At 58.4% G+C, this 57,671-nt stretch carries 50 protein-coding genes (2 of these 50 running past the window's edge); 24 read left to right on the top strand and 26 right to left on the bottom strand.

What is annotated here, in order from left to right:
• From GVI59_RS07950 to GVI59_RS07930, 5 genes are all read right to left on the bottom strand, one after another.
• A protein-coding gene (locus GVI59_RS07950; protein WP_173573744.1) for a carbohydrate porin crosses the window boundary here: on the bottom strand, positions 1–352 show its 5' end (the start). Its footprint begins 1,217 nt before the window's first position; the window shows 352 of its 1,569 coding nt (coding positions 1–352); the start codon lies at positions 350–352; its stop codon lies off the left edge, out of view.
• 27 nt (positions 353–379) lie between these two features.
• Positions 380–1,240 (bottom strand): LysR family transcriptional regulator, encoded by an 861-nt coding sequence (locus tag GVI59_RS07945; protein WP_173573743.1) that lies wholly within the window; start codon positions 1,238–1,240, stop codon positions 380–382.
• A gap of 505 nt (positions 1,241–1,745) precedes the next feature.
• Entirely contained in the window at positions 1,746–2,783 is a 1,038-nt protein-coding gene (locus tag GVI59_RS07940; protein WP_173573742.1) for an alcohol dehydrogenase catalytic domain-containing protein, read from the bottom strand.
• A gap of 33 nt (positions 2,784–2,816) precedes the next feature.
• A complete protein-coding gene (locus GVI59_RS07935) occupies positions 2,817–3,734 on the bottom strand; it encodes a polyphosphate kinase 2 family protein (RefSeq protein ID WP_173573741.1) in 918 nt (305 codons plus the stop codon).
• Positions 3,735–3,752: 18 nt separating this feature from the next.
• Positions 3,753–4,508 (bottom strand): SDR family NAD(P)-dependent oxidoreductase, encoded by a 756-nt coding sequence (locus GVI59_RS07930; protein WP_173573740.1) that lies wholly within the window; start codon positions 4,506–4,508, stop codon positions 3,753–3,755.
• 107 nt (positions 4,509–4,615) lie between these two features.
• Here GVI59_RS07930 and GVI59_RS07925 point away from each other — a divergent pair, with 107 nt between their 5' ends.
• Positions 4,616–5,218 (top strand): YqgE/AlgH family protein, encoded by a 603-nt coding sequence (locus tag GVI59_RS07925; RefSeq protein ID WP_173573739.1) that lies wholly within the window; start codon positions 4,616–4,618, stop codon positions 5,216–5,218.
• Between the two features lie 234 nt (positions 5,219–5,452).
• Here GVI59_RS07925 and GVI59_RS07920 read toward each other — a convergent pair whose 3' ends face one another.
• From GVI59_RS07920 to GVI59_RS07910, 3 genes are read right to left on the bottom strand one after another with little or no spacing between them, the layout of a single operon-like run.
• Positions 5,453–5,686 carry a DUF6587 family protein gene (locus GVI59_RS07920; RefSeq protein WP_173573738.1) on the bottom strand — a complete coding sequence of 78 codons (234 nt, stop codon included), beginning with the start codon at positions 5,684–5,686 and terminating at the stop codon, positions 5,453–5,455.
• Entirely contained in the window at positions 5,683–7,545 is a 1,863-nt protein-coding gene (feoB, locus tag GVI59_RS07915) for a ferrous iron transport protein B (protein ID WP_173573737.1), read from the bottom strand. The genes GVI59_RS07920 and feoB overlap by 4 nt, the downstream gene beginning before the upstream one ends.
• Positions 7,546–7,548: 3 nt before the next feature.
• Complete coding sequence (locus tag GVI59_RS07910; RefSeq protein WP_173573736.1) at positions 7,549–7,788, bottom strand: FeoA family protein; 240 nt, start codon at positions 7,786–7,788, stop codon at positions 7,549–7,551.
• Positions 7,789–7,958: 170 nt separating this feature from the next.
• Between GVI59_RS07910 and GVI59_RS07905 the strand changes: the two genes are divergently transcribed.
• The 4 genes from GVI59_RS07905 (at position 7,959) to ybaK (ending at position 13,071) form a co-directional block, all read left to right on the top strand.
• Positions 7,959–8,882, top strand: a complete 924-nt coding sequence (locus GVI59_RS07905) for an SMP-30/gluconolactonase/LRE family protein (protein ID WP_232877771.1) — start codon at positions 7,959–7,961, stop codon at positions 8,880–8,882.
• A 281-nt stretch (positions 8,883–9,163) separates the two neighbouring features.
• Positions 9,164–10,987 carry a translational GTPase TypA gene (gene typA, locus GVI59_RS07900; protein WP_173573781.1) on the top strand — a complete coding sequence of 608 codons (1,824 nt, stop codon included), beginning with the start codon at positions 9,164–9,166 and terminating at the stop codon, positions 10,985–10,987.
• A 296-nt stretch (positions 10,988–11,283) separates the two neighbouring features.
• Entirely contained in the window at positions 11,284–12,459 is a 1,176-nt protein-coding gene (locus GVI59_RS07895; protein WP_173573734.1) for a mechanosensitive ion channel family protein, read from the top strand.
• Between the two features lie 135 nt (positions 12,460–12,594).
• Entirely contained in the window at positions 12,595–13,071 is a 477-nt protein-coding gene (gene ybaK, locus GVI59_RS07890; RefSeq protein WP_173573733.1) for a Cys-tRNA(Pro) deacylase, read from the top strand.
• Between the two features lie 4 nt (positions 13,072–13,075).
• On the opposite strand, the gene GVI59_RS07885 is transcribed toward ybaK, so the two are convergent.
• Positions 13,076–13,678 (bottom strand): DNA-3-methyladenine glycosylase I, encoded by a 603-nt coding sequence (locus GVI59_RS07885; protein ID WP_173573732.1) that lies wholly within the window; start codon positions 13,676–13,678, stop codon positions 13,076–13,078.
• Between the two features lie 101 nt (positions 13,679–13,779).
• Between GVI59_RS07885 and GVI59_RS07880 the strand changes: the two genes are divergently transcribed.
• The 3 genes from GVI59_RS07880 to GVI59_RS07870 all read left to right on the top strand — a co-directional run bounded on the left by GVI59_RS07880 (position 13,780) and on the right by GVI59_RS07870 (position 17,130).
• On the top strand, positions 13,780–15,060 hold the full coding sequence (locus GVI59_RS07880) for a hypothetical protein (RefSeq protein WP_173573731.1): 1,281 nt from the start codon (positions 13,780–13,782) through the stop codon (positions 15,058–15,060).
• 247 nt (positions 15,061–15,307) lie between these two features.
• On the top strand, positions 15,308–16,417 hold the full coding sequence (gene leuB / locus GVI59_RS07875) for a 3-isopropylmalate dehydrogenase (RefSeq protein WP_173573730.1): 1,110 nt from the start codon (positions 15,308–15,310) through the stop codon (positions 16,415–16,417).
• Between the two features lie 197 nt (positions 16,418–16,614).
• Positions 16,615–17,130, top strand: a complete 516-nt coding sequence (locus GVI59_RS07870; protein ID WP_173573729.1) for a hypothetical protein — start codon at positions 16,615–16,617, stop codon at positions 17,128–17,130.
• Positions 17,131–17,440: 310 nt separating this feature from the next.
• On the opposite strand, the gene ycaC is transcribed toward GVI59_RS07870, so the two are convergent.
• Complete coding sequence (gene ycaC / locus GVI59_RS07865) at positions 17,441–18,061, bottom strand: isochorismate family cysteine hydrolase YcaC (RefSeq protein WP_173573728.1); 621 nt, start codon at positions 18,059–18,061, stop codon at positions 17,441–17,443.
• A gap of 74 nt (positions 18,062–18,135) precedes the next feature.
• Positions 18,136–19,002: a pirin family protein gene (locus tag GVI59_RS07860; RefSeq protein ID WP_173573727.1), complete on the bottom strand. Its 867-nt coding sequence runs from the start codon at positions 19,000–19,002 to the stop codon at positions 18,136–18,138.
• Between the two features lie 59 nt (positions 19,003–19,061).
• On the opposite strand from GVI59_RS07860, the gene GVI59_RS07855 reads away from it, so the two are divergent.
• Positions 19,062–20,015: a LysR substrate-binding domain-containing protein gene (locus GVI59_RS07855; protein WP_194299064.1), complete on the top strand. Its 954-nt coding sequence runs from the start codon at positions 19,062–19,064 to the stop codon at positions 20,013–20,015.
• A 56-nt stretch (positions 20,016–20,071) separates the two neighbouring features.
• Here the strand turns inward: GVI59_RS07855 and GVI59_RS07850 are convergent, their stop codons facing one another.
• The 5 genes from GVI59_RS07850 to GVI59_RS07830 all read right to left on the bottom strand — a co-directional run bounded on the left by GVI59_RS07850 (position 20,072) and on the right by GVI59_RS07830 (position 28,162).
• Positions 20,072–22,270, bottom strand: a complete 2,199-nt coding sequence (locus GVI59_RS07850) for an FUSC family protein (protein ID WP_242013009.1) — start codon at positions 22,268–22,270, stop codon at positions 20,072–20,074.
• A gap of 331 nt (positions 22,271–22,601) precedes the next feature.
• Positions 22,602–23,126 carry an adenine phosphoribosyltransferase gene (locus GVI59_RS07845; protein WP_173573779.1) on the bottom strand — a complete coding sequence of 175 codons (525 nt, stop codon included), beginning with the start codon at positions 23,124–23,126 and terminating at the stop codon, positions 22,602–22,604.
• Positions 23,127–23,309: 183 nt separating this feature from the next.
• Positions 23,310–25,547 (bottom strand): ATP-binding protein, encoded by a 2,238-nt coding sequence (locus GVI59_RS07840; protein ID WP_173573725.1) that lies wholly within the window; start codon positions 25,545–25,547, stop codon positions 23,310–23,312.
• Between the two features lie 245 nt (positions 25,548–25,792).
• Entirely contained in the window at positions 25,793–27,076 is a 1,284-nt protein-coding gene (locus GVI59_RS07835) for a multidrug effflux MFS transporter (protein ID WP_173573724.1), read from the bottom strand.
• A gap of 306 nt (positions 27,077–27,382) precedes the next feature.
• Complete coding sequence (locus GVI59_RS07830) at positions 27,383–28,162, bottom strand: TVP38/TMEM64 family protein (RefSeq protein ID WP_194299063.1); 780 nt, start codon at positions 28,160–28,162, stop codon at positions 27,383–27,385.
• A gap of 121 nt (positions 28,163–28,283) precedes the next feature.
• Between GVI59_RS07830 and GVI59_RS07825 the strand changes: the two genes are divergently transcribed.
• The 4 genes from GVI59_RS07825 (at position 28,284) to GVI59_RS07810 (ending at position 34,212) form a co-directional block, all read left to right on the top strand.
• Complete coding sequence (locus tag GVI59_RS07825; protein WP_173573778.1) at positions 28,284–29,342, top strand: COX15/CtaA family protein; 1,059 nt, start codon at positions 28,284–28,286, stop codon at positions 29,340–29,342.
• A gap of 97 nt (positions 29,343–29,439) precedes the next feature.
• Positions 29,440–30,729 carry a tetratricopeptide repeat protein gene (locus tag GVI59_RS07820; protein WP_173573723.1) on the top strand — a complete coding sequence of 430 codons (1,290 nt, stop codon included), beginning with the start codon at positions 29,440–29,442 and terminating at the stop codon, positions 30,727–30,729.
• Positions 30,730–31,042: 313 nt separating this feature from the next.
• Complete coding sequence (locus GVI59_RS07815) at positions 31,043–32,509, top strand: glycosyltransferase family 2 protein (RefSeq protein ID WP_173573722.1); 1,467 nt, start codon at positions 31,043–31,045, stop codon at positions 32,507–32,509.
• A 716-nt stretch (positions 32,510–33,225) separates the two neighbouring features.
• On the top strand, positions 33,226–34,212 hold the full coding sequence (locus GVI59_RS07810) for an alpha/beta hydrolase (RefSeq protein ID WP_173573721.1): 987 nt from the start codon (positions 33,226–33,228) through the stop codon (positions 34,210–34,212).
• A gap of 51 nt (positions 34,213–34,263) precedes the next feature.
• Here GVI59_RS07810 and GVI59_RS07805 read toward each other — a convergent pair whose 3' ends face one another.
• Both GVI59_RS07805 and GVI59_RS07800 read right to left on the bottom strand, forming a co-directional pair.
• Entirely contained in the window at positions 34,264–34,731 is a 468-nt protein-coding gene (locus tag GVI59_RS07805) for a hypothetical protein (RefSeq protein ID WP_232878246.1), read from the bottom strand.
• Between the two features lie 229 nt (positions 34,732–34,960).
• The gene (locus GVI59_RS07800) at positions 34,961–36,823 is read right to left on the bottom strand and encodes an N-acyl-D-amino-acid deacylase family protein (protein ID WP_173573719.1); all 1,863 of its coding nucleotides are present in this window, start codon (positions 36,821–36,823) and stop codon (positions 34,961–34,963) included.
• A 238-nt stretch (positions 36,824–37,061) separates the two neighbouring features.
• Between GVI59_RS07800 and GVI59_RS07795 the strand changes: the two genes are divergently transcribed.
• Positions 37,062–37,952: a 4-(cytidine 5'-diphospho)-2-C-methyl-D-erythritol kinase gene (locus tag GVI59_RS07795; RefSeq protein WP_173573718.1), complete on the top strand. Its 891-nt coding sequence runs from the start codon at positions 37,062–37,064 to the stop codon at positions 37,950–37,952.
• Between the two features lie 103 nt (positions 37,953–38,055).
• Positions 38,056–38,493, top strand: coding sequence for a hypothetical protein (locus tag GVI59_RS07790; RefSeq protein WP_173573717.1), 438 nt, complete (start codon positions 38,056–38,058; stop codon positions 38,491–38,493).
• A gap of 121 nt (positions 38,494–38,614) precedes the next feature.
• Here GVI59_RS07790 and GVI59_RS07785 read toward each other — a convergent pair whose 3' ends face one another.
• From GVI59_RS07785 to GVI59_RS07775, 3 genes are all read right to left on the bottom strand, one after another.
• Entirely contained in the window at positions 38,615–40,585 is a 1,971-nt protein-coding gene (locus tag GVI59_RS07785) for a glycosyltransferase (RefSeq protein ID WP_173573716.1), read from the bottom strand.
• A gap of 10 nt (positions 40,586–40,595) precedes the next feature.
• Positions 40,596–42,449 (bottom strand): Hint domain-containing protein, encoded by a 1,854-nt coding sequence (locus GVI59_RS07780; protein ID WP_173573715.1) that lies wholly within the window; start codon positions 42,447–42,449, stop codon positions 40,596–40,598.
• A 141-nt stretch (positions 42,450–42,590) separates the two neighbouring features.
• Positions 42,591–43,721 (bottom strand): Mrp/NBP35 family ATP-binding protein, encoded by a 1,131-nt coding sequence (locus tag GVI59_RS07775; protein WP_173573714.1) that lies wholly within the window; start codon positions 43,719–43,721, stop codon positions 42,591–42,593.
• Positions 43,722–43,902: 181 nt separating this feature from the next.
• Here GVI59_RS07775 and GVI59_RS19295 point away from each other — a divergent pair, with 181 nt between their 5' ends.
• Genes GVI59_RS19295 through GVI59_RS07765 form a run of 3 tightly spaced genes read left to right on the top strand, consistent with a single transcriptional unit; the run spans position 43,903 to position 45,917 of the window.
• Positions 43,903–44,034, top strand: a complete 132-nt coding sequence (locus tag GVI59_RS19295) for a hypothetical protein (protein ID WP_269151026.1) — start codon at positions 43,903–43,905, stop codon at positions 44,032–44,034.
• Positions 44,031–45,242, top strand: a complete 1,212-nt coding sequence (locus tag GVI59_RS07770) for an OpgC family protein (RefSeq protein WP_173573713.1) — start codon at positions 44,031–44,033, stop codon at positions 45,240–45,242. The genes GVI59_RS19295 and GVI59_RS07770 overlap by 4 nt, the downstream gene beginning before the upstream one ends.
• A gap of 51 nt (positions 45,243–45,293) precedes the next feature.
• Complete coding sequence (locus tag GVI59_RS07765) at positions 45,294–45,917, top strand: SGNH/GDSL hydrolase family protein (RefSeq protein WP_173573712.1); 624 nt, start codon at positions 45,294–45,296, stop codon at positions 45,915–45,917.
• Between the two features lie 194 nt (positions 45,918–46,111).
• Here GVI59_RS07765 and GVI59_RS07760 read toward each other — a convergent pair whose 3' ends face one another.
• Together GVI59_RS07760 and GVI59_RS07755 are read right to left on the bottom strand one after the other, a co-directional pair.
• Positions 46,112–48,097, bottom strand: coding sequence for a transglycosylase SLT domain-containing protein (locus GVI59_RS07760; protein WP_173573711.1), 1,986 nt, complete (start codon positions 48,095–48,097; stop codon positions 46,112–46,114).
• A gap of 194 nt (positions 48,098–48,291) precedes the next feature.
• Entirely contained in the window at positions 48,292–49,134 is an 843-nt protein-coding gene (locus tag GVI59_RS07755; RefSeq protein WP_194299072.1) for a uracil-DNA glycosylase, read from the bottom strand.
• Between the two features lie 405 nt (positions 49,135–49,539).
• Here GVI59_RS07755 and GVI59_RS07750 point away from each other — a divergent pair, with 405 nt between their 5' ends.
• The 4 genes from GVI59_RS07750 (at position 49,540) to leuD (ending at position 54,553) form a co-directional block, all read left to right on the top strand.
• Positions 49,540–51,336 (top strand): tetratricopeptide repeat protein, encoded by a 1,797-nt coding sequence (locus GVI59_RS07750; protein WP_242013008.1) that lies wholly within the window; start codon positions 49,540–49,542, stop codon positions 51,334–51,336.
• Positions 51,337–51,486: 150 nt separating this feature from the next.
• Positions 51,487–52,101, top strand: coding sequence for a methyltransferase family protein (locus GVI59_RS07745; RefSeq protein WP_173573709.1), 615 nt, complete (start codon positions 51,487–51,489; stop codon positions 52,099–52,101).
• Positions 52,102–52,500: 399 nt separating this feature from the next.
• A complete protein-coding gene (gene leuC / locus GVI59_RS07740) occupies positions 52,501–53,907 on the top strand; it encodes a 3-isopropylmalate dehydratase large subunit (RefSeq protein ID WP_173573708.1) in 1,407 nt (468 codons plus the stop codon).
• 25 nt (positions 53,908–53,932) lie between these two features.
• Complete coding sequence (gene leuD / locus GVI59_RS07735; protein WP_173573707.1) at positions 53,933–54,553, top strand: 3-isopropylmalate dehydratase small subunit; 621 nt, start codon at positions 53,933–53,935, stop codon at positions 54,551–54,553.
• A gap of 50 nt (positions 54,554–54,603) precedes the next feature.
• Here leuD and GVI59_RS07730 read toward each other — a convergent pair whose 3' ends face one another.
• The 3 genes from GVI59_RS07730 to GVI59_RS07720 all read right to left on the bottom strand — a co-directional run bounded on the left by GVI59_RS07730 (position 54,604) and on the right by GVI59_RS07720 (position 56,155).
• Positions 54,604–54,909 carry a hypothetical protein gene (locus GVI59_RS07730; protein ID WP_173573706.1) on the bottom strand — a complete coding sequence of 102 codons (306 nt, stop codon included), beginning with the start codon at positions 54,907–54,909 and terminating at the stop codon, positions 54,604–54,606.
• Between the two features lie 152 nt (positions 54,910–55,061).
• Positions 55,062–55,883 carry a nitroreductase family protein gene (locus GVI59_RS07725; protein ID WP_173573705.1) on the bottom strand — a complete coding sequence of 274 codons (822 nt, stop codon included), beginning with the start codon at positions 55,881–55,883 and terminating at the stop codon, positions 55,062–55,064.
• A complete protein-coding gene (locus GVI59_RS07720; protein WP_173573704.1) occupies positions 55,880–56,155 on the bottom strand; it encodes a putative hemolysin in 276 nt (91 codons plus the stop codon). Before GVI59_RS07720 ends, GVI59_RS07725 begins: the two co-directional genes overlap by 4 nt.
• 349 nt (positions 56,156–56,504) lie before the next feature.
• Here GVI59_RS07720 and pstC point away from each other — a divergent pair, with 349 nt between their 5' ends.
• Both pstC and pstA read left to right on the top strand, forming a co-directional pair.
• Complete coding sequence (gene pstC, locus GVI59_RS07715; RefSeq protein WP_232878249.1) at positions 56,505–57,446, top strand: phosphate ABC transporter permease subunit PstC; 942 nt, start codon at positions 56,505–56,507, stop codon at positions 57,444–57,446.
• A gap of 79 nt (positions 57,447–57,525) precedes the next feature.
• Positions 57,526–57,671, top strand: partial view of a phosphate ABC transporter permease PstA gene (gene pstA, locus GVI59_RS07710; RefSeq protein WP_173573777.1) — the 5' end (the start) only. It continues 676 nt past the right edge of the window; only the first 146 of its 822 coding nucleotides appear in the window; it begins with the start codon at positions 57,526–57,528; its stop codon lies beyond the right edge, outside the window.

Here is a 57,671-nt window from a genome sequence, read left to right as displayed (position 1 = left end):
CAGTGAAATAGATTCCGCGATCTCCCAGATATTTTCCTGCATCAACGATCGGTTTGAAATGAAGAGAGAACAGATAAGGCTGCTTTCCTATGGAATGAGCGCTATTGGCGGAGGGTGCGGAAGGAATTCCTCCAGGCGTGCTGTTTGTCGGAACGTATGCAGGCACTGAAGGATCAGTCATGGAACGGGCACGTGGATCGAACGTGGATTTCCCATGCACAACAAAATCATCGCTTTGCACCACTGCTGGGGCAGCAAGAGCAGATCCCGGAAATCCACCCATACTGAATCCCGAAAATATTGTTGCCATAACGCAACAATATAGTTTCTTTTTTGAACGTGAGTTTTCCATTATTTCGTCCATTCAGAAGGTTTTGGTTCAGGATGGAAAAATAGTCTTTGCCCCGTCGATCAACATCTGTTCAGGAACGCTGAAATCGGAACGATTTGTGAGTACCACGAAGTTGACGGACGGCGCTTCAGGCAACGGCAACGGCATGACAGGTTCCATCAGCACACTGCGTTTGAGGAAAGCAGGCTGCAGGGTGTAGCCATATCCTGCTTTGACCGCCCCTAGGAGAGCGCCAAGGCTGTCACTGCAAAAAGCGATATGCCAACGTATCTTGTGACGATTCAGTGTTTCAATCGTCATACGACGTGTCACGCTTCCTTCTGGAAAAACCACAAGAGGTATAGAATCTTCCTTTGAAAATTCTGTTTCCGGGTAGGCATACCAACGCAACTGCTCCTGCCAGAGGGGCACTCCATGAGTTTCATTTGGCCCTCTCATTCCGAACATCAGGTCAATTTCTCCCTTGTTCAGTTCGGCACGCAATTGGTGACTGAGACCAATAGTCTGACTGACTTTTATTTCCGGATGTTTTTTTCGAAAATTACGTAGTACCAAAGGAAATTCCGATAGAACGAGGTCTTCGGTAAGGCCGATCCGAATATATCGTGGCCGCTCGAGTGTCGAAGAGAGTTCGAATATATGATCCTGTTGCCTCAAAAGATCCTCAGCAAGCGGAATAAACAACAGCCCTGCCTCGGTAAGCTCAACGACTTTTGTGGATCTTGAAAGCAGACTGACGTCAAGCATCTCCTCCAGCCGCGTAATATGCTGGCTGATGGTTGACTGGCTGATGTCCCGCTGATGAGCGGCCGACGTGAAGTGGAGCGTCTTGGCCACAGCAAGAAACGATCTGAGGTGCTGCAGATCCAGATCCGATTTATCGCGCAAACAAATAACTCCAAAGGAATAATCCCTTTAACAGATTAGTCCAGAGTCGTAACGATTCCGTCAAGCGCAATGATGATTTCGACAAAGAAAATCCGGATTACAGCGGGATGAAATTTACAGAAAAATTTACTAAAATTACAAAATATCATTATTATAATTAGAATTATTAAAAATATATTTTATACCATCTTTCTTCATTCAACTCTTCACTCCGCCCGGTTGAGAGTGAAACAAGACGTTCTGGTTTTTTCACACATGATATGCTTATCGTTTTCGTCAATAGATCACGAACCACCTTATCCACCCCCAAAACCCCCATCAGACGTGGATTGAGAGACGATATTCGTGCCGCTACTTACGATTGAGTTATGCCGTGGGGCGAAGGATGGAGGGCCGTTTTTCATATGCGATTAGCCGCCTCTCCAGCATCCAGGACACTCTGAGACTGACGAAGTCGCGTCCTGTCCGCGCTTAAAAAAGAAACAGATACATTCAAAAGTGGATTTCAGGGAGCCAGCACAATCCTCCCATCCAGTCCTCCCTCTCGTGTTTTCATCAGAGCAGCATCAAATGATTCCAGCGGCAGAACCTCTGCAACAGGAGAGCGCATGACGCCTCGGGCCAGAAGAGCAATCGCTTCATGAAGATCATCAAGGGTCGAACCGACTGACCCAAGCAGCGTAATTTCCCGCACAATGAAATCGATGGGATGGGACTGAAAAGCCTCGGTCGTATAACCAAGCATCACCATTCGCCCACGACGACGCAGCATGTGCAGGGCGCTGCTCATGGCCGTTTGCGTGCCGAGCAGTTCGAAAACAACATCAGCGCCCTCGCCGGTCAGTTCCCGCACACGGCTGACTGTGTCTGACGTTTCCAGCACATCAATGATGTGCTCCGCGCCCATCTCCAGCGCGATCTGCGCTCTTGCACCACCGCGTCCAATTGCAATGACCCGACCACCAGCCTGACGAGCATATTGCAAAAGAGCCAGCCCTACCCCGCCGGTTCCATTGATCACCACCCAGTCTCCCGGATGGATGGCCGCCATGCGTCCGGCATGCACTGCCGTGGAACCGGCACATCCCATGGTCGCAGCTTCAGCGAGATCAACATGCTCCGGTACGGGCACACAGTTCTTCACGGGAACAGTGATGTATTCGGCATAACCGCCATCACTCGAAAACCCCGGCTGGGCTTTGGGATGTGGACACAGATGATCATCGCCTACACGACAGTAACGACAACTGCCGCACCCGACATAGTAATAAACGACGACTTTGCGGCCTTCCCACGCCTGCTCCACGCCCGCACCGCAGACATCGACCGTCCCGGCGATCTCATGCCCGACTGTAAAATCCCTTTTGCCGAGATCCAGCAATCCATCCTGAATATGCAGGTCCGTCCGGCACACGCCACAGGCGGCAATTCTCACCCGGACTTCACCCGCTTCAGGCTCAGGAATGGAGACAGCCCGCAAGACAAAGGGCCGGTCTGGAGAAACAAGCTGCACAGCTTTCATCGTCATGGGTGAAGGAGACATGGGATCACCTGCGGGTTGGTCGGACAAGAAAGCTCAACCGACCTCTTTGCTGAGCTCGTCCTTATAGGCGTCAAGACTTTTCATGAGGCCTGGTTCAATGACCGGAGGCTTCTGCTTCAGGTCTTCCAGAGCGCCGATGATCGTCTCTATGATCGTCAGACGCGCAAACCATTTATGATTGGCCGGAATCACAAACCAAGGCGCGTAATCGCGTGCGGTATGAGTGATCGCTTCCTCATAAGCAGTCTGGTAATGATCCCAGAACTGACGTTCCCTGACATCGGATGAAGAGAATTTCCATCTCTTGTCCTTGACGTCCAGACGGCTGAGAAGACGCCTCCTCTGCTCATCCTTTGAGATATTGAGAAAGAATTTCAGAACAACGGTTCCCTGTCGCGACAGGTAGTGCTCGAAATGCCGGATATCGTCAAAACGTCCCTGCCAGAAAGCAGGCGTGCCGACCTCACCGGGCAGATGCTCCCGCTCCAGCAACTCGGGATGAACGCGCGTGACCAGCACGTCTTCATACTGGCTGCGATTGAAAATCACGATACGTCCGGAAGAAGGCGCCGAAATATGGATCCGCCAGAGGAAGCCGTGCATCAGTTCCTGTGGGCCGGGCTGCTTGAAAGACGTGACCGACACACCGGCAGGATTCACACCTGACATCACATGCTTGATAGTGCCATCCTTGCCGGCGGCATCCATGCCCTGAAGCACGATCAGCATGGACGCTCCACTGTTGGCGTAAAGCAGTTCCTGAAGATCGGAAAGACGCTTCTTCGCCTGTTTCAGAAGCGCCTTACCCTCCGGTTTGGTCAGCCCCAGTCCGGCGTCATCAGCCGGATTGTAGTCCTTCAGTTGAAACGGTTTTGACGGATCAACACGATAACGCGTGGTGAGGATGGAAAGATCCTCCAGTGTAACCTTGCTTTCAGGGGCGGCATTCATATCCCGGTATGTCCTTCTTCAGTCCACATCACGCACGACCGACAGGCCGCCTGCCGCCTGACAGACAGGCATCATCTCGATGCGGTTGATGTTCACATGCTCCGGCAGGCCAAGAACCCACGCAACGGTTTCGGCAATATCTTCCGGCAGGATGGGTTTGGTGCCGCGATAGACATCCGCCGCTTTCGCCTCGTCCCCCAGACGCACATTGCTGAACTCGCTGCCCCCGCAGAGGCCGGGCTCCAGATTGGTGGCGCGCACACGGGTGCCGAGCAGATCGGTCCGCAGATTTCTCATGAACTGCGAGACAAACGCCTTGCTCGCGCCATAGACGTTTCCTCCCTTGTAAGGATACGTCCCCGCCGTACTGCCGAGAGACACGACGTGACCATGGTTGCGCTCCACCATGCCGGGCAACAGCGCGCGGGTGATCTCGACCATGCCCGAGACATTCGTCCCGATCATGCGCTCCCAGTCGTCGATATTCGTGGTCTGCGCCGGGTCCATACCGAGCGCCAGACCCGCGTTGTTGATCAGCACGTCGACCTCGCGCCAGCCCTCCGGCAGTTCGGTGGGCAGGCCCCGCAGCGCCTCCTTGTCCAGCATGTCCAGCGCCAGTGGAAGAAAGGCGTCCCCGAGAGAAGCCTGCAACGCGTCGAGTCTTTCGGCGCGCCGACCGGTGCCGATCACCCGGTAGCCATCCTTTACGAGCCGTTCGCTGATGGCGCGACCGAACCCTGCTGTCGCACCTGTTACAAGAACCGTGTCAGTCATCGTTCAGTTCCTTCTCTCTTCTGGGTGGCCCGCATTAGCCCCTTTCTGCCGTCAGCTTGTCAAATGGCTCGGTTGTCAAATGGCTCCGGGCGCACCATATCTGGAGCATGCAGTTTTTACAGTCTGATACGGTTGCACCTTGCGGCGCCGAAGAGTCACTCGCAGGTCAGCTTCTCATCGCCATGCCCTCGCTTGCGGAATCCGAGTTCGACCGGAGCGTGATCTATCTGTGCGCACATTCAGCGGACGGCGGCGCAATGGGCATCGTCGTCAACCGCCGCATCTCGCAGCCGGGTTTCGATGATCTTCTGCTGCAACTCGACATCGCCCCCACCCCGCCCCGCCGTCGTATCGGCCTGTGCGCCGGCGGCCCGGTTGAAGCAGGGCGAGGACTGGTGCTTCATTCCACGGACTGGGACGGCGACGGCACACTGACCGTCAACAACGATATTTCCCTCAGCGCCAACCTTGAAGTGCTCAAGGACATTGCCGCCGGAGACGGTCCGCGCGATGCGCTGCTGGCCCTTGGCCACGCGGGCTGGGAAGCCGGACAGCTGGAAGAGGAAATCGCCCGTCATTCGGCCTGGCTGGTTGCCCCTGCTTCACGGGAGATCGTTTTCGGGGCGGATCATGCAGCGAAGTGGCGCAAGGCTCTGGCGGCGATCAATATCGATCCCCTGCGGCTGGCGTCATTTTCGGGAAGTGCATGAAGCGCTTCAGAGCGTCACAAAGGGACCAGATCCTTTGATGCCGGGCCTGTTAAAAGACCGCTTCAAAAACCAACAGTGAAATCATGAAGAGGTTTTTGGCGAAGCTTTTTCAAAAAGCCCCCGAGAAACATCATCTTTATGAAAAGCACGTTACCCGACGACCGCTTCGCTTGTACGCGTCAGATACCGGGTGCTCACATCAGGTAGCCATACAGTCGTACTGATCTTCGTCCGTCAGTGACAGCCGCCGCCCTTGCTGTCGCACCCCTTGCATCCCCCACACCCACCGCGTGGACCTGCATTGGCCCGTCCGGCCACAGCAGTCTGAAGCGCGGAAGGAGCATGAACCGTGCGCAGGAGTGCTCCCGTGCTTTTCCACAGTTTCTGCGTCACGGAAGGCGCAAGACGCCCCAGCCAGTAAAGAGCGCAGACAAGAACCAGAAATCCGATAATCAGGCTTTGAATCATGACGGCCCCCATCCCATCGCCAGCGCGAACCTCCATGTGAGGAAAGACGCCAGATAGGCCAAACCGAACAGATAACCGGCCGTCTGAAAGACGACCTTCCAGCCGCCTGTCTCACGCCGGATGACGGCCAGAGTCGAGAAACACTGCGGCGCGTAGACATACCATGCCATCAGCGACAGCCCGGTCGCAAGACTCCATTGTCTGGACAGGATCGGGATCAACTGGGAGGCGGCATCGGTATCCACTCCCCCGACCGCATAGACAGTCGCCAGCGCGCTCACCGCGACTTCACGCGCCGCCAGTCCGGGGATCAGCGCCACGCAGATCTGCCAGGTGAAACCAAGGGGCGCGAAAACCGGCAGCATGATGTGCCCGATCCAGCCCGCCAGACTGTAATCAATAGCAGGCCCCGTCGCGCCAGCCGGCGGCGCAGGAAAGCTCGAAAGCGCCCAGAGCAGCACGCTGAGCGTAACGATGATGCTGCCGACGCGTGAAAGGAAGATGACCGCCCGCTGCCAGAGTCCCAGCGCCACATTGCGCAGGCTCGGCCAGCGATAGGCGGGCAGTTCCATGAGCAGCGGATGCTCTTCCTGAGCGCCACCCCGCTTCATGACCCACGCCACGCCCAGCGCGCTGAGGATCGCCACCATATAGAGCGCAAACAGCACCAGTCCCTGCTGGTTGACCATGCCACCGATGGAACGCCGGGGAATGAAGGCTGCGATCAGCAGGGCATAGACCGGCAGACGCGCCGAGCAGGTCATCAGCGGCGCAAGCAGGATGGTGACAAGCCGGTCCCGTGGGTTCTGGATGGTGCGCGTCGCCATGATACCCGGAACGGCGCAGGCGAAGCTGGACAGCAGCGGAATGAAGGAGCGTCCGGACAGACCGGCGGACGCCATGATCCTGTCCAGCAGGAATGCGGCACGGGGCAGATAGCCAGACTCTTCCAGAATCAGAATCCAGAGGAACAGGATCAGGATCTGCGGCAGGAACACGACCACAGTTCCGGCTCCGGCAATGATCCCGTCCACCAGCAGGCTGCGGATCAGCCCGTCCGGCAGAAACTGGCGGATCATCTCGCCAAACCCGGAAACACCGGCGTCCACCGCATCCATAACCGGCTGCGCCCACGAAAAGACCGCCTGAAACATGACGAACATCAGGGCCAGCAGGATCATCAGCCCCCAGACGGGATGAAGAATCCAGCGATCGAGCCGGTCTTCCAGCGCTTCGGAAGCGACGGCGGGGCGTGATGTGCATTCCGTGAGAAGCCGCCGCACCGTGGCGTGGACTTCCTCATGGGCATCCGCCTGAATGACAGGCGCGTGGAGAGGCGGATTATCCAGAAGCTTCAGCAGATCAGAAGCGCCGCTCTTCCTGATCGCCACAACACCCACCACCGGCGCACCAAGCTCGGCCGACAACCGGGGGAGGTCGATTTCCAGTCCTTCCTTGCGGGCGGCGTCCAGCATGTTGAGCACGATGATCGTCGGGCGTCCGAGACGGCAGACTTCCAGAGCGAACCGAAGATGCAGCCGCAGATTGGTCGCGTCCAGAACACAGATCAGCAGTTCAGGCGCAGGCTCTCCCTTGTACCGTCCGGCGCAGACATCCCGCGTGACGGCTTCGTCAGGGCTGGTCGCGGCAAGGCTATAGGCCCCCGGCAGATCGAGCAGGCGAAAGGGCCGACCGCCCGGAGTGGTAAATCGTCCCTCCTTGCGTTCAACCGTCACGCCTGCATAATTCGCCACTTTCTGGCGGCTGCCGGTTAACAGGTTGAACAGCGAGGTCTTGCCGCAATTGGGATTACCGACCAGCGCCGCCCGAAGCGGAAGGGTTTCGATCAGTACGTCCATGATTTACGCAACGTCCTGCAGAATGACCCGGGAGGCCTCCGACCGACGGAGGGCAAAGCGCGTGAATCCGATCTTCACAGCCAGCGGATCACCCCCGAAAGGGCCGATGGCGACAATACGCAGGGGTTCTCCGGGGACGAAGCCGAGCTCACCCAGCCGCTGCGCCACGGTATCATCCGCGCCACGGTGGTCTATGTGGTCGATAATGGCGTCAATTCCGGCCGGAAGCTCATCCAGGCGCATGCGCAGATCCTATCCGCCTGTTCTGTTGGCATGTTGCGAATGATACCTATTTCCTATTCATGCCTGTGTCCACTTCGGCGTCAGACAGGCGGGGGACAGGTAGGCAGGCCACGCATCACTGCGCAGCAACTTTCCCCATTTTTGCCCGTTACCAGCCCGGAGGCATGTCTATGACCGCACACATCCCTGTAGACAGAATTTTTCAGGCTACGGAAGCAAAGATCAACGAAGTCGTCAGCGTCTGGAATCTACAGGCGAAGCTCGGAGAAGGACCGGTCTGGAGCGAAACGGAGTCTGCATTCTACTTCGTTGATATCCTGAGCTGCGCCCTGCATCGTTACCGCCCCTCCGACGGGATGCGTTCAACCTGGCATGTGCAGCGCCGTCCGACCTTTCTGGTACCAACCCAGGACGGCGCCCTGATCTGCGGCATGGAAGACGGTCTGTATCTTTTCGATCCTGAGACCGGACGCACCCATCCGTTCATACCCGTCGAACAGCACCATTCCCGCACACGCCTGAACGACGCCCATGTGGACAGGTCCGGACGGCTCTGGTTCGGCACGATGGATGACAAGGAAGAACTTCCCATCGGCTCCCTCTACAGCATGGAAGGGGGGGATGTGGCCCTGCGTCGGCATCATAGCGGCTACACGATCAGCAACGGCCCGGTCATGTCTCCGGATAGTCAGACCCTCTATCACTGCGAGTCGGCGCAAGGCGTGATTTACGCCTTTGACGTCACATCGAACGGGGATCTCGCAGACCAGCGGATTTTTGCCGAAGTCAGCAATGGCGCGCCGGACGGGCTGGCCATGGACAGTGCCGGCACGCTGTGGGTCGGCGTCTGGGGTGGCCACAGGCTGGAACGCTTTGCCCCGGACGGGACACGCCTCGCCCCGATTCCCGTTCCTGCCAGCAATGTGACCAAGGCGGCTTTCGGTGGCGATGATCTGCGGACGGTGTTCATCACCACGGCGCGCAAAGGGCTGTCGGCTGCCGAACTTGAAGCGGAACCGCTGAACGGCGCCGTGTTCTGCCTGCGCACTGAAACACCCGGCATGCCGCAGGGTCTCATGATGCTGCCCGGATAAGGCAGGCGCACACGGGTCTATGCCAGCGATCGACCGCTCTGAGGTCATCAGCGAAAACAGTCCTCTCTCCGGGCAGGAAACCGGAACGAAAAAGCAGTGAAACCGGTGTGACCGAGACAACCGGTCACGCCGGTTTCACGTCAAAGACGCGCTTGACCGCGAAGTTTCGCGTGCAATCCGCGCCGCCGCCCTCTATGGACAGCCGTTAACAGGTGTCCGCTGCGCGCTTCTGGCTGTCAGTGGCGGACATGTACGTAAAGAAAGATCAGGTCCGCCTTACGATGGATATTCGCAACATCGCCATTATCGCACACGTCGATCATGGCAAGACCACTCTTGTTGACGAACTGCTCAAGCAGTCCGGCTCGTTCCACGAACATCAGCAGGTTGCTGAGCGTGCGATGGACAGCAACGACCTTGAGCGCGAGCGTGGCATCACCATTCTCGCCAAGTGCACGTCCGTCGTCTGGAAAGACACCCGTATCAACATCATCGATACACCGGGCCATGCCGACTTCGGCGGCGAGGTCGAGCGTATCCTGAGCATGGTGGACGGCGCGATCGTGCTGGTTGACGCCGCAGAAGGCGCGCTGCCGCAGACCAAGTTCGTGGTCGGCAAGGCGCTGGCCCGTGGCCTGAAGCCGATCGTCGTCGTGAACAAGATCGACCGTGGCGACGCCCGTCCGGACGAAGTCCACAACGAGATCTTCGATCTGTTCGCTTCCCTCGGCGCGAATGACGAACAGCTCGACTTCCCGATGCTTTACGCTTCCGGCCGTCAGGGCTGGGCGGACACGGAGCTGGATGGTCCCCGCAAGGACCTGTCCCCGATGTTCGACCTCGTGCTGCGTCACGTCCCGGCTCCGAATCTGGACAAGGACAAGCCGTTCGCAATGGTTGCGACCATCCTCGAGTCCGACAACTTCCTTGGCCGCGTGCTGACGGGTCGCGTCGAGCAGGGTCGTGCGAAGGTCAACATGCCGGTCCGCGTGCTGCGTGAAGACGGCAGCGTTGTCGAGACAGGCCGTCTGACCAAGCTGCTCTCCTTCCGTGGCCTTGATCGCGTGCCTGTGGATGAGGTCGAAGCCGGTGACATCGTCGCCGTCGCCGGTCTGTCCGACGCCACGATCCCGGAAACGATCGCTTCTCCGGAAGTGACCGAAGCCCTGAAGGCCATTCCGGTCGATCCGCCGACACTGTCCATGACGTTCCGCATCAACGATGGCCCGCTGGGTGGTCGTGAAGGCAAGAAGGTCACGTCGCGTCAGATCCGTGACCGTCTGTTCAAGGAAACGGAAAGCAACATCGCCATCCGCGTGACGGAAAGCCCCGAGAGCGAAGCGTTCGAGGTTGCCGGTCGTGGCGAGCTTCAGCTTGGCGTGCTCATCGAGACGATGCGTCGCGAAGGCTTCGAGCTGACCATCGGTCGTCCCCGCGTGCTGTTCCACACCAACGAAGAGACCGGCGAGCGTGAGGAGCCTTACGAAGAGGTTCTGATCGACGTGGACGAGCCTTATTCAGGCGTCGTGGTCGAGAAAATGTCGCTCCGTAAGGGCCAGATGCAGGACATGCGTCCGTCCGGCGGCGACAAGGTGCGTCTGACCTTCCTGATCCCGTCACGTGGCCTGATCGGCTATCACGGCGAGTTCCTGACCGACACGCGCGGCACTGGCATCATGAACCGTCTGTTCGCGGGCTATCAGCCTTATGCCGGCACGATCGAAGGCCGTCGCAACGGCTCGCTGATCTCGTCGGAAGACGGTGCGACCACGCAGTATTCACTGTTCTCCCTGCAGGACCGCGGCACGCTGTTCGTCGGCGCTGGCGAGAAGGTCTATGTCGGCATGATCATCGGTGAACATTCCCGCGAGAATGATCTCGAAGTGAACGCCGTCCGTGAAAAGAAGCTGACCAACATCCGCGCCGCCGGCAAGGACGAGGCGCTGCTTCTGGTTCCGCCGCGCAAGATGAGCCTCGAGCAGGCGATTGCTTACATCGAGGACGATGAGCTGGTGGAAGTCACGCCGTCCGCCGTGCGTCTGCGTAAGCGCTACCTCGACCCGCACGAGCGCAAGAAGAACGAGCGTTCCAAGAAGAACGACTGATACAAAACGACTATATAGGGGACCGGGCGGCAAGCCTGCCGACCGGTCCCTGAAGCGTTCAGCGCTTCCCTACGGCGGGGGACCGGTTCTCCGCCCGTATGGCCTCCGGAGCCGGGCGTCATGCCCTCATTCAGAACCGGGCCGGAACTTTTCGCCTGTTTCTGCGCTCCTGATACTGACTGTCCGCAGTCCATTCGAAACATAATCGACAGATTCTTCGGGCAAGGCTGTATGCTGTGCCCTGCCGATGGCGTCTGGCCATCTGTTTTCCTGCGCGAAAGGATGAGGACGAGCCTTTGAAACAGACGTTTTTTTCAACCCTCCTGGACATTCAGGGGTGGTTCGACTGGCTCCCTCCCACCATCGCCTCCCTTTTCATCCTCTTCGCCCTTGGCGCCATGGCGGCGTGGATTGCGGGCTTTATCCTCAAGCGTGGCTTTGCCCGCGTGCCGGGAAAGAAACGTCCGGGCTCCTTTATCCGCACCAGCGCGACCATCCTGAGGCATCCTGTCCAGTTGGTAGCGGCATCCGTCATCATGATTCTGGCGATTCCGGCTCTGGAGATCTCTACCCGGATCGTGGGGCCACTGGCGCATCTGCTGGCGGTCCTGATCGTCTTCGCTCTGGGGCTCAGCCTCATCCGGTCGGCCCGTCTGGCCTGTTCGCTCTACATCGAACAGCTCGACGCCTCGGGAGAGGAGCACGAGGAAAACATTCTGGGCAGAAAGCATCTGACTCAGGTCAGGCTGCTTCAGCGCATCGCGGAAATCCTCATCGGGCTGCTGACCGTCGGTGCGGCGCTCATGACGTTCGAACCCGTCCGGCAATATGGCCTCAGCCTGCTCGCTTCCGCCGGCGCGGCTTCCCTCGTGGTCGGTCTGGCCGCCCGTTCCGTGCTGACCAACCTGATCGCGGGTGCGCAGATTGCCGTCACACAGCCCATCCGCATGGGCGACATGATCGCCTTCAACGGCGACTGGACATGGGTCGAGGAAATCAACGCGACGTTCGTGGTTCTCCGCGCGTGGGACAAGCGCAGGCGGATCGTGCCGCTGTCCTACTTCCTCGATAATCCTTTCGAGAACTGGACCTACAATTCCGCCGAACTGACCGGCGCGGTCTATCTCTATCTCGATTTTCTGGCTCCCGTGGAACAGATCCGTAACAAGCTCTCCGAAATTGTCGAAGGTTGTCGCGAGTGGAATGGCAAGGACTTCAGCGTGCAGGTCGCGGACTCAACGGACCGGGTCATCATGCTGCGTATCACTGCCGGGGCGCGGACTGCCGTGCGAAGCTGGGACCTGCGCTGCGCCATCCGTGAGCGGATCATTGTCTGGATACGCGAAAACTGCCCGGAAGCCTTCCCGCAGACGCGGTTCTCGACCCCGGCTTCATCAGACGAAAACCAGCCCATGCCCTTCCGCCTGCAGGGACCGATGCCAGAAGGTCCGGGCAACTCGTTCTCCCTGTAACCCAACTCTGCAATGACAGTATCGGAACGCAGGAACGGCTGCTCCTGTTTCACGACCGTTTCAGGGTTGGCAAACGGCCTTCCGCCTGTTTTTCTCCTCCGGTCTGTTTTCAGGACGATCAGCAGGAGCCAGAACGTGACGAAAGAGACTGCCGCAACCGTCTTTCTTGCCGGGCAGGATGTGCCTTACAGTCTGCATGAATACACCTACGCGCCGGAAGGTGGTCCCATCGGGATGCAGGCGGCGGAAGCGCTCGGTTCAAGGCCCGACAGCGTGCTCAAAACACTGGTGGTGGAGATCGACAGGAAGCAGCCCGCCTGTGTCATCGCGCCCGTGGATCAGAAGCTCAATCTGAAAAAAGTAGCGGCCCTTTTCGGAGGGCGGAATGCCCGCATGATGAGCCCGGAAAAGGCGCATGAACTGACAGGTTATCAGGGTGGTGGCACCAGCCCGTTCGGTCAGAAGACAGACATTCCACTGGTCATTTCGCAGGATGCGATGACGCAGGATCACATCTACATCAACGCTGGAGATCAGGGTTTCGTCGTCCGGATCGCGCCCGCCGATGTGGTGCGGTTGAGAAATGCAAAGGTGGCAGAGGTGGGGGCGTAAGCTCTCACCGTTCCGGCACGCTGAAAGCTGCCCGCGCGGCTTCCGCTTTTTCCCGCATCGCGCAGTCGGGCGCGTGGTCATTGACCAGTCCCATCGCCTGCATGAACGCATAGACAGTGGTGGGACCGACAAACTTCCAGCCGCGTTTCTTGAGTTCTTTCGAGAGCGCGCGGGAGGCTGCCGTTTCGGACACGATTTCTGGCACTGGTAGTCGTTCCGGCTCGAATTGCCAGATAAAGGCCGCGAGCGAGCTTTCCTTCTCCACCAGTTCCAGCATCCGCCGGGCATTGTTGATCGTGGCTTCGATCTTGCCTCTGTGGCGGATGATGGCAGCATTCTGGAGCAGACGCTCTACATCCTGCACTCCAAACCGGGCAACGCGCTCCGGATCGAAGCCATGGAAAGCCTCCCGGAATGCTTCCCGTTTCTGGAGGATGGTTCTCCAGCTCAGGCCGGCCTGAAAGCCTTCCAGACAGAGTTTTTCGAACAGACGCTGGTCTGAGGAGACGGGAAAGCCCCATTCCCTGTCATGGTAAGCTTCATAGTCCTTGGTAACGGTGCACCATGCGCATCGTAGTCGCCCGTCATGGCCAGCAATTGTTTGCAATAGGGTTTCCTCTTTTTGAGCAGGATCAATATTTTCTGAACTGGACTAGCCTTCAGGCGATATATTAGGAAGGCTGTTCGTAATTTTACCAAAGGCTCTATATGCGCGCGTTCCGTCGACCTGCTCCGTTATTTGCCGACACCATGCGCATAGACGGTCCTTCTTCCGCGGCATTCCTGCTTGGCATCGCGATCTTCAGCCTGATCACCTTTTTGCGGTGGCCTGAAATTCTCACACATCCCACTTTCTGGGGAGAGGATGGATGGTTCTGGTGGCCGGAAGCCCGCAAGTTTGGTCTCGGCAGCCTTCTCATGCCCCACACGGGCTATTTCCAGACGGATAGTCGACTTATCGGCCTGCTGGCCGCTCCTTTTCCGCTGAAGGATGGACCGCTGATATTCGCACTGGCGGCGTTCATTTTCCAGATCATGCCGCCTGCCTATTTCCTGTCCTCCCGATGCGCCGCACTATGTCCATCGACAGCACTCCGCTTTATGATCGGGGCCATCCTCTGCGCGATGCCGAATACATGGGAGGTTTATGCCAATCTGACAAATAGTCAGTGGCATCTTGCGGTGTTGGCATTTCTCATCATTGTCGCCTCTCCGCCCCGCACGGCGGCTGGTTGGGTGTTTGATTGCCTCATGCTGGTCATCAGTGGATTAAGTGGCCCATTCGCCGTGTTTTTGCTTCCAATAGCGGCATGGGTGACCTGGAGTCAGCCTGACAAGGTCCGTTTCACACGATTTGGACTTTTGTTCGCCTGCGCCGCCATTCAGGCAGGCTCGATTTTGCAGCAACCCCGTGATGTCGCTCCTCATCTGGGCGCCAGCCTGACAGGATTGGCGCGTCTGATCGCGGGACAGATTGTTGCCGCGACGCTTTTGGGTCATCTGCATCTTCCGCACCTTTATACTCTTTCTCTCTGGAAGAGTGGCGTGTTGCCCTGGATTCTGGCGCTTGGAGGGGTATGGCTGATGATCGATGCCTGCCGACGTTTCCCTGCGGTGCGACTGTATGGCGTGTTTGCTCTTTTTGTGCTGGCCGCTTCTCTCTGGCGCCCTCTGGCATGGGATAACTCTCCCATGTGGGAGCTGCTTCTGCTGCCTGATTCAAGTGTGCGGTATTTTTATATTCCCATTACTTTCTGGCTTGTTGTCCTTACCACACTTTCTTTCGCAGCTTCCCGAGGCTGGACCCGGACTTTTGCGCGTATTGGGCTGCTGATGTGTCTGTTGGTTGGCATTCCTTACGACTGGCGGATGCCGGTAGAGCCAGACCGTGGCTTTTCTGCTTTGAGCGAGAAATACGAAACACTGTCTCCCGGAGCTTTCATCGACCTTCCGATGCGGCCGAATACGCATTTTATCCTGCAGAAATAGCGGCAGTAGATTAATCCCTAGAAGGATGGAGCGTGTTATCAGGCACGCTTCCTTCGTCATGGTTCCAAAAATGCCTGCTTCAGTAATGGCCTCGGCAAGGTTTGAGGCACTTTCCGCCGGACATATCATTGTGGCTGGAGAAATTCCGATGATCCCCAGTGATCAGAGGTATCATCGGCGGCTACATTGAACCCCCCCGTCCCGGCTGGTAGATACGCGGCTAAACAACAGGACACCGGAGATTGTCATGAGTGCCAGGAAACTGCTGATCCTCCCGGGCGACGGCATCGGCCCCGAAGTCATGCGCGAAGTGGCGCGCGTCACCGCATGGCTCAGCCGCAAGCGCGGCATCACGTTCGACGTCTCCGAAGACCTTGTCGGTGGTGCGTCGCTGGCCGAATACGGCACGCCGATCCGCGAGGAAGTCATCCAGAAGGCCCGCGAGGCTGACGCCGTGCTGTTCGGCTCCGTGGGCGACCCGAAGTGGAACACTGTCGGCTTCGACAAGCGCCCGGAACTGGCCATTCTCAAGCTGCGTCAGGAACTCGGCCTGTTCGCCAACCTGCGTCCGGCCAAGGTGTTTGACGCGCTGGTGGACGCCTCCACCCTCAAGCCGGAGGTCGTGAAGGGCCTCGACATCATGATCGTCCGCGAGAGCACAGGCGGTATCTATTTCGGCGACCCACGCGGCATTGAGACGCTGCCGAACGGCGAGAAGCGCGGCATCAACACGGAAGTCTACACGACGCACGAAATCGAGCGCGTCGGTCGCATCGCTTTCGAGATGGCCCGCAAGCGCCAGAACAGCGTCTGCTCCGTCGAGAAGCACAATGTCATGGAAAGCGGCCTGCTGTGGAAAGAGGTCATCACTGACCTCCACGCCCGCGAATATTCCGACGTGACGCTGTCGCACATGCTGGCCGACAACTGCGCCATGCAGCTGGTCCGCAATCCGCGCCAGTTCGATGTGATCGTCACCGGCAACCTGTTCGGCGACGTCCTGTCCGATCTCGCGTCCATGCTGACCGGCAGCCTCGGCATGCTGCCGTCCGCCACCCTTGGAGCGAAGCATTCCGACGGTCGCATGCCCGCGCTCTATGAGCCGATCCACGGCAGCGCCCCGGATATCGCTGGCAAAGGCATCGCCAACCCCATCGCGCAGATCCTCTCTCTGGCGATGCTGCTGCGTTACTCCTTCGATCTCGAAACCGAAGCGACGATGATCGAGAACGCGGTCTCGGCCGTGCTGGCGACCGGTCTGCGCACGGCGGACATCATGAGCGAAGGCAAGGCCCGCGTCGGCACCGACGTCATGGGCGAGGCGATTGTCCGCGAACTGGACAAGCTGGCCGACTGAGGACTGAAGACAGGAAAGTCTCAGCCGGCGCGTCCTCTGAGACTTTCCTGAAATCCTGATTGTCCTGAACAGAAGGGATGAGCGCCGGGACGACCCGGCGCGCTCCTGAATGGCTGTCATGCTGTAGAGGTGTTCTGCCTCACACCCGTCTCTCGCTAAAAACATTCCCATCAGACAGACGCTGTGAGGAATGGACGATGACAACGACATGGGGTGATTTTCAGGCGATCATCCAGCTTTCGGCCGGATTGAACGTCGCCATCCTCAGCTTTGTCGATATCAGTATTCCCGCCATCAAGGAACGCCGTCACGTCTTTACCAAGGCGCGGCAGGAACTCGATATCTATCGCAAGAATCCCCACAAGATCACCACCGAAGACAAGGCGGCGCATGCCGACAAGGTGGGAGAGATTGACCGTCAGCTGTTCGATCTCTGGCATGAAACCTCGGATTTCGAACAGGTTGAGGATTCAATGCTCAAGACCACAGGGGTGTTCGGTCTGCTCGGAGCGATCCTGAGCATCAGCCTGCTCTGGTATTCCGGCGTCCGTTATGACACCCCGCTGCCCCCGTTTGGCATGGTGCTGACGCTGGCGTCCTTTCTGTCCCTGTTCGCGGCCTTCTGCGTGAATTTCTTTACGGCATTTCGCGCCACGCACTACACGAAACGCTGCAACACCCTGCGGCAGAAGATGCGCGAGACACTGAAGTAACGGCGCATCTTACGCAGAAATGCCTGCTTCGACTCTTTTCGTGCGCTGACCTGTTCGTCAATAGGTGCGGAGATTTATACGGATATCATAAGTAAAACAATTACTGATCCATGCGGGTAAATGATCTTTTTCTGCCTGGTTTCAGCACAACCTCGCCGAACCCAGACAGTACAGATCAGTCTTCTGAACACCTGCGCTCAGATCGCCATATCATTCCTGACGATTATTACATCACCTATCGCCCAAAACAGGATCAATACTTCTCAGTCATTGGGCCGCTGCTGGCAAGCAGGCTGCCCAGAACTCCGCTTCACATCCTGTTCTGTGTGTAAGATGTAATCAGATTCCGATAATCAGGAATGTGGTTCGACAGAAGAGTACCAAGCCCTTCCACGTCATTTCGCCAATCCCGGTGCAATTCACATGCTACGCCAAACCACGTCATCAACTGCGCTCCGGCTGCTTCCATGCGCCTCCAGGCAGCATCGCGGGTCATGGCGTTAAAGGTGCCGGAAGCATCCGTGACGACAAAAACCTCGTACCCTTCAGCAAGAGCAGACAGGACAGGGAAAGCCACACAGACTTCGGTCACCACGCCAGCAATAAGAAGCTGCTTCTTGCCAGTAGCCTTTATCGCGGCGACAAAGTCGGAATTATCCCAGGCATTGATCTGCCCCGGTCGGGCGATAAACGGCGCATCCGGAAATATCTGCTTGAGCTCGGGAACGATTGGGCCGTTTGGCCCTTCTTCAAAACTCGTCGTCAGAATAGTTGGTAATTTGAAATAGTGCGCAAGGTCCGCCAGCGCCAGAACATTATTCTTGAACTTGTCCGGATCGATATCACGCACAAGCGACAGCAGCCCTGTCTGGTGATCGACAAGCAGAACGGCAGCATTGTCCTTATCAAGACGCACATAAGGTTTGTTCATGTCAGATCCCCTGTTTTTCAAGAAAAGAAGATCCCCCGGCGTTTCCAGAACGAGGATCTGCCCGATAGTACGTTTCAGGCAATGACGCCGAACCGACCGGCCCGCATATCGCTGACCGCCTGCTGAATTTCTTCTTCTGTGTTCATGACGAACGGCCCATATCCAACTATCGGTTCATTCAGTGGTTCGCCCGTCAGGATCAGGAAGCTCGATTCAACCGACGCCTGCACGGACACCTGCGTTCCGGCCGTCCCCAGAAGGAGAAACTGCGCACTGCCCAACTCTTCCGTGTTGTTCACGATCAGCTTTCCTTCCAACGATACGATGGCGCTGTTGTGCCCTTCCGGAAGGTCAAAGGTGACGTGTCCGCCCTGATGAAGAACGCCATCCCACACGTTCAGCGGCGAAAATATCCGGGCCGGTCCATGAGTGACGCCATATTCTCCAGCGATGATCCGCAGAAACCCCGCGTCATCAGGCAACGTCACGACCGGAATGTCTGCCGCGAGCAGCGTCTGATAGGCAGCGGGCACCGCCTTGTCCTTTGCCCGCAGATTGACCCAGAGCTGAACCATGCGGAATGGGCCACCGGACTTTGCATAGGCCGGAGAATGATATTCCTCATGCTGGATCCCCCGACCGGCGGTCATCCACTGCACATCCCCCGGTCCGATCACGCCTCCCGCGCCGGAAGAGTCGCGATGCTCGACCTCTCCGTCATAAACGATCGTGACGGTTTCAAAGCCCTTGTGAGGGTGCTCCCCTACCCCACGGCGGGCGTCTGTCGGCTGAAACTGGTGGGGGCCTGCATAATCCAGCAGCAGAAACGGACTCAGATGCCTGCCGAACTCACTGTATGAAAACAGGGAACGGACGGGAAAACCGTCTCCCACCCAGTGGCCGCGATCATTTCCGTAGCGGCCGAGAATCTGTTTCTGCATGGCTCTGCTCCTCAATATCTTGATGGCGACTATGCGACGATCTGATCGTCTCCTGAAGATTGCCGAATCGAACGATCCGTTCTACTGATAGAACGATAAGGGATCTCAATGATTTCTATTATTTCGTGCTGGTCGTTCGACACGGAGGATACTCTGCCGCCGCCCGCGTGACCGGCCTACAGAAATCTCTCCTGAGTCGCCGGATTCAGCTTCTGGAAGAACGCCTGCACACGCGGCTCATCCAGCGGTCCTCACGCCATTTCAAAATTACGGAAATTGGAAGCAGATTTTACGAGCATTGTGTCGCCCTTCTCGAAGAAGCCGATCTGGCGGAACGATCCGTCGCAGAACTGCAAAGCGAACCGTGCGGGGTAATCCGCCTGAGTTGCCCTGTGGCCCTTCTCAATTTCCAGTTCGGTGCGCTGCTGGCGCGCTTTATGCAGAAATACCCGGCCGTCACAGTGCATCTTGAAAGCACCAACCGACGCGTGGATGTGCTGAAGGAAGGCTTCGATCTTGCTATCCGTGTGCGTTTCCCGCCCCTTGAGTCTTCCGACCTCGTCATGCGCGTCTTCGACACAAGTATTCAGTGTCTCGTCGCAGCCCCGGAACTGCTGACAACACCTTTAACGTCACCCGCCGATCTTGGCGCGTTCCCCAGCATGGACTTTCATACCGGTCCCGGCGCTCATTCCTGGCTTCTGGAGAATCAGGAGGGACAAACAGCAACCGTTTTTCATGAGCCCAGGTTTGTCACGGATGATATGGCGGTGCTCCGTGAGGCTGCGCTTGCTGGCAACGGCATCGTGCAACTCCCTACCATGATGGTCTGGAAGGACCTCAAGGCAGGAAGACTGGTCTCACTCCTGCCCAACTGGCATCCCCGCGCAGGCATCATTCATGCAGTTTTTCCCTCAAAACGCGGCGTCATTCCGGCGCTCAGGGCATTGCTCGATTTTCTGGCTCATGAATGCGCCGTGCAACGGCAGCAGATCAGCAAAGCAATCCAGTAGTTTGCCGTTGGAAGAGAGAGTTTTTATCTGGAAACCGATAGTCAGTCTTAAGCAAATCAGGAAAACACCGGGTCCAGATAAGGGCTGGACGCATCAAAGAACAGTCGGTTCTCTTTCAGTTCCGCCGCAATGACACGCAGATCGGCCAGCGCCCGCAGGATTTCCACACGCTGGGACAGGTTTGTCTCTCCCTGTTCCAGCCGCACCAGCGCCGCGACCGCCGCATCGGTCGCGTGTTCCGTCCGGCCATAATGTCCGCCATAGCGACCGGTGAACTGGGCCATCCGCGCCAGCATGTCCTGCACATTCCGCGTTGCCGGCGCCGGCAGATTGCCACGGGCCATCACCTCTCGCAGGCTCAGGATCGCAAGCCCGACGGTCATGCCGGACAGGACGCCCTGCAGATAGGCGTCCACCACGGGGCCGCGCCGTCCGCCAACCGTGTTGAGCAGCCGGACCATCCGTTCAATGCTGACGCCAATTACGTCATGCGGGCGCAGCGGGTAGGCGCGACGGGCGAGTCCCCGCAGCATCTGAAGGATCTGCAGGCGCATGGTCCAGCGCACGCCATCCGGATCAAGCGGCAGGAAGACGCGATACATCCACATGCAGAACGCCATAGTCAGGAAAAGCGGCATGGCGGTGTTGAAGAAGGAAATCTCGTCCAGCATCCGCTCGTCGTTGAACGGACTGACCAGAATGGTGAGGAACAGGTTGTAGGCCACCGCACCCAGAATGGTGGCGGGATTTGAGAAAGCCAGACCACCGACCATCATGACGGGAATGAAGCACATGGCCATCATCTCGTAAGTCGAGATGGCGGGCATGACGAGTATCACCATGAACGCGGCGACCGCCGTGACCATCACCGTGCCATGCAGAAAGGCGCGGGTGGCGACCGCAGGTGTTTCGAGTGTCGAGAAGAGCGAATTGATGATGCCGACGAACATCAGGAAGAACAGCCCCTGCGGCCATGCCGTGGTGATCCAGATTACGCCAGCCACGAACATGGACATGCTGGCGCGCAGACTGTTACCGGTCGCCTGACGCCAGTCGCGCCAGGTCTCGATCGGATAATGGAAATGGTCATGAGCGATCGGGTTGCGGCTGGCCTCGAACTGTTGCAGCGAGGTCGCCAGTTCGTCGAGCATGTCGCCCAGAACATGAACAGCCTGTCCTTCCCGCGTCACGATGGTCTCCGCCACCACATCGACAGGAGGATGCGTGACCATGTCCATCTCACGCGCCAGACAGTTGGCGGCTTCCACACGGCTCGTGGAACGCAGGGTGCCCAGTTCGGCCATGACGGCGCTGAATTCGGCAGGATCGGTCAGACGATCGGGCAAAGACAGCAGAAAGGAGCGGCTGTCGGCGGCCAATTTGTCCCAGCTTGCGCCGCAGGAGGCCGGATCGGCCATCAGCGCCGCAAGCTCCAGCCCACGGGAGAACAGGGCGGCGACGCCCGACAGGGCCGCGCGGGCATGATCGCCTTCGCGCCCGTGTTTTCCCATCTCGATCTCGGCAAATTCGATCTGATCGCCAAGTCCAGCCAGAGTGGCCATCATTTCGGCCGAGGTGCGGAGCGCATTGCGGTCACCGCCGAGCAGCGCGCCGAGTGTCTTGGCGGTTGGTCTGATCGCCGCCACATAATTGTCGACCAGCCGGTTCCGGGCGCGCTGGGTCAGCCTGAACTGGAAAAGGGAGGAAATAACGGTTTCACAGACGATGCCCAGCGTGATGTAGGTCGCACGCGCCATGGAGATTTCAAAGATATGGTTGGGATCCGTGATGCCGTCGAGAGAGATGATCGACAGGGTGAAGCCGCTCGCCCTCATGCCGTGCATCCGGTAGTTGGCCATGGAGGCCGGTCCGGGAAGCAGGGTGCCTATAAAGCACAGCATCCCGATGGAGCCGGAGAGGAGCAGAATGAAGAGCAGCGGCTGCTGGGGCGCTGTGGCGACCAGCGTGATGGCGATCAGCGTACCCACGACCATGCCGAACATGTGCCAGCGGGCCTTGGCCAGAGACTTGCCGCGGGAACCCTGCGCGATCATCCAGACCGTGAGCGGCGCCCATTGCGGACTGCCGAGCTCCCACCACAGGGCGATGCCGAGCGCGATCAGGGAGGCGATGGTAGTGCGGAGCGCATAACCGAAATTCAGCAGGCTGGGCGCGTACAGCCATTTCTGCCGTCCGACCCATGAGCCAAACCAGCTGGATTCGAAACTGCTCAGAAAAGAATGAAGCCGGGCCATGAGGGGATGCTGTCCGGGAATCGCCCCATCATTCATGCCCATACCTCACGTTATCACCCGAACCGACAGTCATTGTGACCGCTTACACCAGCATGCTTACAAGCACGTATCATCGGGATGAATAACTCAATTTCCCGCAAGCGGGGGGCGCGACACACACATGGCCGCATGAATGCGACGAATATTGAAGAACCGGCCGACCTCGGAAGGGAAGAAAGGCTTCTCTTTACTGTCAAAATGATCTTTTACCGGTTTCGGTCAGCAATGGGTCCATCCCATGAGTGTCTGTCGCGATGGGGAGAGGCTTCTCTCCCCCACCTCGCCATGGTCCTCAGTCGTCGTAGGACAGCAGGGCATGCACAGGCACGTCGATCTTTTCACGACCGCGCAGCGCCGTCAGCTCCATCATCACGGAAGCGCCGACCACATTCGCGCCCGCCTTGCGCAGCAGGGCGATGGACGCGGCGAGCGTGCCGCCTGTCGCCAGCATGTCATCGGTCACGACCACGCGCTGGCCCGGCTGGATGGCGCCCGACTGAATATGCAGCGTATCCGTGCCGTATTCGAGCGCATAGTTGTGGGAGATGGTCTCACCCGGTAGCTTGCCCGGCTTGCGGAGCATGATGATGCCCGCGCCCAGACGCGTGGCGAGCGGCGCTGCCGTCAGGAAGCCACGGGATTCGATGGCGGCCAGCTGATCCGGCTGCCAGGGGGCAACGGCGTGCGCCATGCGGGCCGTCGCCAGCTGCCAGGCGTCGGCGTTCCGCATGAGGGAACCAATGTCATAGAAGAGAATGCCCGGCTTCGGGAAATCGGGAATGCTTGAGATATACTGCTTGAGGTCGATGTCGTTCATGAACCGGGCCGATGCGAGTTGACGGGAAAACGTCTTCAGACAGGGGAACGCCAGAAGCATGACGCGTCTTCGGACAAAGCGGGGCGCACACTACTCTGTGAGGAAAGGGGTCGCAAGGTGACGCGGGCTGTTTGCAGCCATCCGCTTTTCATCGAGCCCACCGGAGCCGTTTTATGAAAGATATTACGCCGAAATGCGTTCCTGCATCGCAGCGGCCACCGTTCTGAGAAATCCCTCACGCCGGAAAGGCTTCGGCAGAAGCTGGACGATGGGAAGAGCTGCCGCTGGACGTGGACCATCCAGAGTGAAATCGCCGGACATGCAGACAATGCCCAGTTCCGGCAGACGCTCGCGCAGCAACCGTGCAAGCCGGAACCCGTCGAGCGGTCCGGGAAGCTGGATGTCCGTCACCAGAAGATCATAACTGTTGCCCGCTTCCACCACCAGATCGAACGCAGCTTCTCCATCCGCGGCTTCCGTGACGCGATATCCGTCAAGACCAAGAATGGTCGCAACAATATCACGAATGGCGGGATCATCCTCCACAACCAGAGCGCGGAGGTTGGTTTTGGTGGTTGCAGGCGTGTAATCGGGCGTGGACCGGCCTGTTTCGGTCAGGGCGCGCGGCAGCCAGAGCGACACGCATGTTCCGTGACCCGGAGCCGAAGCCACAACGACCCGCCCTCCGGCCTGCCGACAGAAATCAACCACCATGGCCATCCCCAGCCCGGTGCCCTCGCCGTCATCCTTCGTGGTGAAGAAGGGTTCGAAAAGCTGCTGGAGCACTTCCGGCCCCATACCGCAGCCGTCATCAGTGACATCCACCTTCACCCAGGCGCCAGCAGGCAGCGGCGTGGGCTCGGAGGACACAAGCAGACCACGATTGCCCTCGACGGGCAGCGTCAGCAGATCGACAGCCGTGGGATAGGACGCATTGCTGGCGCAGATGCTGATCTGACCGCCACCGGGCATGGCGTCGCGGGCGTTGATGGCGAGATTGAGCAGCGCGCTTTCAAGCTGGGCCGGATTGACCTGCACATGCCATATGTCCCTGGCGCTTCCACACTCCACGGTAATGCGGGGACCGATGACCCGGGCGAGAAGACCATTGGTCAGGGAGAAGATATCAGCCAGCGCGACGGTATCCGGGGCCGGTCTGTCACGCCGGGTAAAGGACAGCAGCTGACCCGTCAGGGCCTCGGACCGTCTGGCGGCATGAGCCGCGGCGTCCAGACAATGCTGTCGCCGTTCACTGTCAGAAACCTCACTGGCTTCCGTGGCGAGTTCGATGTTGCCCAGAATGACGGTCAGAAGATTCTTGAAATCATGCGCGATTCCGGCCGTAAGTTGTCCCACGGCGCGCAGTTTCTGCGATTCACCCAGAGCGCGCTCACTGCGCAGGCGAAGCGTGATGTCGTTGGCCGTCAGCACGAACCCGCGCCGGTCTTCCGCATGCAGACCATCGTCAGAGGCGAAGAACAGCGTCCGGCAGAGTTCAAGATCCGCGCCGTTGATTCCCTTGCACTCGACCATCACGGGTGGAGCGGACTGTCCCCGATGGAAGGCCCGCTCCACATGGGTGAAAGGCTCAAGAAGCGGCTGGCAGTCGACGACAAGGGCGGCGCTGAGATCTTCATACGACAGGCCCTGACGGAGAAACCCGTCATCGAGACCGAGTATGGAGCCAAGCCGGTCATTCCAGTGCCGGAGCTGACCGTCAGTGCCAAAGACGGCGACGCCGATGGCCAGACTGTCGAGCACGGCCCGGAGCTGGAGAGCGAGATTACGGCTCCGCGCTTCGGCCTGAGCGGCGGCGAGAGAGGTTCTGTCCAGAATCCACCCGGCCGTCACCATGATCAGCACACCGATGATGATGCCGATCGCATCGAGCCGTTTCTGCCAGCTCGTGTTGCGGAGCATGTCGGCGAGCCGCCCCTCGCGCCGCGCCGTATCGACACTGCTCAGACTGATGAGGGCCTCGTCGATGCCCGAGAGAGTGGTGTCGGTTTCCGGACGATTCAGGATCGCGTCATCAGACGCCTGCCAGTTCGCGATCGTGTCCAGAGAGGCCTTCAACTGGTCGAGACTGGCGGGACGGATGCGGTTCAGGCGTTCCTGAACCTGCTCCACCGACGGAAAGTCGCCTCTGATGACATTGATCTGCGCGAGCGAGTCGTGAAAGCACTGACGTTGTGTCTCATCATGGGAGGCCAGCCACGCAAAACGGCAGATGCGGGCCTGTTCAACCTGCCTGTCCAATGAACGAAGAATCTGGTCGGCGCTGGCGCTCTGACGGTCCATCTGGCCATGCCGCGCCATTTCGTTGCCCAGCTGCATGGCCAGGGTTCCGAAAGTCACAATCAGCAGCGCGGCGCCCAGAAGCGCAAGAACATGGGCCCGTTTGGCAGGATGGCGAGCCATCTTTTATCCCGTCAGATAGTGGCGCATACAGTATAGCACTGCCACACCGCGCCGTGCGTCAAGGCGTACCTTATACAGAAGACACAGAAAACGGACAGTTTTTCTGTCCGTTCATTCCGCCTTCAGCATGATCCGCACGTCTGACAATGGCCTTGCTGCCTCAAAGCCGGACCCGGCCTCCTGCTGAATCGCGAGTCCGTTGAGGCGACGCTGAACATCCTCACGAACCGCCGCTCCGGCCTGTTTTACCGGACGGGCGGACGCATCGGGAGGCAGAGCAGCATGGCGACCGCACCCGCCGCCATCCCGATGGCCATGGGCAGCGGCGTTTCGGAACCGAAGAATGGCAGGGAAGACAGCAGTCCGATAAGGACGCCCGCAATGGCGCCAAACACATACTGCATCGTCCCCGCCAGCGCGGACGCCGTACCGGCCACACGGGCCTGATCGGCCAGCGCTCCCATTGTGGCGTTCGGATAGATCACGCCCGTGGGGCTGAGCGTGAGCAGCATCGCCAGAATGACGAGGATCACCGTCAGAGACAGGCCATGCTCATGGGTGGGATGGGTATTGAGCCAGAACGAGATCGCCGTCAGCAGCAGACTGCCGACAAGAGATACGCAGATGGCGACGGAGAGAATCCTGTGCGGATCAAAACGGCTGACCAGAGCGCCGTTGACCTGCGACGCGCCGATCATGAACACGGCGAACAGGCCGAACAGCATGGAGAACTGGAACGGCGTGAAGTGAAACCCGTTGATGAAGACGGGTGAAGCCGCCGTCAGATAGCTGAACGACAGAAAGGTCGAAAATCCGGAGATCAGCGCGTGGGAGAGAAAGGCGCGATGACGCAGGAGCATCACATAGCGCATCATGAGCGTGATGGGCGGCAGACGCAGACGGAGATCGGGCTCCAGTGTCTCAGGCAGCATGCGCACCACCAGCAGCACGCACAGGACGCCATAGGCGGCAGACGCCCAGAAGATCACGCGCCATGACACGAAGGTCACGACGATACCGCCGAGCATGGGCGCAAGAATCGGCACCACGCCCATGACCATCACAAGCCGGGACATCATCCGCGCCCCTTCCCGCTGATCCGGCACGAGATCGCGGACACAGGCGGTCGGGATGACCAGACTGGCGGATCCCCCGATCGAGGCGACAAAACGGGCGATGCTGAACGTCATGATATCCGGCGCAGCAGCGCAGATGGCTGAACTGACGGCGAAGATGACATTTCCGGCGATCAGCGGCATGCGCCTTCCGAAGCGATCGGACAGGGGGCCGACGGTCAGCTGTCCGATGGCCAGTCCGACAAACCAGATGGACAGCGTCATCTGCACGGAGGACAGGCTCGTATGCAGCGTGTTCACCATCGAAGGGAACGCCGGCAGATAGATGTCTGTCGAGATGGGGCCGACAGCCGTCAGGAAGCCGAGCAGAACCGGCAGCCACCAGGGCGTTGTCGGTCGGACTTCATAGGTGTGTCGTGATGAAGGCTGCTGAGGCTGGGCGTTAGCGACCATGCCGTTTCCCGGATGCTATGTGTTCTGGTGATGTAAGGGCAAAAAAGATGAGGATTTTATGACGGACGCCCTCACGAAAAACGTGACGGCGACTTCAATCCTGCAAACCACACAGGAACGGCCTGCATGTTCTGCTGCTCCTAGCGTCCGGCTTCGCCTTTCCGCAAGGGGTATTCCAAGTTTTTCCAATGTTCTCTGTCATGATGAAGACTGGAACAACAGCCTCCGCCACGACAGCCAGTGTCCGTAACAGTAACAGGTCGGACGAGGTTTCGCGTCTCCCATCGCATCATGGCTGATACGCCTTCAGGAAAGATCGGTTTCACTGTCAATGGTGAGGCGTCTGAGCAGTCGATATCCCAGAACGCCTGAAGCGACAAAAAGCGCCACGGCAACGAGGGTTCGACCCGGACCGCCGAACTGTGCGCCTGAACCCAGCAGAACAAAGATGATGCTTTGTGGAAGGCTGCCGACCAGCGTCGCAGTGGTGAAAGGCCACAGGGCGACGGCGGACAGGCCCGCGAACAGGTTGAGCAGCAGGGACGACCCCACAGGCAGGAGACGCAGGGTGACAATCGTCTCGAACGGATGACGTGCGAGCATCCCGGCGACTCGTTCTCCGTACCGCATGAGAACTCCTCCCTTTCCCTGACGCTTTCTGCGGGCCATGGTTTCTCTGGCCCAGTGATGCGCCCCCCATCGCGCCCACGCCCAGCACAGCACAGCGCCCGCGACAGTACTCACAGTCGCGAGCGTCGTTCCTTCCACGAGGCCATAAGCCACCCCGGCCGCGAAACACAGGACCTGACGCGGCAGACCGAACAGACACCAGAGTGTCCCGGCGAGACAGAACCAGAAGCGACCGGACACGCCCTGACGAAGGTGCGCCGTATCGTTGAGAAGCGTATGGAGCGCGGGCACTTCCCGCAACGCAATCGCGCCGCCCAGAAGGACGATCAGCATGACAGCCGGACGCAGGAGAGAGAGCAGGGATGGGGCTGCCTGATCCCCGACGCCATGCGCCTGTCCCGGCGGCGCCTGCTCCTCGTGCGTTTCTGTCGGATCTGGCATGGGGCTTTCGCTCATGGCGCGCGGTAACACCTCCTTGCTCACGGTTGCAAGAGCGCGTTAAACGGACGAAATGTCCAATAGCTTCTCACCTGCCTCAGGCTCCTCCCGGATCGACGCCACACAGGAGGTCGATGGCATGACCCTGCGTGATCGTCGCCACGTCTCCAACTGGCTGCTGAGCATCTGCGTCATGCTGCTTGGCATGATCGCCCTCGGCGGCGCGACCCGCCTGACCGGCTCGGGCCTGTCGATCATGGAATGGCGTCCCCTGACGGGAATCATCCCTCCCCTCACCCACGCTCAATGGGAGCATGAATTCGCTCTCTATCAGGGCATCCCACAGTACAAGATCCTGCATGACGGGTTTGGACTGGCCGGGTTCCAGCAGATTTTCTGGCTGGAATGGATCCACCGTTTCTGGGGACGGCTCATGGGCATCAACCTGCTCGGCGGGCTGGCGTTCTTCGCTGTCCGGAGGGTTCTGACCCGTGGGCTGGTGATCCGCCTGCTGGTCTTCTTCGTGCTGGGCGGCCTTCAGGGCGCGATCGGATGGTTCATGGTGGCGTCGGGCTTCCGTCCCGACAGCACGGCGGTCGAGCCGGTCAGGCTGGTGCTGCATCTTGGCATGGCGCTGCTTCTGTATGTCGCCATCCTGTGGACGGCGCTCTCGGTGCGTTTCCCACAACCGGAAGCCCTGCCGGATATGATCGGCGCACGTCGGACCCGCACCTTCCTTCACGCAGCCCTCGGTCTGGTCGGCCTGACGATCGTGGCGGGCGGTTTTACGGCGGGGACACATGCTGGGTTTGTCTTCAACACCTTCCCGCTGATGGATGGCCATCTGATCCCGGAAGGGTACGCCAAGCTCAGTCCGTTCTGGTATAACTGGATCGCCAACATTCCGGCTGTCCAGTTTGATCACCGCCTGCTGGCGACCGTCACGGCGCTGACAATCGGCCTGACGGTTCTCACGGGAATGAAAACGAAACTCACCACCCGCGCTCATGCCGCAGTCGCATTACTGGGTTGGGCCGTGCTGATCCAGTACGCTCTGGGGGTCACGACGCTGCTGCTGGTCGTCCCGGTCTGGGCAGGCACCGTTCACCAGACATTCGCCGCCATTCTTCTGGGTGTTGGCGTGTTTGCGATGCACACACTGCGCGGCGCCAGAAGAAGTCGCTCGGAAAACATCTGAATGAGACAGTGTCTTTAAAACATTATGATGCTGGTTTTGTTTGTGCACTGATCTCTGTAATATCGCTTCGAAAGATTTAAACGCAAAGGCCTGAAGAATGACTGTGAATACTGAGTTAAAAGAGGAAGAAAAATCCCCCGTCTTCAACAAGGCCATGTCGTTCATGGAAGATGGCGACTATGAAGAGGCGTGCGAGGTCTTTGCCATACTGGTCAAGAATTTCCCTGATGACGCCGGATTGTGGTGGCAGTATTATTCGGCCCTGAGAAGAGCGCGTCTGGATGATGAAGCAGACAAATGCGCTGACGATTTTGTAAGACTGTTCCCGGATGATGTCGGCTTCATTCTACAGTGGACACGCTGCACGGACGCCCGTGCTGACTGGAATGAATCGCTCAGACGTCGTGAGCTGATGCTCAAGAAGCACAACCCATTCAGCAATATCCACTTTTTGCCTTTGGTCACCGAGTGTTTTCTGCCTCTGGTGGAAACCAAAAATTTCCCTTACCTCAACAGGATCGTCACCCAGTACTGGGAACTGTTCTTTGTTGATGGCAAATGCGGAGCAGCCGTCTATTACGCGCTGGAAGCATTGGGAGATTACAAACGCCAGATTGAACTTTGTGACCGGCTTCTTTCGACGATTGAGGACGGCTCCTCCGCCATTGAAGGCGTGGATTACAGAAATCTGCGCGCGCTCGCCATGTCAGCCTTTAATTACCACACCCTTCTGAGCGCGCAGAAGGAAAAGGTCAGCGTTCTTTCGCTCGGCCAGAGCTGCCTTCCCTATACCCTCGCCAATCGCTGGGGGCTGATCGATTATGCTGGTGATGCTGACATCACGATCTTTGATCTGGGAGCGTTTAGCCGAAATTCAGCAGCCGAGGCCATCAGGACCGATTTTTCAAGCTATCTGCAGCCCGAGAATTATTATCAGGGCGTTGACCCCTCTGGCGCTCCCCAGATGTTCCACAGACCCTCAGGCGTCCATTTCGGCCATGAGCGTGGGCGGACAATTATCGGAGATGATCAGGCGGCGTTTCATAGTCTCATAAGACGCAAGGTCGATTCATTCTCCCGACGCTTCAACAAGGGGCACACCCTTCTTGTCTTCGGCATGGTTGGAGAGTGTGATCTTCCGAAGTTCATGGAAGACATGAATCCGATCCTTGTAGAGAAAAAGTCCAGGCTTCTTGTCCTCAATCTCACAAGAGATCATGTTGCATGTCCGGAACACTCAAATACAGCCTATATTCATATTCCATTTCCAGTTGACTATAACTGGAATGGAATAAATGATTATACAACAGACCGCGGAATAGCATTTGATATCCGTGTGACATCTGCAATTCTGAGACAGATGGAACTTGTAGCCAATCAAATCTAGTTTCAATTCCACCTCTTTCCATTTCTGGATGGGAAGAGGTGGAACTTTTTAATATTAACTATGTTCGTGTTGTGATTTTATTTTTAAATCATTGAAACAAAAGAAAACTTGCACACAATAAATACAGAAATATAGGTGTGTAATATTAATTTTATAGATAAAGTAATTCAACAAAAATATACACCTCAAAATATAAACCAATAAAAATACAAAATTTATCAGACTGTATTTTCATAATTTTGATTTAACAACATTATTCATCTTGAATGAAATCAGATATTTTTTTATAATTTCCCAAAATAAGGGTCCTGGTATGAAAATCGCCTGCGCATTGTTTGTAAAGAACGAAATTCACGATATTACGGGTTGGATTGCCTGGCATTTTGCTATTGGCATCAATCATTTATATATATTCGATGATCATTCGGATGACGGCACATGGGAAGTCATCCAGTCAGCTGCGCAAATATATTCCATCGAGAGCTACAGAACCAACATAAAAGCGGAAAGCAATTTTTACATTCGCCAAGGCCAATGTTTCAACAGTGCCGTTGAAAAGGCCAAGGGTGTTTTTGACTGGCTCGGATTTCTGGACGGCGACGAGTATCTGTATATAAACAGATTTTCCAACGCTGCGGACTTCTTCTCCCAGAAAAAATTCGAAAACGCAGACGGAATAGCCATAAGCTGGTGCGTGTATGGCAGCAATGACAAAGTCATTGCGAACAACAAGCTCAACATTGATCAATTCACAAAATACAATGTCACTCCACCCGATCCTGATGGGTTCGGACTGGTCAAAAGTTTTGTTCGTCCGGAAAAGGTCGACCTGCGCTACTCAAATCCACATAAACTAAACGTCGATGAAAAACATTACGTCCATGAAAATGGTGAAGTTATTGAATGGAGAGGCACAACAAAGAAAATAAACTGGGAACATGCGAAAGTAATGCACTTTATATGCCGAAGCATGGAGCACTATGTTTCGCGCATAAAAAGACGGGTTAATTCAGATCTGTCAGACTCCATAGGCTACTGGAATCACTTCAACGTTAATGATGCAGATGATTTTGCGCCCCTATCCTTTTCCCAAAGCGCAAGAAGCATCATGTATAATATTAACAGAGCAAGATTCTTCAATGCTCTTAAATACGCATGCGTATTTCCTTACAAAAATCACAAAGTAATTTCTCTTTCAGACCATATCGTCTACAAAACTGAGCCCGCAAACGATATGGATGTCTTTGAAATCAGGAACACACATGGTGATTTCCTGAGTTTAAATCAGTCTGGCAGAATTTCGAGCGAACCCGGCGAAAGGGTTTATCTTTGCAAACTGAAAGGGGATAACAACTTCTATAGTTTCTTTCAAAAATCATGTGACAGTATAGTTATTTCAAATGATACTGGCGGGCTGTCATCTTTCTGTGTCATCGTTGAGGATACGGGCGACGGCCATGTTTCGATACGCAACCCCTACGAATACAACTACCTGACATCTCCTCCAAGTCATTGCGACAACAAGGAAGTGACTTTCTCTGCAAAAAAAGTGCTTCATTGGGAGAAATATACTCTGGAAAAAATCGACTATGACGGAAAAGCTCCCTATTCATCTGTAAGCATAAACAGCGAAATCAGCATTGATGATTTCATTCATATTTTGCGTAACAATATAGGAACAATGTCAGTTTATGATTTCTGCATGTGCTTCGCGGCTGTCATGGATACAGACATATCCACGTTAAAAAGCTGCATGCGCAATCTTATCCCTTATACGTGATGACAGTTTGACATTCATGCTTCAGACAGCCGAATAATGGAACATTGCCCTAGGGGTTTTCGGAACTTGTTCGGCTGATCTTCTGATGTATATTGTAATTATCAATTATTACTCATTATTTTTCTTGAATTATTTATTTTCTTACAAACAACAAGCAAAACATAACAATCTGACGGATCATCTTCCAGTAAATCGAATACAAACAAGCCCGTTGAACGATGTCTGTTTCCTGAGAGATGGAGAGAAGTTTTACAAACCTCTCACTTTGAAATCTGAGGGATATTTCATTTTCCCGAATGCGCCGGCAAGACAGATGGGCAGAATTGAAAAGATGACTTCCATAGGGAGAAAGAGCGCCTGTAACTCAAGACCTCATCCAATCTGTTCGCTTTCTGCCAAGTCCGTTATCTGAAGCAGCAACTCTATTCATATATAATCGCATATTCTGAACTCTGCTTTCCATTCGAACAGCGCGCCACCGGTCAGAACATATAACCCAATGACTCACCCTCAGAATCTGGAAAACACGCGATTGAAAGCGCGAATCACCGCTTCTCAGAAGCAGCATAATGCTCAAAGCACAAAAACGTTCATTTGACGGCTGCCAGGCCGGATTTCATGGTTTATCCACAGATGCCACACAACCAACTTATTTGACTGCCAGCAACAGCCTGTGAACAACCATCTTCAGAAATGCTGAGGACTCTGAATAGTATATGCTGTTGAAACGCAGGCTTTTCACGCTGAACGCCGCCGCCACACTGACGGCTCCGCTGTTAAGCAGATGCTCTCCTCCTTCCTACGATTTCCACTCAGGCAGGACAGGATATCCGGAAGAAGCCCTGCCTGACGGTGATCTGCATATTCCCCTGTGGAACGGCGCGCCTCCGGACGGCGGCGGTCCTCAGGGGGAGCCCAGACTCTCGCCTCGTGGCGCGCTGACCAACATTGCGACCCCGACACTGAGTGTTCATCGCCCGGAACATCCTAACGGAGCGGCCGTCATTGTGGCAGGCGGCGGCGGGTATCGTTATATCCAGATCAGGAAAGAAGGTGTCCTCCCTGCCCGCTGGCTGACCTCCCTCGGCATTACCGCTTTTGTCCTCCTCTACAGACTTCCCGGAGAACACTGGAAAGACGGTCGGATGGCTCCGTTTCAGGACGCCCAGCGTGCGATCCGTCTTGTGCGTGGCCATGCAAAGACATTCGGAATTGATCCATCAAGGATCGGTGCACTCGGGTTTTCCGCAGGCGGCCACCTGATGGGAACATGTGCGATCCGCCCGAAATGGCAAACCTATCGTCCCGTGGACATGTACGACAGTGTACCCACCACGCTGGCCCTCAGTCTGCTCGCCTATCCTGTTGTCACTCTGGAACCACCCTACCAGCGCACGGGCACGCGACGGATGCTGATCGGCGACCATCCAACCGAACAGGCCAGTATCGACTGGTCGATGCAAACATATGTAAAGCCCGGCGATCCGCCCTTTTTTCTCGTGCAGGCAGCGGATGATCGCATCGCCAGCGCCGAGAACACCGCCATTCTTGAAAAAGCATGTAAGAACAACGATGTTGACGTCGTCAGATATCTCTTCCGAGATGGAGGACATGGCTTTGGTATGGGGCGTCCCGGCACGCAAACCACTATCTGGCCGGAACTGGCCCGCGAATGGATGCGTCAGCGGCATTTCATCTCCTGATATCAGGAGAATTTCAGATGCATCCCACAAACCGGCAGACTGGACACATCGTCAGTCCGGCAACTCGACATTCTCAAGCATTTCATAAACATGACCGCCAGCATTCCAGCCCCACACAGAAAACGTAGGAGCCGTTTCCTGAAAAGCCAGATCATTCACCTTGCCATGAACCGATGCCAGCACCGCAACACTTGTTGCATTATCCTGCCAGATCACCCGGTCATTTCCATCCAGAACGGTCAGGCTGCTTTCGCCCGCGCCATAGCAGGCGCTGTCCTGCACAAACACAGCCCGCACATCAGGCAATGCCTTTCCAAGGTCCAGCGCAATACTGCGCGGTGTTACCGGATGATTGCAGTCGTCAACATACCTGCCATCCTGAAGCTCCAGATTGGCCACGCTCCTCAGCCTTTCAGAACTGGAGACAGGAACAGGTTTCGCATCCTTGACAGTCAGAACTTTCGCCTTCCTGACCAGCCGGACGTAATCCTCGGCATGCGCCGGAACAGCGATGCTCATCACAAGAGCTCCCGCCAGAACGCCAAGCCACCTCATCGAATGCCCTTTCAATCTTCTTATTATGTCGCTGCTGGACACATCTTCCTGCACAGCATGGCATAAACTGCATGAAGCTTACAGGCCGGGGAACGCCCTGTCAGTATCCCCTGCGACACCAGTCATTTTAACACAGAAAAATCATCAACAAAGGCGACTACAGGCTCTCCTGTGAAGAACAGAAAATCCTCTTTCAGCGGGCGCGGAGAACAGCGCCGTAAGACGCCTTACCCAGATCGTCAGCATAACTGCCTTCCACCCAGGCCCGCCGCCCTGACACCATGACTTCACGCACTACACCAACCGGCCTGTTAACCATGGCACGACAGCCCAGTTCCGACCGCTCCTGTAATTCACACGTCTGTTCCGGATCCCACACACGAAGCGCTTCCGGATCAACGACACAGAGATCCGCCCTGACTCCCACACGGACCACGCCGACATCCAGTCCGAAAAACTCCGCCGGAACAGAAGTCAGGCGCATGATGCTCTCGGCAACACGGGCCAGTCCCTCCTCCTGCGAGATCTTCAGGGTACGCAGGTTGCCATCGTAAAAGGCGATATTGGCAAGATGCGCTCCGCTGTCATTGAAACCCGGCAACGTCATGGGATGAAACAGAAGGTATCTGAGGATATCAGGATCATTATTCGCAATGACTGTCTCCCAGCGCAGCGCCGTATCCCATTCACGCAGCAGAAACAGCAGAAACTGGGCATCGTTTTTTGCAGCGGCTGGCACTTTCCGGAACAGTTCTTCTTCGGCGGCATTCTCCGCTCCGTAACGTCCCCGGGACGTCCGCCACAGCTTCAGTCGTCGATACGGCTCCTGCAGCGTCTTTCCGGACCAGTGCGGCAGGGGACATTCCACGACATTCATAGCGGCCAGAGAGCGGCTCAGAACAACATGATCGAGACGCAGCCAACGCAGCAGCCGGGCAAGAGAAAGACCTTTCCGTCCCTGCATCCACATCCGGCAAAAAGCCTTTTCCCACTGTGGATCATTCAGAATCCGCAGCCGGCCTTCCCGGTCATCCAGCTCCAGTTCATTGAGCGCCCTGAGTTCCGGCAGTTCATCCGCGACCGGATTGATGGCTCCATCGCTCCAGATCCGGAACGGCCCCGACAGAGCCTGAAAATGAAAGTGTCCGCCAACGATTTTTGAATTGAGGATACGGGCCAGCATGAGACAAAGTCTGTAAGCCGACTGATTGGTTCGCAGATCAAGAGCCGCCAGAACGGATGTTTTCAGTGCACGCCTGTAAAGACGCCGACTGGTCAGGAGAAATCCTTTGACCGCAGCAATAATATCATCCTTCGGCGGTGTCGCCTGCCAGACCCGCCCAAAACTCCGGACGACGGACAGAAGACGCTTCAGTTCTGAAAACTCGGCGTATTGAGTCGGAATTTTATTTTTCTTGTGGGGCGCGTTTGCGAGAAAATGGAAGGGCAACGCATCCGTGGACAGACCGACATAACCCTCTTCCATGGCCGTTTCCACCAGTCGTTCCATCTGGCGCAATTCTGCAGGTGTTGGTTTACGGGAGATCGACCCGTTCAGCCCCATCACCTCGATCCGCACCATGGAATGCGGCAGGAGAGGTGCGACATTGACACCAAGAGGAAGCGCCCTGAGGTGATCCAGATAAGCTCCGGAACTGTCCCACGTACAGTGTTCCGCAACCTTTTCCAGCACAACACGGGGGATATTTTCCACCCGGGCGAAACAATCCACAATAGGATCCTCGCCATTGCGCCGCTGGTTGCCATAGCTCACCCCGATCGAGCAGTTACCGATCACGACCGTGGTCGTACCGTGGCGGACGACTTCAGGCAGTCCGGGCGTCAGCTCCACTTCCAGATCGAGATGGGTATGGATGTCCAGCATGCCCGGCATCAGCCAGAGACCGCGGCACTCGATTTCCACTGCGTCGTCCGACACAGGGAGAGTTTTCCCAATAGCGGCGATGAGACCGTTCCGGATGAGGACATCGGATTCGACAGGCGCGCCCCCAAGGCCATCAAACAGGGTAGCGTTTCTATACACAGTCTCAGACAATCCGGCCTCCAGCTAGTCGCTGCCCGTGACTGAAACCGGCTGACTCTCACACGTCATACCTGCACGTAGCGATGCCATTCTACTGAAACAGAACGCTAAATAAGAGCAATAGTTTCGTTTATTCTGAAGCAATCTACGGAAACCACTCCTTCCCGAAACCAGCATGTTCATCTCTCGCGCCATCTGCCAAGCTGCGCTAAACCTGTGCGCGCCGATCCCACAACAGCCGGATGACCCCGTGAGCCTCACAGAAACAGCCCATGCGAAAATCAATCTCTACCTGCATGTCACGGGCAAACGGCCGGATGGCTACCATCTGCTCGACAGTCTCGTGGTGTTCGCAGGGGCCGCAGACCGCCTTACCCATGAAGCCTCCGAAGCACCGCTGTCACTCGAACTGACCGGACCTTTTGGCCAAAAACTCGCCTCGGAAGCCACGGACGACAATCTTGTCATACGGGCGGCCCGTCTGCTGACCCAGGGCATGGACACCCCACTCACAGGCCGTCTCATCCTCGAGAAAAACCTGCCGGTCGCCTCCGGTATCGGTGGCGGATCAGCCGATGCCGCCGCGACGCTCCGTCTTGTGGACCGGGTTCTGGCGCTCGGCACGCCGGAACCGCGCCTTCTGTCGATCGCAGAACAGCTCGGAGCGGATGTGCCTGTGTGCCTGCTCCAGAAACCGACCCTGATGCGCGGCATCGGCGAGCAGCTTGATCCCGCGCCCGCTCTTCCGGCCTGCGGAATACTGCTTGTAAACTGTGGTGAGGCCGTTTCCACGCCCGCCATTTTCAAGGCGCGCAACGCCGCTTTTTCCAGTGACGCCATCCTGCCAGCCGCATGGCCGACTGCCGCCGCCATGACGGACGATCTTCAGCGCCTCAGCAATGATCTGGAGCCACCGGCCTGCGCCCTCCGCCCGTCGATCAGCATTGTTCTGGACGCCATCGGCGCTTTGCCGAACTGTCTTCTCAGCCGGATGAGTGGTTCGGGCGCAACCTGCTTTGGCCTGTTCGATACGGCAGAAAGCGCGGAAGCCGCCGCAACCCAGCTCAGGCAGGAGCAGCAGAATGACTGGTGGATCTGGGCTGGCCCTGTTCTGCCTTCTCCTGATGCGCCCTCGGCCTGAAAGAGCATTTCTCTCAGAGAGAGAATGGCTTTATAATATGCGAGAGACCACCTGAGATATCGGTTTCAGGTTACCTCGATCAGCAGGAAAGCCTGACGGAATAATGAGCAAGAAAACGACGCCAACGGAAACATCGGCTCCTGCGGAACGCGTCAAAGATCCTCATATCCATATCGCAGCATCCGAGGACTTCAAGCAGGCGACCCTGACCATCACCTCAGGTCGCAAGAAAATCGTTCTGGATCTGAATGCCGCTCAGGTTGCCGATCTGATCACGGGACTTGGCGCGGTTCATCAGGCCATGATCGGCACGAACATTCCGCCTATTGAAGGGGTGCCGTTCACGCCGGTGCGTCGCACCAACTGGGCGCTTCAGCTTGATCCGGAGTCTCAGGGCTCCATTCTCGCCTTTCAGCATCCAGCTTACGGCCCAGTCGGCATCGCCATGGCGCCAGCCGATGCGGCCAAGGTTGCGCACGGCCTGTCATTGCATCAGCAGCTCAATGCCGCGACCCTGAAAGCCTCGGGCCCCGCCAACTGACCATCCCCCTCTTTTAATAAACCGGGACCAAAGGGGCTACGTCTCTTTGTGGGTGCAAGCCAAGCCCCGGAAAGCGACATGTTTTGAAGCTTTTTGCAAAAAGCTTCACCAAAACTTCTGATTACAGGCTCCCGCTCTTCATTCCCTTTTCAGCGAAAGCGGCAGAGAGAGCCTGCGCCATTTCAGCTTCCACCGATTTTTCCGAAAAAGCTTCCCTTAGCAGTTTTCGTCCCAGAGCAGACTGCTCTTTCAGCCCATCTTCATCGGCCCATAAGGCCATAATCCCGGCAACAAACGCCTCCGTTTCCGCAGGCGTCACACAGGAACGCTGCCCATCCAGAAGCGGCAGCCCCTCCGCCGCCATCGGCGTCATCAGAACCGGGACGCCATGCGCCCAGCTTTCCAGAATCTTGCCCTTGATGCCCGCACCAAAACGGAGAGGCGCCACCATCAGCCGCGCCTGTGCGAAAACACTAGAGATCTCCGGCGCATAACCCGCGAATGTCAGCCCATCACAGGCGAAGGACAGGGTTTCCGCCGTCATGCCCGAACCGAAAACCGTGATCTCCAGAGCGGGATTCAGATGCCGCAGGGCGGGCACAATCTCCGTAGCCAGCCAGCGGACAGCATCCCGATTGGGTGCGTGACCAAAATGGCCGAGAAAAACGATCCTGTCCCGTTTTGCCGAACGATACACCGTCTTCCCGACAGGAACCGCCCAGCGTACGGTGACAGCGGCGCTGGACGGCACACCTTCCCGGATACGCGCCGTCTCTTCATCCGAATGGGTGAGCACCACATTGGAACGCCAGGTCACCATCCGTTCCCGCGCCTCACTCTGGGCGGCAAGAATGTTCAGTTCAGGCCGCTGCTCGACCTGCGCCTGTCGCCGCAGACGGAGACTGTCGATGTCCGCCACGGACCAGATAATCCGCGCCATCGGACAGAGACGTCTCGCCAGCTCCAGATAGGCCGACGCATTGCCGAGGCGATGCAGATAGATGAGCTCAAACGCCTCGCCCGCCTGTCTGAGAATGGCCTCGACCGACTCCCATAAGGGCGGCCTGAGAACTGTAATCCCCTGCTCTTCAAGCAAAGCGAGAACATCCTCACGACAGCCGGGAATGAGGCTTGGCGTAAAAAATACTTTCAGACCCGCCGCCTGTAGGGCTTTCATGTGCGCCAGCAACGCCACCGAGGCCGCATCGCGCCGTGCATCAGGGGTCTGATCGTCAATCACCAGCACCTGACGCTGCACCGTGACGGCACGATTGCCCTCCTGCCGACGCAGACGACGAATTTCACGCCGGGACGCCAATCCCAACGTGCCTTCCGCATCCTTCCTCCTGAGCGTCTCCACACAGGACGCCAGAAAATCGGCAGCCGTCCGGATCTTCCCTACATCGCGCAACCCACCAATTTCGCGACGGGCGAGATTCATCATGGCCTGATCGAAAAAGCCCTCTGCCGCTGGCAGAATTTTTGCACCTTCCGGAAAAGGCGCACCTGTATCAGGGCGGATTTCGACAGTATGCGCCGTGAGCGGGTCCGGTGGAGACGTAAACAGAAACTCGAAGCCATAGCGCCCGCTTCCCAAACCCAGATCACGAAGATCGCGGCGGAAGCTGTTGGCTTTCAGAAAGGCGGCTTCCTGCCCGTCGAGCAGAACTGTCACCCCAACGGCACGCTCGGGCCGATCCTCGTCGCGTATCCACCCGGCGACCCGCTCGTGATCGAGAATGTCGATCGCACCCCGCATCCCCAGCACGGTCTGCTCATCCGTCGGCGCGGGCACGAAAACCGGAGAGCCACTGATCTGCTCTCCGTTCGGAAGTCTCACTTCGATCCGTGAAAAATCGTTCTCCGGCAGCGGCGGCACCCAGACATGACGAAAGGCGCAATAACCATCGCTATGACCGGGCTCCACAAGGTCTTCGCGCCAGCTTTCGGCGGCCAGTTCCGCGACCTGCACCCCATCACGGAAAACTGCGAGCGGGACGGGCGTAAACGGGTCCGCCTCATCCCTCGCCCATCCTTCGATGACATAGCGGTCCGCCCGATCAAGAAAGGCGCGATAGAGCGGACCGGTCATGGAGGCTGGCTCAGGCCGCTGCCTTCATGGACGACACAGCCCGCAGCGAGAACGCGCCGCTCGCCGTCGTGACCCCGCGCGGCAGACCGAACGTGAAGCCGTAGGCAGCCGCACCGTTGCTCACCACGCCGCTCGGACCGTCGGCCAGCGTCATGCCAATCACACGCCCGTTCAGCAGCACTTCCAGCGCCACAGGCTCGGACGGCGTCAGCAGGTCAACAGCCCAGCCGGACAGCTGACGCTCCCTGTCGGAAGCCAGCAGGCCCAGCCGCACAGAGCTGCCGGTATGGGCCGACAGACGCTCGCGGATATGCTCCAGCACCGTGCCGTCTTCCAGACGAGGAGCGCAATAGACCGCCTCGACGGTCTTCGCCTCCGGATACAGCTCCGCAAACGTGCCAGCGTTGTGGAACATGCCGCGTGAGCCGTCATCAACGAAGCTCTCGGACGGCGCGCCCTCGGCCAGCAACAGATCGTGGCTTTCAAGCTCGACATGGATGTATTCCACCCGCTCGCCGATGCTGCCGTAATGGATGGAGCCGCCATTCACCAGACAGTGTGCCGGGATCAGGTACCCTTCCACGAACATCGCGTGCAGCGGAGAAACTGTCAGCGCCCGCTTCGGCAGGTTGTGGCCCAGAGACCCTTTCTCGAAGGTCACAGGGATCAGGTCCGGATTGCCGCGGGCGAACACGCCGTCATAGGCGCGGCGACCGATCCAGCGGATGGGACGCAGCGCGCCGGACGCCGTGCGGACCAGATCACCGATTTCCAGCGCCTCGACGGGAGTTTCGCCTTCCGCCGTGGCGATCAGCGTGCCCGGGCAGTAGCACGGCGCGGGCGTGCCGTAATCGATCAGCGTGCTGCCATCAGTGTCGGTCGTGACGAGCAGTTTGGTGGGATCATAGACGCCGTCAAACAGGATCGTCTCGCTCACACCGTCGCGGGTGATCGTCAGTCTGTTATCGCCGCTGAATGTGTAATCCGGTGTCCCGGAACCAGTCAGGTCCGTGATGTCGATCGTGCCGCCATTGAGCGCGATCCGGTCCGTGAACAGCGTGTCTTTCGACACGTCCAGCCTGCCGCCGTTCTCAAGCGTGATGTCCGTCAGCGTCGCGCCACTGCCGGCGCTCAGGACACCGCCGGAGCCGACATCCACGTCGATCGCCGTGCCGCCAGATGTGACGAAGGATGAACCGTAGGCGTTGATGGTCGTATCGACGGCTGAACCACCAGAGGAAACAATCTGTTCTCCGCCACTGTTGACCGTCGTATCGCGTGCGATGCCGCCACCGGAGACGACCTGCTCAGAGTAGGCATTTAACGTTGTGTTTTTCGCCAGTCCGCCAGACTCAACATATTGCGTCGCATCAGCGGCGGAATAGGTAATCGGTGTGTAACCCCAATAGGGATCATTCTGGTTAGGAAGAAAACTGCCATCCGGCGCTCCCGCAAACGTCGCGCCGTAAGATTCTCCGCCAGCATGAATATACTGGCTCGCTGAATAGACTTCAGCGCCGCCGCCCCATCCATGAACGTTATTCTGTATTTCTGCGATGGTCGTGGAAAAAACGGCGCTGGTGCTCAGCCCGTACACATCTTCCTGCACTATTGCATTACGGACAACGACACTGGCTGAATCGGCTGGAGTGACCGACGTGAAAAAGGACGCTCCTCCTGATTCTACAATCAGGTCTTCTCTTGCGTAGGTCTCTGCCGAAGCCCCCAGAACAGCAGACGTCACCACACCTCCGCTTCCAACCGTGGTGACAAGCTCCCCATTTCCGGAATCGACATTCTGCGTCACATCCCCGGAACTGGTGGTTGTGCCCGAAACAGACCCGCCATTCGTTACGCTCGACATCAGGGTATTCCTCAAACCTGTCTGATGCGCCCACAGCCGAACCGTTAACAAAATGACATGGACGCCAATATTTAGTTACATATTAACATAAAGCGCCATCTCAAAAAAGGAACAAAAAATATACCTGTTCTCAGACCGTGATTACCGTCTGTGTGGCAGTTTCCGCACAACCCCGGCCACGCCAGCCGCGAGCGAGCGGTAGGCCTTCGCGGCCTCGCTCTCCGGCGCTCTCACCACAATCGGCGCACCCTCATCGGCGCTGAGGCGGATGTCGGCCAGCAGCGGAATTTCGCCGAGGAACGGCACATCGAGCCGTCGCGCTTCTTCCCGAGCGCCGCCGTGACCGAACAGCTCCGTGCGGTGATTGCAGTTCGGGCAGCAGAAATAGGACATGTTCTCGACAAGCCCCAGAACCGGCACGCGGGTCTTCTCGAACATCGCCACACCGCGTCGCGCATCCAGCAGTGCAATGTCCTGCGGCGTCGAGACGATGATCGCGCCGCTCAGGACGGCTTTCTGCGCCAGCGTGAGCTGCGCGTCTCCCGTTCCCGGCGGCATGTCGATCACCAGAACGTCCAGTTCGCCCCACGCGACATCGCCGAGAAGCTGACCGATCGCGCCCATGACCATCGGGCCGCGCCAGACCATCGCCTGTGTTTCATCGACAAGCATGCCGATGGACATCGCGCGCAGTCCCCACGCCTCAACCGGGATCAGTTTGCCGTCGCGGACTTCGGGTCTGCCGCTGATGCCGAGCATACGCGGCAGCGAAGGACCGTGGACATCGGCGTCCATCAGCCCGACCGACATTCCTTCCAGCGCCAGTCCGGCCGCCAGATTGACGGCGGTGGTCGATTTGCCGACGCCGCCCTTGCCTGACGAGACGGCGATCACGGTACGAACCTGCGGCAGAAGCGGTTCGGACGCGTCCCTGTTCCCGACGCCCCCCAGGGGCCGATGTCCGCCTCCGGCTTTCGGCTCCGGTCGTGATGTTGTCGGGTTGGGCGCTGTCGGACGGTGCGCCGTCAGCAGCACGCTGGCGCGCCATTCCGGAAACGCCCTGTCCAGCGCCTGTTCGGCGGCGGTAGCACTTTTTTCGAGATGCGCAGCAAGAGCCGGAGCCACGGCCAGCGTCAGGCGGATGCGTCCGGCAGCGGTCTGACAGGCTTCGATCTGCCCGATTTCCAGCAGCGACCGCCCACTGGTCGGTTCGACGACACTCCTGATGACTGTCTCGATTTCCTCACGCGAGGGAACCCGCTGCTCGGCCATGACATCGCCTCTTTTCTCTGCTGTGAGGGTGTATATGGCGTCTATAAACCGGAACGACCAGATGGAATGCGCACCAATCTTTCACCGGAACGCCTCATAAAGCATTCCCTGTCATGGTTGCGGCATACGGTCGATCGCCGGATCGGCCTGTTACGCCCGTCGTCTCCTGAAAGAATGTTGCATGGATACCAGTGTCTCCGAAAAATGCATCAGAAAGCCGGATGGCGGCTCTCACCCTTCCGTGATTGATTGCTATAAGGCGCGTGTTTCCGGCGACCACTCCATTGCCGCAGCCGTGCAGGACAGGACATGACCGCCACGACCTCCTCTTTCCCGCTTTCCGACCACTCTTCTCCTGAAGGCCGGACAGACAGGGCCACGGTCGCCCTGAACGCTGCGCCCGCCACCAAACGGGTCCGCGACCATCGCGTGGACGCCCTGCGCGGGATCGCCCTGCTGATGATGTTCGTGGACCATATGCCACAGAACCTCCTCAACCGGCTGACCATCCGGAACCTTGGCTTTGCCGACGCCGCGGAAATTTTCGTGCTGCTGGCCGGATACGCCTCCTGGCTGGCTTACGGACGAGGTTTTCCGAAATACGGCGTGCCGGAGACGCTCCGCAAGATCGCCATCCGCTGTGGCAAGCTCTACATCGCCCAGACGCTGATGATGCTGGCCTTTGTCGTCATCATCCGCACATGGCGCAATTTCACACCTGTTCCCGTCGATTTCCTTGAGCCCGAACTGGCGTACGGTCTTTCCAATTTCTGGCGTGTGTTTCTGCTGGACGCCCTGCCGTCCAACCTGAACATCCTGCCGCTTTACATGGTGCTGCTGGGGGCCTTTCCCCTGATGTTCTGCGTGATCCGGTTCAACCGTTTCCTCGCGCTGGGACTGAGCTTCGCCCTGTGGCTGCTGATCAACATCGACCCCAGTGTCAATTTCCCCAACTGGCTTGATCCCGATGGCTGGTATTTCGACCCGCTGGCATGGCAGTTCCTGTTCGTGCTCGGCGCATGCGGGGCCATCGAGGCCGGTCGTCACAACGGGAACCTGCCTTCCTTTTCCTGGCTGAAGATTCTTTGCGGGGGCTATCTGATGTTCTCGCTGCTTGAGGCTTTTCCATGGACGCAGTGGGGGCTGCCGACCATTCGTCCGCTCGCCCTGCCCTCTCCCGACAAGAGCACGCTGGCTCCCCTGCGGCTGCTGGATGTTCTGGCCATCTTCTATCTGGTGCAGTCGTCGCAGCTTGCCCGGCAGTTCTCGGAGACAAGACTGGGGCAGGCGCTGGCGCTGTGCGGGCGTCATTCGCTGGAAGTCTTTACGGTCGGCACGGTTCTGGACCTGATCGGTCGTCTGATCTTCACCACCTTCGGGGAAGGTTGGCTGTTTCAGGTCGTGATCAACATTGCTGGCCTGTGGATTCTCTACTGTGTGACGGTTGTGTACGAGCGTAAACGTAACCGTGCGCGTGGGCTGGTGAAGCCATCGGAACCGAAGCAGCCGGCCGCCTCCTGAGCAGCACCGCCCCCTGCGGGGACGCCGCCAACAGACACAGGAACCGATACCATGAGCCATTTCCCCCGTCTGACCCGGCTATTGCAGGCCGGTTCCTCCGTGAAGATCTGCCTGTTCGGCTCCTCCACCGTCGAAGGCGTCGGCGCAAGCGCGCCTGAAAATGGCCTGTGTCCGGTCGTGGAGCGGACATTGCAACCTTACATGCCGAACGGTGTGACCATCATCAATCGCGGAATCGGCGGGGATGGCGCGGAGGAAATGCACGCCCGGCTTCAGCAGGTGATCGACGACCGCGCCGATCTGGTCATCTGGCAGGGCGGCACGAACGATGTCTGGAAAGAAAAACCCGTCACCAGCTTCATTGACCAGACCCGTGATGATCTGGAGCGTCTGCGTCGGGAGGACGGGTGCGATCTGGGCATGATCGGGCCGCAGTGGTGCAAGATGCTGGAAGAACTGCCGGGCTTTCCGGCTTTCCGGGACGCCGTGCCGGCGCTCGCCATCGAGATGAACATCCCGTTCTTCAACCGCTACGCGCTGATGAAATCCTGGTGCGCCGAGTATCACATCACCCGCGAACAGCTGTCTCCCGATGGGCTGCATCTGAACGATTTCGGCTACAAGCTGCTCGGCGAGGCCGTGGCGCGCTGGATTGTCGAGATGACGGGGATTTAGGTTTCCGCGGCTGACGGGTTCGCCTTACGTTTCTCGGGGCTTTGCCCCGAACCCTACAAAGGGACGCAGTCCCTTTGATCCCAATTTATTAAATTAAAGGGGTGAAGGGGTCTGTGATCCCTTCCGGGTGCAGGGCAGAGCCCTGCTTGATCGCTCATTTATTAAAGAGAAGAGCGTCTTTCAAAGCCGACCAGTCAGTGAATGGTCGGAGAGATGTTCGCAGACGCCAGATGCAGACGCGATGGAGCTGCAAGCTTGAGCTCCGGACCAAAGCCCGGCCACTGGCCGTCCGCCAGCGCTTCCAGAGACGGCGTTGGCAGATCGAGGCGGTCGGCATAGGTCCAGAGATAGGAGAAGGCCTGCATCACATAGGCCCGCGTCTGACCATTCGGCAGGCGTTCCATGTAGAGCAGCGGATCTTCTGACACACCCGCACTCGCCTCCCAGTGGGAAATCGAACCCGGCCCGGCATTGTAGCTCGCCAGCAGACGGATAAGATCACCACCCTCTGGCGCCGCCTGTCCGGCCCAGCTCAGATGGGCAAGATATTTCACATACCGCTGACCGATTTCAAGGTTCAGGCCGGGGTCATGCAGCACCTGCGGCGAGGACGCGAACCGGTCCGCCTGTCCTGTCACAAAGCCTGCCGTGCCGGGCTGGATCTGCATGAGACCGTGCGCCCCCGCACCAGAGACCGCGCCCGGATCAAAATTGGATTCCAGACGGGTCAGGGCATAGACCAGCGCCGGATCGACGGTGAACCCATGGCGCGGGTGCAGCGCAGGCAGCGGCAGATGCTCGCCGTGCTTGCCGGAAGACTGCTCCATCGCCTGAACGGAATCCGCCATTTCCAGCGCCAGATCGTTCAGTCCGGCCGCAGCGGCCACAAGCTGGAAGGACTGCGCCAGAGCGGTATCACGCACGATCTGCGGCCAGTAGCGACGCAGCGCCTGCTCCGCCCGCTCCTGCTCACCCACCTGCAACAGGGCGAACACGCGGCGGCCCACCGGGGTAGCGCCCACGGCTTCCACATCGATTTCCGTCAGGAGCGGTTCGGAAGGCGCTGCGTCCGCCGAAACTTCGAGAGCGGCATCCTGCACAGCGTTGTCACGCATCACATGGTGCGGCACGCGCTCCATCATACGACGCGCCAGCAGGCCATAAAAGCTGGTCGGAGCTGCCTGGGCCCGCTGAAGCCAGGGGCGGAAAGACGTCATCTCTCCAAGCTCCTGATGCCCGCGAGCCGCCCAGAACGCCGCTGCCGAGATCAGCTCCGGCGTCACGAGCGGCGCACGGGAGGCCTTCTCGAACAGGGCCACGGCTTCCGCTTTGTGCCCCTGCGCCCAGGCGGCCAACCCGGCCATATAGGCGGGGAAACCAACCTTTTCGTTGCCGCGACGGAAAGCCTCGCGGGCGGTTTTCTCCGCAGCGGCAAAGGCTCCCTGACTCAGAAGAGCCTGAGCGACTTCCCCACCCAGCTGTGCTGCATAGGGTGGCGTCATGCCCGGCGTGATCGCAATCAGATGCAGGGCGCTGTCCGCCCCTTTTGCACCCAGCGCGGCGCGTTCCATAACCGTGCGGTCCAGCAGCGCATTGCGCACGAAGGCACGATCCATCGACCCGTTGGCGATCCCGGCGCGCGCGCCGCCAAGCATGGCGAGAGAAGGAGCCGGAGGAAGCGGCACCCCACGCTCCGAAAGCGATGCCAGACGCGAGTAGACCGCCGGTGCATCCGCCATATCAGCGTGGTCATGCAGCCAGCGCCGCATTTCGGCAGCACTGGGATGGTAGGAGGGGCTGAGAATTCTTTCGGCCAGAATGTCGGCCAGAAGCGTGGTGTCAGTCAGACGGGTCGTGCTGGCCAGCGCCTCGCTGAAAGCGCTCTGTCGCTGAAGTCGGAAAATGGCCCGCACAAGGGTCGCCATGTCCGACGAGAGCGGACGAGGCAGCGCAACACCCGCATCATCAGGCCCGCCATAGGGCAGACGCGACACCGCCATGGCCACTTCATCGCTTCCATGACCATCGTGCCTCGACCGGTCCGATGACTGCGGCTCTCCACCATCAGGGGGAACCGGCAGCGGCCGCGCACTGGCGAAGGATGCTCCCGTCAGCAAGGCAGCGCCGGCAAGCAGAAACCTGGCGGCGATCGAGTGGGAAATATGACCTATGGCTCGCATGGTGGCGGGGGTCTATAAGTTCCCACTGCAAAATGCAAGCTTGCTGACAATCATCGCACGGCAACAGGCAAGCTTCACTCAGGAATACTCCTTGCAAACGCTTGAATTCCTGTGATTGTCACAAGTGGTAGAGAGATGCCTCTACCTGATTCTATTCCTGCCGCCCTGCCTTCATTATTCCACTATTACGTTACTTAATTCACGGTGCCATCGAGTGTTACCGCAAGTAACAGCATGTCATCCCATATCTGACGGCGAGCGGTCGCTCCTGCCCGCAACTGGGAAGGGTGCCGCATCGCCATGACCGGCCTCTGCCCCCCCCCCTCCGGACCCCATGACGTCGTGCGCCAGCAACCGCGTGCACGGGCAGGATTTACGTCCGGTCCGAGCAACATCCTTGTTGCCAGTCCGCCACACAAAACCAGCCTTTCGGGCTGATAGAGGGCTATACTTCTGAGAAGCATGGGCAGACATTGCGCAACCTCGACGGGAGATGGAGGTCGTCCCCCCGGTGGACGCCATGGAATCGCCGGGGCCAGAATCATCTCCTCCCGGCTTCGCCCGATCGAGGCGAGCATACGGGTCAGAAGGCTTCCGGATTCCCCCGAAAAAACGACACCGCTCCTGTCTTCATCAGCATCCGGCGCATCGCCGATCACCATCACGCGCGCACCGACCGGGCCACGCGGCAGGACGGTGTGAGTCGCCGTGCCGCGCAGATTGCAGGCCACGAAACCGTCAATAGCTTTTTCCAGCGCCTCAATGGTCGTGATCCCGTCCAGCGCCCGTAGCGTGGCCTCAGGAGCGGCCGATAATGCGGCAGCCGGGGAGTGCAGTTCTTTGCGGGCGGTCGGTGGTCGCGGTTCGACATTCCTGACAGCACGCTCGATCGCCGGAACAGCCGCCTGATTTGCCGTGCGCGCCGCCTGTTCGGTCGCCCACTCGGCAAACCGGTCGTGAGGCTCCTCATCCAGCAGGACGTCAACGCCCCACTCAATCTGCAACTCCAGCAGCGCCGCAACCGCACCAGCGTCCATGGTCACCAGACTCTCCACACCTTCTGCACTCCTTCTATAAAGAAAGAGTGGCGGCCCGTCCTCCTGTCAGAAGGAGATCATCCGCATTCCGCACAGAAAAGCAGGGCATGGTCCGCTGAGCCGCCAAAGAAATCAGACCGTCCAGCCACAAGACCAGCCACAAGAAATGTACTTCCATGCTGGAAAATGCTGCGGTTGGACAGAATTTCCGACTTCATCGCGTGACTGTTGCGTCATGAATGAACCAGAGGGAACCTCTTCTGCATCCATCCTTTTTCAAACTTCATCAAGCAAACAGGCTTGTGGTTGGCCGATCACGCTTGCCGGGTTAAATCTTTCCCATGGCCGTTACAGCCACGGGATGCGACCATCCCATTCACACATCGTCAGGGGCTCATCGCCATCATGCCAATTCGTCCTGTCCTGTCCGCCCTGCTGCTGGCTTCTCTTCTGTCCAGTAGCGCGATAGCTGCGGGACAGAAGGCGCCGACCACACCACCGAAGACGAACGCAGCTCCGTTTGTGCCGGTGGATGCTCCGGATTTTCTGGTGGGACTCGTCGCCGCACGCGCCAATGATTACGCCACGGCCGCGCAGGCCTACAGCGCGGCGCTGGCGAAAGACCCGAACAATATGGAACTGCTCCGGCAGGCCTTCTCCGAAGCCGCTCTGGCCGGAGCCTCCAACGCCGTGGATCTGGCGCGTCAGACTCTGGCGAAAGCAGGCGGTCGCAGCATTCTGACCGCCTTTGTCCTCGGCAATGACGCCGTGCTGCATGACCGCTGGCAGGAGGCGTCCGAAGCCTATCGGAGCATGCCCTCCGATGCCCTGACCAACATCCTGTCGCCCCTTCTGCAGGCATGGTGTCTTGCCGGAGAAAAGAAATACACGGACGCCATCGCGCTTCTCACCTCGCCGAAGCACAGCGCGTCGCCCGCCGCTCCTTTCTATGTCGGTCACGCCGCTCTGATCGCTCTTCTTGCCGGGGACACCGGGCAGGCCAGAACGCTGTTCGACAAGGCCAACCAGCTCTTCCCCGCCAGCGACCTGCTGATCAACCGCGCGCGCGCCAACCTGCTCTGGCAGACAGGGCATCAGAGCGACGCCCGGAACCTGCTCCGTGCGGCGACGGGCAGTGACACTGTCCTGTCCCTCGCCGAACCCGAGTTACAGGCAGCCATCGACAGCCCGCCCGTACCGACCGCCCGCGATGGCGTGGCGCATGCTTATGTACTGGTCGCCTTCATTCTCCGGCAGCAGGCCCTGCATGCGCCGGAAGTGGACAGCATGCAGCAGATCAACATCGCCTCGGCCATGATGCTGCGCATGGCGCTGACCCTTGATCCGACGATGGCCATCGCACGCCTGATGCTGTCGGAAATTGAAGAGAGTCTGGGACATAAAGACATCGCCATCGCGGTATTGCAGAATCTGCCGGACACCAATCCGCTGATCCGCGTCGCACAGTATCGCGTGGCCATGCTGGAAGATCAGCTCGGCAACCATGCGGACGCCCGCAAGACGCTGGAGCGTCTGTCTCACGATGCGCCGAACCTCGTACTGCCCCTCCGCTCGCTCGGCACCATCCTCTCGGAAAGCAAGGACTGGCCCGCTGCGATTGATGCGTTCAACAAGGCGATCACCAATGCCCGCGCCAGCCAGACCCTGGACTGGACGCTGCTGTTCGAGCGGGCCGCGGCCTATGAACGCACCAACAACTGGCCGAAAGCCGAGGCGGATCTGCAGGAAGCGCGCAAGATGGTTCCCGATGAACCACTGCTGCTGAACTTTCTCGGCTATGGCTGGGCGCAGCGTGGACTGCATCTGACTGAAGCCACCGAACTTCTGAAGCGGGCGCTTGCCCTCGATCCTGACGACGCCGCCATCCGCGACAGTCTTGGCTGGGTTCTGCTGCGCTCAGGCGATCTGCCTCACGGTTCGGAACTGATCGAACGGGCCGCCGAACAGACGCCGCTCGACCCGGAAGTAAATTATCATCTGGGCGTGGCGTACTGGGATCTCGGCCGGAAAACCGAGGCGATCGATCAGTGGAATGTCGCGCTCGGCCTGAAGCCTGAACCTGACGATCAGCAGCGCATCCAGTCGGCGCTGGATTTTTCCCGGACGGCGGATATCAAAACGAAATTCCCGATCCAGGATGTTGTCGCCCCGGTGCAACAGGGCAGCACCGTCGTTCAGTAAACCCCCGCGTTACGGCGTTCTTTAGGGTCAAGGGGAGGCGTTTTCTGTTGAACAGGAAACGCCTCCCCTGTGTTGCCTCAGGCAATCAAATATTTACCGAAATATCCATAATTAAAAAATTCCTATCAACGATGAAGCGTGTCTTCCTTCATGACGCCTTATGCACCTCTGATTGAACGCGGCGAAAAACTCCTGCTTCTGGGTGCCGGCTGTTATTTCGTCTTCAAGAATTTCACGCCTGTTTTCGTCACACATAATATCGTGGCATGCCTTTATATGGCGGAAGCTCTGCTCGACATGACCTTTACGGTCATCCGACAGCGCGGCCCTCTCAGCCACAACTGGCGTGACTGGCTCGTTGCCGTATTGGGAACATATGCCAGTCTGCTCGTCGTCGCGGCGCCGCAGGTTCCCCCTGTTCTTCCAAGCGTGCTCTGCGGCAGTCTGGCTCTGATCGGCATCCTGCTTAGCCTCACCGCCAAACTGTCCCTACGCAGAAGCTTCGGAATCATCGCCGCATCGCGACAACTGAAAACCGGCGGTCCCTACAGAGTTATCCGTCATCCGATGTATGCCGGTTATCTTCTGATGCAGATGGCTTTTCTTCTGCAATATCCCACGATTCATAACACCGTGGTTCTTCTCTTCACCTGGTGGATGCAGATCATGAGGATCAGAGCCGAGGAAAAGATACTCGGAACCCGCAAAGAATGGGTCGACTGGTCACAAGGGGTAAAGTGGAAACTTTTCCCCTTTGTTTTCTGATGGTTCCTGAGGCTGTTTTCCTCTTCCGCCGGAAAAATTGAGGAACTGACGTCTCATCTTCCCCTCAGAGAACGACATATCTGTCGCGGCGTCTTTCTGCTTTGCACACGCGCTTTTCAGGGCTTTGTCTCTGAACGCTACAAAGAGACGCGTCCATTTGATCCCGGTCTTGCCGAAATAAACAGGTGGAGAGCAGCGCCCTTCTTGATCTCCCGGCCTTCGCACCTCACTTTCCGGGAAAGAGCGGAATATCGAAGACGCTGTCCGCATGTTATAATAAGTAGCGGGTCTTTCTGCTTCCTCGCCCTGCACGCACCATCATTGTGCAAGACCGAACTTGACGGTCCGTATGGCCGGGGGGCAAAGGTCTGCTTCATTTCGGGATAATCAGGATTGGCCATGTCACCGCGTACTCTGTTCGACAAAATCTGGGACAACCACGTTGTCGATACCCTCGAGGACGGGACCGCCATCCTGTATATCGACCGTCACCTTGTGCATGAGGTGACCAGCCCGCAGGCGTTCGAAGGGCTGCGTCTGGCCGGGCGCAAACTGCGTCATCCGGAAAACACGATCGCAGTTGTTGACCACAACGTGCCGACCTCCGATCGCACCCAGCCGATCGAGGAGCCGGAAAGCCGCAATCAGATCGAGACGCTGGAACGCAACGTCAAGGAATTCGGCGTTCCGTATTTCCCGCTGCTGTCGGCCAATCAGGGCATCGTGCATGTGGTCGGTCCCGAGCAGGGCATCTCGCTGCCGGGCATGACGATCGTCTGCGGCGACTCCCACACCTCCACGCATGGCGCGATGGGCGCTCTGGCGTTCGGCATCGGCACCTCCGAGGTCGAGCATGTGATGGCCACGCAGACCATCCTGCAGAAGCCCGCCAAGAACATGAAGATCGCCGTCGAGGGTGAGCTTGCTCCCGGCGTAACGGCGAAGGACGTGGTGTTGGCGATCATCGGCAGGATCGGAACGGCTGGCGGCACCGGTCATGTCATCGAATTCTGCGGTTCCGCTATTCGCGGACTGGACATGGCTGGCCGCATGACGGTCTGCAACATGGCCATCGAAGCGGGCGCGCGCGCTGGTCTGATCGCCCCGGATGAGACGACATTCGAATATGTGAAGGGTCGCCGTTTTGCACCGAAGGGCGAAGGCTACGATCAGGCCGTTGCTTACTGGAAGACGCTCGCCGCCGATGAAGGCGCCGTTTACGACACGGAAATCACGCTGCGCGCCGAAGAGATCGAGCCCTGCCTGACATGGGGCACCAGCCCTGAGAATGTGCTGCCGATCAATGGCACGGTACCGGACCCGGCTGATGAACCCGATGAAGCCAAGCGGGCGCAGATGGTTCGCATGCTGGACTATATGGACCTGAAGGCCGGACAGAAAATCGCGGGAACGCCGGTCGATGTGGTGTTCATCGGCTCCTGCACCAACAGTCGTATCGAGGATCTCCGGGCGGCGGCGTCCATCGCAGCCGGTCGCAAGGTCGCCGATGGCGTGCGGGCGATGATCGTGCCGGGCTCCGGTCTGGTGAAGGCGCAGGCCGAGGAAGAAGGTCTGGACCGCGTGTTCCTCGACGCCGGTTTCGAATGGCGTGAGGCAGGCTGCTCCATGTGCCTCGGCATGAACCCGGACAAGCTGACGCCGGGACAGCGGTGCGCCTCGACCTCCAACCGCAACTTCGAGGGGCGTCAGGGACCGGGTGGTCGCACCCATCTGCTGTCCCCCGCGATGGCGGCGGCGGCGGCGGTGACCGGCGTGCTGACCGACGCCCGTGAGCTTACGAACTGATTTCGGCAGAGAAGGACGAAGACCGATGGAGAAATTCACCACTCTGACGGCCATCGCGGCACCTCTGCCCGAGGCCAATATCGACACGGACAAGATTATTCCGGCCCGCTTCCTCAAGACGACGAAGCGCACCGGTCTTGGCGTGCATGCGTTCGACGGCATGCGCTATCGCCCGGACGGCTCGGAAAACCCGGATTTCGTGCTGAACAGGGAGCCGTATCGCAAGGCGGAGATTCTTGTGACGCACGAGAATTTCGGCTGCGGTTCGTCGCGTGAGCATGCGCCCTGGGCGCTGCTCGATTTCGGCATCCGCTGCGTGATCGCGCCATCCTTTGCCGACATCTTCTTCAATAACAGCTTCAAAAACGGCATCCTGCCGATCCGTCTGCCGCGTGAAGTCTGCGATGAACTGATGGGCGACGCCTCGCAGGGGGCCAACAGCCGCATTACGGTCGATCTGGCGCGTCAGGTGGTCATCCGTCCGGACGGACAGGAAATCAGCTTCGAGATTGATCCGCTGCGCAAGCATCTGCTGCTTGAAGGGCTGGATGATATTGGTCAGACGCTGAAGCGCGAAAACGCCATCGAGGCGTTCGAGACGAAGCGGAAGCAGGACGAGCCCTGGTTCCCGAAGATCGCTGTCTGACGGGAAAGACTGCTCCCCGCGCGCAAGCGGGGAACAGTCCTGACGGGCGCTCAGCCCAGTTCGATATCGACTTCGCGGATTTCCGCCCGATGTTTCTCGGGCGGGTGTCCCACATGGAACGGAACGTCCGGCGCAAGTTCGACATCGGACAGATCGGAGACTGCGATGCAGCTCCATTCGCCCTGTGGCGGCACGCGCTTTTCGTGCGCATCTTCACCACGATACATCAGAACCTTTCCCACGTTGTCGCCCTTGCCGAGCACATGGGGTGAACCGCTCTGGGCCTTGCCGCTCAGTGTGAAGTTGACGGCGCTCTTCTTTTCAATGGCTTCGCGCAGGGTTTTGTAGGCTGACATGTCTGGCACTCCTTAAGCCGGAGCGGACGCACTCTCCGCCCGTCTCTTCTTCGGAACCGAACGACCGGGAAGCAGGAGTCCGCTTCCCGTGTTCACCGAAAATGCCTGTCCAGCATCCTGCCTCGAAGACAGTGTGTCAAAACATGTCAGGGTTACCGAAGACGAAACCCCTGCTTTTCCAGCACATCCCGCAAATGGTCCCGCCCATGCAGCGCCTTTGGTGAAGCAAGGCGGGGCAGCGTCGCGTCCGCCCAGCGTTTCTCAGGCAGACCCTCGGCTTTCTGGAAGGCGGCATAGACATCGTTGTAGCGGGTGACGCCTTCCTGCTCGCCGCTCGCATCATACTGCTCCCGATGCAGCACGACTGACGGAGCAAGGCGCGGCTTGATATGGGCCGGCCTGTCGGGGTCCGGAAAACCGACGCTCAGACCGAAGGCCACGGCTGTCAGGGGCGGCAGATTGAGTTCCTTCGCCACCGCCTCGCTGTTGTTGCGCATCGCGCCGAGATAGACGATTCCGAGACCGGCGGCCTCAAAGGATGCGACGGCGTTCTGCGCCGCAATGCCCACGTCCACCGCCCCGACCATGAAGGTGTCGAGATAATCAAGGTTCTCCGTCGGCTGCCCTTCCGTCTCGCCCAGACGCTTGAGACGTCCGAAATCGATCAGCCAGACCAGCAGCAGGGGCGCCTGCCGGATGTGGGCCTGATTGCTGGCCAGCGTCGCCAGACGGTCCTTGCGGGCCTGATCCTCGATCGCCACCACGCTCCATATCTGCATGTTGCAGGAAGAAGAAGCGGACTGTGCGGCGGCGATGGCCGCTTCCAGCGCGCCTTCCGGCAACGGGGTATCAAGATAGGCGCGCACGGTCCGGTGGGCCATCAGACTTTCCGTGATCGCGTCCGGTGTGACGGACGGAACCGGCACGTCGGGTCCGTAGCGTTCTTCCCAGAGGGCGCTGAAACGATCTGTCATCGCGGCTCGTCTCCTTTTGTGGGGCTGGCGTGATCGCGCCGGAACAGGGCCCATTCCTCCATGGAGGCGCCATCCGGCAGATGGCAGATGCCGCGAACACCGTCAGCGCCCTGCTGCATTTCGAGGCGACCGCCGATTTTCTGGCAGTAGACAGAGGCTGGATTGGCCATACCGATCCTGTGCTCCCTGGGAGGCTGTGTCTCTGCGCAGGCTGATAATGTCCCGATCATCAGGGCGGAGGCTCCTGCTGCCATGATTTTGCGATGCGTCATGATCCGGCTGTACTCTCTGTTGTGGTCACCACTTGCGCTTCACCATACGGCAGGAAAGGAGCCCGGGAAAATCATAAAGAAATCTATTTCTGCGGGATCCATCCCCATTAAAAATACGTGCTTTCCAAAGACGATGACGGAGCAAAAGCCCGGTCGGCCGGGCTTTATCGGAAAGACGCAATAAAAATGTCATGAACCCACATGTCATTCCACGGTTGCCCGGTTGATGACCGTTAAGTAATGGTCGGGCCGTATCAGAAAGCGGAGCGTCTGATTCATGAACGGTATAGCGCGGACGGCTGGAACAGTTCCCGGGAAGCCGCCGGAAAGCACAGAAGCGCAAGAGACGATGCTTGGAGCCGGATCCCGCCTGAACGGCGATTCCATTTTTCGGTGGTTGGTGACGACGGCGGGGATTGGTGTCCTGCTGCTGCTTGGCGGGATCATTCTCGTCATGATCAGCGGAGGGATGAAGGCGTTCGAGACATTTGGCCCCTCCTTTTTCACGACCTCCATCTGGAACCCTGTCACGCAGCATTTTGGCGCGCTGGCTCCCGTCTTCGGCACGATTGTCACAAGTCTGATCGGACTTGTCGTCGCTGTTCCGCTGGCTTTTGGCGCGGCGTTCTGGCTGACCCAGATGGCTCCTGCCCGCATTTCGTTCGCTGTCGGCATGGCCGTGCAGCTTCTCGCGGCGGTCCCCTCCATCATCTTCGGCATGTGGGGCTTCTTCGTCATCGTGCCACTGATCGCCCGCTATGTGCAGCCCACCCTGCACCACTGGTTCGGTCACGTTCCGGTTGTCGATGCGCTGGTGGCGGGCGCGCCGTTCGGGACGGGTCTGATGACGGGTGGCCTGATCCTCGCCGTCATGATCATGCCGTTTGTCACGGCGGTCATGTGCGACGTGTTCACGTCCATCCCTGCCGTGCTTAAGGAAAGTGGCTTCGGACTCGGGGCAACGCGCTGGGAAGTCATGCGTAACGTCATCCTGCCCTGGTCCAGAAGCGCGGTCGTCGGCAGCGTCGTGCTCGGCATGGGGCGGGCGATGGGCGAAACGATGGCCGTCACCTTCGTGATCGGAAACGCCAACAAGATCGGCTGGTCCCTGTTTGCGCCGGGCAACACCATCGCCTCCCTGATCGCGCTCGAGTTTCCCGAGAGCCCGGCCGGCAGCGTGAAACTGTCGGCGCTGATGGCGCTGGGCGCGATCCTGATGGCGATGTCTTTTGTCGCGCTGGCGATTTCCCGTGTTCTGCTGGGTGTATCCGGCAAGAAGGAAGGGCGGTGACATGACCCGGCCGAACGAAACTCATCGTCCGTCGCAGGCAGTTGCGGTGGACGGCTGGAAGGTCAACAGCTCCCTCGCGATGCGTCGGCGTCTCATGGACCGGCTGGCGACCGTGCTCAGCATCAGCGCGACTGCTGTGGCGCTGATCGCGCTGGGCTCGATCCTGTTCACACTCATCATCCGCGGCGCGGGCGGCCTCTCGCTGATCACCTTCACCCATTCGAC

The organism is Acetobacter sicerae (genome assembly GCF_011516765.1).
Lineage (GTDB): Bacteria > Pseudomonadota > Alphaproteobacteria > Acetobacterales > Acetobacteraceae > Acetobacter > Acetobacter sicerae.
This window is presented reverse-complemented; position numbering and strand designations above follow the sequence as displayed.

What these genes read in the sequence shown, in the direction of transcription:
- GVI59_RS07940 (WP_173573742.1), bottom strand. Translation starts at nt 2,783, where the DNA reads ATGTCTCCTTCACCCATGACGATGAAAGCTGTGCAGCTTGTTTCTCCA.
- GVI59_RS07935 (WP_173573741.1), bottom strand. Translation starts at nt 3,734, where the DNA reads ATGAATGCCGCCCCTGAAAGCAAGGTTACACTGGAGGATCTTTCCATC.
- GVI59_RS07930 (WP_173573740.1), bottom strand. Translation starts at nt 4,508, where the DNA reads ATGACTGACACGGTTCTTGTAACAGGTGCGACAGCAGGGTTCGGTCGC.
- GVI59_RS07925 (WP_173573739.1), top strand. Translation starts at nt 4,616, where the DNA reads ATGCAGTTTTTACAGTCTGATACGGTTGCACCTTGCGGCGCCGAAGAG.
- GVI59_RS07920 (WP_173573738.1), bottom strand. Translation starts at nt 5,686, where the DNA reads ATGATTCAAAGCCTGATTATCGGATTTCTGGTTCTTGTCTGCGCTCTT.
- feoB (WP_173573737.1), bottom strand. Translation starts at nt 7,545, where the DNA reads ATGGACGTACTGATCGAAACCCTTCCGCTTCGGGCGGCGCTGGTCGGT.
- GVI59_RS07910 (WP_173573736.1), bottom strand. Translation starts at nt 7,788, where the DNA reads ATGCGCCTGGATGAGCTTCCGGCCGGAATTGACGCCATTATCGACCAC.
- GVI59_RS07905 (WP_232877771.1), top strand. Translation starts at nt 7,959, where the DNA reads ATGACCGCACACATCCCTGTAGACAGAATTTTTCAGGCTACGGAAGCA.
- typA (WP_173573781.1), top strand. Translation starts at nt 9,164, where the DNA reads ATGGATATTCGCAACATCGCCATTATCGCACACGTCGATCATGGCAAG.
- GVI59_RS07880 (WP_173573731.1), top strand. Translation starts at nt 13,780, where the DNA reads ATGCGCGCGTTCCGTCGACCTGCTCCGTTATTTGCCGACACCATGCGC.
- leuB (WP_173573730.1), top strand. Translation starts at nt 15,308, where the DNA reads ATGAGTGCCAGGAAACTGCTGATCCTCCCGGGCGACGGCATCGGCCCC.
- GVI59_RS07870 (WP_173573729.1), top strand. Translation starts at nt 16,615, where the DNA reads ATGACAACGACATGGGGTGATTTTCAGGCGATCATCCAGCTTTCGGCC.
- ycaC (WP_173573728.1), bottom strand. Translation starts at nt 18,061, where the DNA reads ATGAACAAACCTTATGTGCGTCTTGATAAGGACAATGCTGCCGTTCTG.
- GVI59_RS07860 (WP_173573727.1), bottom strand. Translation starts at nt 19,002, where the DNA reads ATGCAGAAACAGATTCTCGGCCGCTACGGAAATGATCGCGGCCACTGG.
- GVI59_RS07850 (WP_242013009.1), bottom strand. Translation starts at nt 22,270, where the DNA reads ATGGCCCGGCTTCATTCTTTTCTGAGCAGTTTCGAATCCAGCTGGTTT.
- GVI59_RS07845 (WP_173573779.1), bottom strand. Translation starts at nt 23,126, where the DNA reads ATGAACGACATCGACCTCAAGCAGTATATCTCAAGCATTCCCGATTTC.
- GVI59_RS07840 (WP_173573725.1), bottom strand. Translation starts at nt 25,547, where the DNA reads ATGGCTCGCCATCCTGCCAAACGGGCCCATGTTCTTGCGCTTCTGGGC.
- GVI59_RS07835 (WP_173573724.1), bottom strand. Translation starts at nt 27,076, where the DNA reads ATGGTCGCTAACGCCCAGCCTCAGCAGCCTTCATCACGACACACCTAT.
- GVI59_RS07830 (WP_194299063.1), bottom strand. Translation starts at nt 28,162, where the DNA reads ATGAGCGAAAGCCCCATGCCAGATCCGACAGAAACGCACGAGGAGCAG.
- GVI59_RS07825 (WP_173573778.1), top strand. Translation starts at nt 28,284, where the DNA reads ATGACCCTGCGTGATCGTCGCCACGTCTCCAACTGGCTGCTGAGCATC.
- GVI59_RS07820 (WP_173573723.1), top strand. Translation starts at nt 29,440, where the DNA reads ATGACTGTGAATACTGAGTTAAAAGAGGAAGAAAAATCCCCCGTCTTC.
- GVI59_RS07815 (WP_173573722.1), top strand. Translation starts at nt 31,043, where the DNA reads ATGAAAATCGCCTGCGCATTGTTTGTAAAGAACGAAATTCACGATATT.
- GVI59_RS07810 (WP_173573721.1), top strand. Translation starts at nt 33,226, where the DNA reads ATGCTGTTGAAACGCAGGCTTTTCACGCTGAACGCCGCCGCCACACTG.
- GVI59_RS07805 (WP_232878246.1), bottom strand. Translation starts at nt 34,731, where the DNA reads ATGAGCATCGCTGTTCCGGCGCATGCCGAGGATTACGTCCGGCTGGTC.
- GVI59_RS07790 (WP_173573717.1), top strand. Translation starts at nt 38,056, where the DNA reads ATGAGCAAGAAAACGACGCCAACGGAAACATCGGCTCCTGCGGAACGC.
- GVI59_RS07785 (WP_173573716.1), bottom strand. Translation starts at nt 40,585, where the DNA reads ATGACCGGTCCGCTCTATCGCGCCTTTCTTGATCGGGCGGACCGCTAT.
- GVI59_RS07780 (WP_173573715.1), bottom strand. Translation starts at nt 42,449, where the DNA reads ATGTCGAGCGTAACGAATGGCGGGTCTGTTTCGGGCACAACCACCAGT.
- GVI59_RS07775 (WP_173573714.1), bottom strand. Translation starts at nt 43,721, where the DNA reads ATGGCCGAGCAGCGGGTTCCCTCGCGTGAGGAAATCGAGACAGTCATC.
- GVI59_RS19295 (WP_269151026.1), top strand. Translation starts at nt 43,903, where the DNA reads ATGGATACCAGTGTCTCCGAAAAATGCATCAGAAAGCCGGATGGCGGC.
- GVI59_RS07770 (WP_173573713.1), top strand. Translation starts at nt 44,031, where the DNA reads ATGACCGCCACGACCTCCTCTTTCCCGCTTTCCGACCACTCTTCTCCT.
- GVI59_RS07765 (WP_173573712.1), top strand. Translation starts at nt 45,294, where the DNA reads ATGAGCCATTTCCCCCGTCTGACCCGGCTATTGCAGGCCGGTTCCTCC.
- GVI59_RS07760 (WP_173573711.1), bottom strand. Translation starts at nt 48,097, where the DNA reads ATGCGAGCCATAGGTCATATTTCCCACTCGATCGCCGCCAGGTTTCTG.
- GVI59_RS07755 (WP_194299072.1), bottom strand. Translation starts at nt 49,134, where the DNA reads ATGGACGCTGGTGCGGTTGCGGCGCTGCTGGAGTTGCAGATTGAGTGG.
- GVI59_RS07750 (WP_242013008.1), top strand. Translation starts at nt 49,540, where the DNA reads ATGCCAATTCGTCCTGTCCTGTCCGCCCTGCTGCTGGCTTCTCTTCTG.
- GVI59_RS07745 (WP_173573709.1), top strand. Translation starts at nt 51,487, where the DNA reads ATGACGCCTTATGCACCTCTGATTGAACGCGGCGAAAAACTCCTGCTT.
- leuC (WP_173573708.1), top strand. Translation starts at nt 52,501, where the DNA reads ATGTCACCGCGTACTCTGTTCGACAAAATCTGGGACAACCACGTTGTC.
- leuD (WP_173573707.1), top strand. Translation starts at nt 53,933, where the DNA reads ATGGAGAAATTCACCACTCTGACGGCCATCGCGGCACCTCTGCCCGAG.
- GVI59_RS07730 (WP_173573706.1), bottom strand. Translation starts at nt 54,909, where the DNA reads ATGTCAGCCTACAAAACCCTGCGCGAAGCCATTGAAAAGAAGAGCGCC.
- GVI59_RS07725 (WP_173573705.1), bottom strand. Translation starts at nt 55,883, where the DNA reads ATGACAGATCGTTTCAGCGCCCTCTGGGAAGAACGCTACGGACCCGAC.
- GVI59_RS07720 (WP_173573704.1), bottom strand. Translation starts at nt 56,155, where the DNA reads ATGACGCATCGCAAAATCATGGCAGCAGGAGCCTCCGCCCTGATGATC.
- pstC (WP_232878249.1), top strand. Translation starts at nt 56,505, where the DNA reads ATGCTTGGAGCCGGATCCCGCCTGAACGGCGATTCCATTTTTCGGTGG.